The organism is Kocuria sp. CPCC 205235 (assembly GCF_040980905.1).
In the GTDB taxonomy this organism is placed as follows: Bacteria; Actinomycetota; Actinomycetes; order Actinomycetales; family Micrococcaceae; genus Kocuria; species Kocuria carniphila.
Genome location: NZ_JAVKPR010000020.1, coordinates 1 through 56,926, shown reverse-complemented (window position 1 = coordinate 56,926; position 56,926 = coordinate 1). Strand labels below are relative to the sequence as shown.

Here is a 56,926-nt window from a genome sequence, read left to right as displayed (position 1 = left end):
CTACCAGAAGCAGGGTTCCGGGTACGGGTACTCCGGGGTCCGTGGGCTCAACGCCCTGTTGGCCACCGCCAGCACCCAGACCGCGGCCCCGGTGATCCTGGGTCAGCGGCTGCGCCGCGGTTCGGTCGGCTCCCCGCGCGGGGCCTCGAGGCTGGTCGGGGATTCGCTGGCCATCCTCAAGCGATTGGTGCCGGCGGCCGGCGCCCGGGTGCTGGTCCGGGCCGACTCCGCTTTCTATGGGCATGCCACCGTGGCCGCCGCGCTCACCGCCGGGGCGGAGGTGTCGGTGACCGTGAAGATGGACAAGGCCGTCAAGGCCGCTATCGCCGGCATCGACGAGAAAGCGTGGACCGGCATCAGGTACCCGCAGGCGATCTTCGACGAGGACACCGGCACGTGGATCTCCAAGGCGGAGGTGGCCGAGGTCCCCTTCACCGCGTTCACCTCAAGGAAGAAAACCGAACGGGTCCCCGGTCGACTGGTGGTGCGCCGAATCCCCGAGCTGAACCCCCAGGACACGGACCAGCCGACACTGTTCGACACCCACCGGTTCCACGCCTTCTTCACCACCACCGACCCGGAGGTGCTGGACACGGTGACCGCGGACCAGACCCACCGGGGCCACGCGGTCATCGAGCAGGTCAACGCCGATTTGAAGGACAGCGCCCTGGCCCACCTGCCCTCCGGCCGTTTCGGGGCCAACGGCGCCTGGCTGGTCTGCGCGGTGATGGCCTACAACCTCACCCGCACCGCCGGGATCCTCGCTGCCGGAGAGTTCGCCCGGGCCCGGACCGGGACCATCCGGGCCAGGCTCGTGAATCTGCCAGCCCGGATCGCCTCCAGCGCCCGCAGGATCCGCATCCGCCTGCCCCAGGCATGGCCCTGGCAACAGGGATTCGAGCGGCTCTTCACCGCCGTCCACCCGCCACCGCAACCGGCATAACCACCCGACCACCCGCCGGGCATCGGCACAACCGAAAGAACATCAGTGGAACACCACCGGTAGCGAGGCCGGCCACCACGTCACGCCAAAAAACGGCTCAGTGCCGATCCGGGATATCGGCCGCCGGCCCTAACCTGAGTCGGTGGATCGAGGCTTAGCGGCAGCGGCCGAGTCCGACAGTGAACACCCCCTCGCTCGTGCCATTACCCATGCAGCCCAGCAACGCGGTCTGGAACCACCTCGAGCCAGGAACTTCACGTCCTCCCCAGCCATCGGGGTTAGGGCCACCGTCGACAACATGGTCATCGAAGTTGGGGGCCCGTACCTTCTTGAGCAGCGCTCCTTCAAGGAGTTACCCATCTCAGCGCAATGGCGAAATGAGGGTGCGATCATCCTCCACGTCATTTCCGACGGTCAGGTGATCGGTGCTTTGCGTCTCGCCGACGCAATCCGCACCGAGTCACGCGACGCCGTTGACGCTCTCCACGCTCAGGGCGTTCAGGTCGTCATGATCACCGGCGATGCAGAGGCCGTGGCTCAAGCGGTTGCCGACGAGCTTGGTATCAACCGTGTCTTCGCCGGCGTGCACCCCGAGGACAAAGCCATGAAGGTCGCGGAGCTCCAAGGCGAGGGCCGCAAGGTTGCGATGGTCGGCGACGGAGTCAACGATGCTCCTGCGCTGGCCCAGGCCGACGTCGGCATCGCCATCGGCGCGGGCACGGATGTCGCCATCGGATCGGCCGGAGTCATCCTGGCTAGCTCCGACCCCCGTTCGGTGCTCTCGGTGTTAGAACTTTCGCGTGCGAGCTTTCGGAAGATGAAGCAAAACCTCTGGTGGGCTGCCGGGTACAACTTGATCTCCGTACCTCTCGCCGCGGGCATCCTGGCTCCGATCGGGTTCGTTCTGCCCATGAGCATCGGCGCAATCCTCATGTCCGCATCGACAGTCGTCGTGGCACTCAATGCTCAATTACTGCGCCGTCTCAACCTGGCCCCGGAAGTTAGCACTGATCACATGCTCCACAGCCGGTAGACATGAGGTCGGGCTTCGGACCCTTCCCTCACGTCCGCTCAATATGCGGCGGCTGTGGACGCACAGACATTCATCCAGGACGCGGCAAAGGTTTCTGCTACAAAGGACAACCTTTGACAGTTGTTACAGTGCGCCCATGGCACGGGAGATTCCGCGCGAGGCAACCCTTAACGTTTGCACGACGCCGGGCACTTCTGCCGGGCCCATATCCTCGAGCGCCATGACCACGCCCAGCGCCACCGGGCGGTGCCACTGTGGCACCCGTACCGGCACCGAGATACCACCGGTTTCCTGGTCAATTCGACCGCGTTGCAGGGCATAACCGCGTTGCGCGAAACGGCGCAGGTCAGTCATCAGACGATCCGTAGGAATCCCCTCGGGAAAACTGTCGTCGCGCACCCGCTGGCAATATTCCGTGACGAAAGACTCCGAGTATTGGGACATCAGCACCAGCCCCGCCGCCGATTGGTGCAGGGGTAACCTGCCCGCCACGTTCGAGCGCAGCGGCACATCCGACTTCTTGCCGAGGATCCGCTCGGCGAACAGAACGTCGTCGCCTTCCACGACTCCCACGTGCACGTGCTGTCGAAGCACCGCGTGGACGTCCGACATGAACGGGATGGCAACCGACGCCAGGTCCTCTGCCAATGCGGCCCGGGAGGCCAGTTCCCACAACCGGGTCCCCACCCGATAGCCCTGCCCGCGGGCGGACTCGATCCAGCCGATCTGCTTCATATCTGTCAATAAACGGTGTGCAGTGGACGTGGGGAGCTGAGCAGAACTGGCGATGTCCTTGAGCTGCAACACCGGGGTCTCTGAACCGAACGCCGCCAGAATCCGTTCCACGCGAGCGAGAACCGAATCACCCGACGTCGAATTCGCCATGTCGCCCTCCTGCCCCGCCAAAGCGGGCCCTGCCCGTGCCAGTACCACCACCAGAATTACCTGTACCCAGCGTAGTCTCCCGGACAACGCCGAAGGCCGGCCCCCACATCCTTGGGGACCGGCCTTCGGTCGAACGAACTACGGCAGCTCAGCTACCGCGTCGTGTGATCAGTTGGTGCCGAAGTCGTAGTCATCCAACGGGATGGCCTGGAACTCCGAACCCAACGCACCCGAGTTCTCCTCGGCGTAGCTGAAGTCAGCGAACGCGGAAGGATCGGTGAACATCGAGGCCTTGGCCTCTTCGGTGGGCTCCACGTCAACGTTGTTGTAACGTGCCAGGCCGGTACCGGCCGGGATGAGCTTACCGATGATCACGTTCTCCTTCAGACCCAGCAGCGGATCCGACTTACCTTCCATGGCCGCCTGCGTCAGAACGCGGGTGGTCTCCTGGAAGGACGCGGCGGACAGCCACGAGTCGGTCGCCAACGAAGCCTTGGTGATACCCATGAGCTCCGGACGGCCCGCTGCGGGACGCTTGCCCTCGGCCACCTCACCGCGGTTGGCCTCCAGGAAGCGCACGCTGTCCACCAGCTCACCCGGCAGCAACGCGGTGTCGCCGGACTCGATGATGGTCACGCGCCGCAGCATCTGACGGACGATGACCTCCACGTGCTTGTCGTGGATGCCCACACCCTGGGAGCGGTACACGCCCTGGACCTCGTCCACCAGGTGCTTCTGAGCCTCACGAGGACCGCGAATACGCAGCACCTCCTTGGGGTCAACCGCACCGGTCACGAGCTGCTGACCGACCACCACGGAATCACCGTCGTGCACGAGCAACTTGGCGCGACGCAGCACCGGGTAGGCAAATTCCTCGTCGCCGTTGTCCGGGACAATAACGATCTTGAGGGACTTGTCGGTGTCCTCGATGCGCACGCGGCCGGCCACCTCGGAGATCGGGGCGACACCCTTGGGGGTACGCGCCTCGAAGAGCTCCTGAATACGGGGCAGACCCTGGGTGATGTCACCGTCCGAGGAGGCAACACCACCGGTGTGGAAGGTACGCATGGTCAGCTGAGTACCGGGCTCACCAATCGACTGCGCAGCCACGATGCCCACGGCCTCGCCGATGTCCACCAACTGGTTGGTGGCCAAGGAGCGACCGTAGCAAGCAGCACACACACCCACGGCGGACTCACACGTGAGCACGGAGCGCACGCGGACCTCGTCGATACCGGCGGTGAACAGCTTATTGATCAGGGCGTCGGACATGTCCTGTCCGGCCTCGGCCACGATCTCGCCGTTGGCGTCGACCACGTCCGTAGCCAGCACACGACCGTGCACGGTGTTCTCGACGTCCTCGTGCAACGAACGCACACCGGACTCGTCGGTCTCCGAGACGGGCAGCACCAGACCACGGCTGGTCTGGCAGTCCGCCTCGCGAACGATGACATCCTGCGAAACGTCGACCAGACGACGGGTCAGGTAACCCGAGTTGGCGGTACGCAGCGCGGTATCGGCCAGGCCCTTACGAGCGCCGTGGGTAGCGATGAAGTACTCCAGAACCGACAGGCCCTCGCGGTAGGAGGACTTGATCGGACGGGGCATGATCTCGCCCTTGGGGTTGGCCACCAGACCACGGATACCCGCGATCTGACGGACCTGCATCCAGTTACCACGTGCACCCGAGGACACCATGCGGTTGATGGTGTTGCTCGCGGTCAGGTTGTTACGCATGGCCTCGGCGACCTCATCGGTTGCCTTGGACCAGATGTCGATCAATTCGGAACGACGTTCGTCGTCATCGATCAGGCCCTTGTCGTACTGGCCTTGGATCTTCGCAGCCTGAGCCTCGTAGCCCTCCATGATGGCGGGCTTCTCCGGCGGAGTCGCGATGTCCGAGATCGCCACGGTCACACCCGAACGGGATGCCCAGTGGAAACCGGCGTCCTTGAGCAGATCCAAGGTGTGAGCCACCTGGGTCATGGGGTAACGCTCGGCAAGATCGTTGACCAACGACGACAGGTGCTTCTTGTCGGCGACGTTCTCGTCCCACGGGTAATCCTCGGGCAGCGTTTCGTTGAAGAGCACGCGACCCAGGGTGGTCTCGACGAGGGCGGGCTGGCCGGGTTCCCAACCTTCGGGAGCCTCCCAACCGGCGTACGGCACGAAGTTCTCAAGCTCGATCTTGACCTTGGAGTTCAGGTGCAGCTCGCCGGAGTCGTAGGCCATGATGGCTTCGGCCACCGATGAGTAGCTGTTGCCTTCACCGGCCCAGCCGTCACGAACGGTGGTCAGGTGGTACAGACCGATGATCATGTCCTGCGAAGGCAGGGCGATCGGCTTACCGTCCGAGGGCTTCAAGATGTTGTTCGAGGACAACATCAGGACGCGAGCCTCGGCCTGAGCCTCCGGCGACAGCGGCAGGTGCACTGCCATCTGGTCACCATCGAAGTCAGCGTTGAACGCACCACACACGAGCGGATGCAGCTGAATGGCCTTACCTTCGACCAGCTGCGGCTCGAACGCCTGAATACCCAGACGGTGCAGGGTGGGAGCACGGTTCAGCAGAACCGGGTGCTCGGTGATGACCTCTTCGAGGACATCCCACACCTGCGGGCGGTAACGCTCCACCATGCGCTTGGCGGACTTGATGTTCTGAGCGTGGTTGAGGTCAACCAGGCGCTTCATCACGAAGGGCTTGAACAACTCCAACGCCATCTGCTTGGGCAGACCACACTGGTGCAACTTGAGCTGCGGACCCACCACGATGACCGAACGGCCCGAGTAGTCCACACGCTTACCCAACAGGTTCTGACGGAAACGACCCTGCTTACCCTTCAGCATGTCGGACAGCGACTTGAGGGCACGGTTACCCGGTCCGGTGACGGGGCGGCCGCGACGGCCGTTGTCGAACAGCGAGTCAACAGCTTCCTGGAGCATGCGCTTCTCGTTGTTCACGATGATCTCAGGAGCACCAAGATCCAGCAGACGCTTCAAACGGTTGTTGCGGTTGATCACGCGACGGTACAGGTCGTTGAGGTCCGAGGTGGCGAAACGGCCACCGTCGAGCTGAACCATGGGACGCAACTCCGGCGGAATCACCGGAACGGCATCCAGGACCATACCCAACGGGGAGTTGTCGGTGGTCAGGAACGCGTTGACGACCTTGAGGCGCTTCAGGGCACGAGTCTTACGCTGACCCTTACCCGTGGCAATGGTCTCCTTGAGAGACTCGGCTTCCGCAGCCAGGTCGAAGGTCTCCAGACGCTTCTTGATGGCCTCGGCACCCATGGAGCCCTCGAAGTACATGCCGTAGCGATCCACCATCTGGCGGTACAGGGCCTCGTCACCCTCGAGGTCGTTGACCTTGAGGTTCTTGAAACGGTCCCACACCTTTTCGATGTGATCGATCTCGCGGTCAGCGCGCTTACGCACGTTGGCCATCTGACGATCGGCGGAGTCACGCAGCTTGCGCTTCTCGGCGGCCTTGCCGCCCTCTTCCTCGACACGAGCCAGCTCGGTCTCGAGGTCACGAGCGATCGCAGCGATGTCTGCGTCGCGGGTGTCCTCCATCTGCTTCTTCTCGCGGTCGATGGCAGCCTGCAGGTTGGGCAGGTCGTCGTGACGAGCCTGCTCATCCACGGAGGTGATCATGTAGGCAGCGAAATAGATGACCTTTTCGAGGTCCTTCGGAGCCAGATCCAGCAGGTAACCCAAGCGCGACGGAACGCCCTTGAAGTACCAGATGTGAGTGACCGGTGCGGCCAACTCGATATGGCCCATCCGCTCACGACGCACCTTGGCGCGAGTCACCTCGACGCCGCAACGCTCACAGATGATGCCCTTGTAACGGACACGCTTGTACTTACCGCAGTAGCACTCCCAGTCCCGGGTGGGGCCGAAGATCTTCTCACAGAACAAGCCGTCCTTCTCGGGCTTGAGCGTGCGGTAGTTGATGGTTTCGGGCTTCTTGACCTCGCCGTACGACCAGCTACGAATCTGGTCCGCGGTGGCCAGGCCAATACGCATGAGGCCTAGTGAAGAATCGTTGGACATAAGGTCCTGTCCCTCTTTCTAAAAATCCTGAAGTTGTTCGTGCTTACCGATTACGAGTGGGGAATCAGACCTCTTCGACCGAGCTTGGCTCGGAGTGCGAAAGGTCAATGCCGAGCTCGTCGGCTGCACGGAAGCTGTCATCTTCGGAATCACGCATTTCCACTGCGTTGCCGTCCGCCGAGAGGACCTCGACATTCAGGCACAACGACTGCATTTCCTTGATGAGCACCTTGAAGGATTCGGGCACACCCGGTTCCGGAATGTTCTCGCCCTTGACGATGGCTTCGTACACCTTGACGCGACCGTGGACATCGTCCGACTTGACCGTGAGCAGTTCCTGAAGGGTGTACGCGGCGCCGTACGCTTCCAGCGCCCACACCTCCATCTCACCGAAGCGCTGACCACCGAACTGAGCCTTACCGCCCAGCGGCTGCTGGGTGATCATGGAGTACGGACCGGTGGAACGAGCGTGGATCTTGTCATCCACCAAGTGGTGGAGCTTCAAGATGTACTGGTAACCCACGGACACGGGGTCCGGGAACGGCTGGCCGGAACGACCGTCGAACAACCGAGCCTTGCCGCTGCGGTCGATCAGACGATCGCCGTCGCGGGTCGGGTTGGTGTGATCCAACAGGTCGAAGATCTCGTCCTCGCTAGCGCCGTCGAACACCGGGGTGGCCACGTTGGTGGGGCCGGAGCTCTTGGGGAAGTTGGACAGGCGGTCCAACCACTCGGGATTGCCCTCGATGTTCCAGCCCTGCTTGGCGAGCCAACCGGTGTGAACCTCGAGCACCTGGCCCAGGTTCATACGGCCGGGCACACCCAGCGGGTTCAGGATCACGTCAACGGGGGTACCGTCCGCAAGGAACGGCATGTCCTCCATGGGCAGGATCTTGGAGATCACACCCTTGTTACCGTGACGACCGGCGAGCTTGTCGCCGTCGGTGATCTTGCGCTTCTGGGCCACGTACACGCGAACCACCTGGTTCACGCCGGCGGGCAGGTCGTCGTCCTCGTCGTCGCGATCGAACACGCGGACGCCGATCACGGTGCCGGACTCGCCGTGGGGCACCTTCAGGGAGGTGTCACGCACTTCGCGGGACTTCTCACCGAAGATGGCGCGCAGCAGGCGCTCCTCCGGGGTCAACTCGGTCTCACCCTTGGGGGTCACCTTGCCCACCAGGATGTCACCGGCCTGAACCTCGGCACCGATGTGGATGATGCCGCGCTCGTCCAGGGCGGAGAGCACTTCCTCGGACACGTTGGGGATGTCACGGGTGATTTCCTCGGCACCGAGTTTGGTGTCGCGGGCATCGATCTCGTGCTCCTCGATGTGAATCGAGGTCAGAACGTCCTCGGAGACCATGCGCTGGGAGAGGATGATCGCATCCTCGTAGTTGAGGCCTTCCCAGGACATGTAGGCAACCAGCAGGTTCTTACCCAGTGCCAGCTCGCCCTGGTCGGTCGAGGGGCCGTCGGCGATGACCGTACGGTCCTCGATCCGCTCGCCCTCGGAGACGATCACGCGCTGGTTGTAGGTGTTACCCGGGTTCGAACGAACGAACTTGTTGATCGGGTAGAGCTTGGTGGTGCCGTCGTCGTTGAGAACCTTCACCTGATCGGCGGAGACCTCTTCGACCACACCCGGCTTGATGGCCAGAACGGAGTCGCCGGCGTCCATAGCGGCGTAGCGCTCCATACCGGTACCGACCAGCGGTGCTTCCGAGACCAACAGCGGCACAGCCTGACGCTGCATGTTGGCACCCATCAACGCGCGGTTGGCGTCGTCGTGCTCGAGGTACGGAATCAGGGCGGTGGCCACCGACACCATCTGGCGCGGGGACACGTCCATGAACTCGACGTCCGAAGGCTCGACCAGCACGGCTTCACCGGAACCGTCAGCGGCACGTGCCAGAACGGCGTCCTCGGCGAAGTGACCGTCCTCGGTCAACGGTGCGTTGGCCTGCGCGATGGTCACGCCACGCTCGTCGTCCGCGGTCAAGTAGCTGACCTCGTCCGTGACCACACCGTTGACCACCTTGCGGTAAGGGGTCTCGATGAAGCCGAACGGGTTGATGCGCGCGTAGGTCGCCAACGAACCGATCAGACCGATGTTGGAACCCTCAGGGGTTTCAATCGGGCACATCCGGCCGTAGTGCGAGGGGTGCACGTCACGGACTTCCATGCCGGCGCGGTCACGGGACAGACCACCCGGGCCCAGCGCGGAGAGGCGACGCTTGTGCGTCAGACCGGCCAGCGGGTTGTTCTGGTCCATGAACTGCGACAGCTGGGAGGTTCCGAAGAACTCCTTGATGGCGGCAACAACGGGACGGATGTTGATCAGGGTCTGGGGCGTGATGGCCTCGACGTCCTGAGTGGTCATGCGCTCGCGAACCACGCGCTCCATACGGGACAGGCCCGTGCGGATCTGGTTCTCGATGAGCTCGCCCACCGCGCGGATGCGACGGTTACCGAAGTGGTCGATGTCGTCCACGTCAACGTGAATTTCGCGCGGCTCCCCGTCGCGGACACCCTCCATGGTGCTGCCACCGGCGTGCAGGGTGACCAGGTAACGAATCATGGCCACGATGTCGTCCACGGACAGCACGGAAGCGTCCGCATCCGTGAAGGCCTTGTCCAGACCCAGCTTGCGGTTGATCTTGTAGCGACCCACCTTGGCCAAGTCGTAGCGCTTGGGGTTGAAGTACATGTTGTCCAGCAGGGACTGGGCAGCATCAACCGTGGGCGGCTCTCCCGGACGCAGCTTGCGGTAGATGTCCAGCAGGGCATCCTCGCGGGTTTCGGTGGTGTCTTTCTCGAGGGTTGCGCGGATCGAGTCGTACTCGCCGAACTCCTCGAGGATCTTGGATTCGGTCCAGCCCAGTGCCTTGAGCAGAACGGTCACGGACTGCTTACGCTTGCGGTCCAGGCGAACGCCCACCTGATCGCGCTTGTCGATCTCGAGCTCGAACCATGCGCCGCGGGACGGGATGATCTTCGCGGAGAAGATGTCCTTGTCCGAGGTGCGGTCCTGGCCCTTTTCGAAGTAAGCACCGGGGGAACGCACCAGCTGAGAGACGACCACGCGCTCGGAACCATTGATCACAAAGGTTCCCTTTTCGGTCATGAGCGGGAAATCGCCCATGAACACGGTCTGCTGCTTGATCTCACCGGTGGTGTTGTTCATGAACTCGGCCTTGACGTACAGCGGCGCCGAATAGGTGGCGTCACGGTCCTTGCACTCGTCCATGGTGTATTTGGGGTCGTAGAACTCCGGCTCGGAGAACGACAGGGACATGGTGCCCTGGAAGTCCTCGATGGGGGAGATCTCTTCGAAGATGTCCGACAGGCCGGACGTGGTGGCCACGCCGGTTTCGCCGGTCTCCTGGGCCTGTGCCAAACGGGCCTGCCAACGCTCGTTGCCCACCAGACGGTCAAAGCTGTCCGTCTGAAGTGCAAGCAGGTTGGGGACGTCCAGCGGCTCGTGGATCTTTGCGAAGGAAATTCGGCGAGGAATGTTATCGCTCGTGGGGTGATTGGCGGTGACGTTCGAATCGGTGCTCGAGGCGACCAAGATGTGATCCTTCCACAGACATGCAGTGAATTCGCGAGGTTCCCGAGATGAGAATTGGGGGCCGGTGTTGGCTGATTGCGCAACACGCCCCGGTGGCGCCCACCGCTATATGAAGGCACGCATGTATAAGGGACAACGCAAGCTATCAGTCTAGGACTTTTTTTCCACTTTGTCCAGACCCGTAGTGGACGGACGGGACAACTCGTCGTAAGATACCCCGCCCCTCCGGTTTCCGACCTCCCCTTCCGTGCCGAACCCCCACCCAGGACGACGACGCCGCTCGGCCGGGTTTCGCGGCCGGGGTCATCAACTGCCGCGTGTTCCGACACCCCCGGCCACCGGTTTCCCGGCGTCGAACTGTTGACTGGCAAAGGCCGCCAACTCCGGATGATGTAAATCCAGGGCGGGCCGTTCGGAGCGAATGCGGGGCAAGGATGCAAAGTTGTGGCGCGGTGGCGGGCAGGACGTGGCCCATTCCAACGAACAGCCGAAGCCCCAAGGGTCGTCCACCTCCACTTTCTTGGCGTGCCGGTGGGTGACGTACACGTTCCAGAAGAACGGAATCATGGACAGCCCCAACAGCATGGCTCCGGCGGTCGAGAGTTGATTCATCCACGTGAACCCGTCCTCCGGCAGGTAGTCCGCGTACCTGCGGGGCATACCACTGACCCCCACCCAGTGCTGGATGAGGAAGGTCATGTGGAAGCCGATGAACAGCATCCAGAAGTGGACCTTACCCAGCCGCTCGTTGAGCATCTTGCCGGTGAACTTGGGCCACCAGAAGTAGAAGCCAGCGAACATGGAGAACACCACGGTGCCGAACACCACGTAGTGGAAGTGCGCGACCACGAAGTACGTGTCAGATACGTGAAAATCCAGGGCGGGCGTGGCCAGGATGATGCCCGTGAGCCCTCCGAAGAGGAACGTGAAGAGGAAACCGAGGGCCCACAGCATGGGCGTCTCGAACGTCACCGAGCCTTGCCACATCGTGCCGATCCAATTGAAGAACTTCACACCGGTTGGCACCGCAATCATCATGGACATGAACGCGAAGAAACTCAGCGCCACCGCTCCGGTGACGAACATGTGGTGGGCCCACACCGTGATGGACAGCGCGGCGATCGCGATGGTCGCGAAGACCAGACCCTTGTACCCGAAAATCGGTTTCCGGGAGAAGACCGGAATGATTTCGGACACGATGCCGAAGAACGGCAGGGCGATGATGTACACCTCGGGGTGACCGAAGAACCAGAACAAGTGTTGCCACAGGATGGCGCCGCCGTTCTCCGGATCGAAGATGTGTCCTCCCATGCGCCGGTCCATACCCAGCGCAAACAGCGCGGCGGCGAGCGGTGGGAACGCCATGATCACGAGCATGGACGTCAGCAGGATGTTCCACGTGAAGATGGGCATGCGCCACATGGTCATCCCAGGAGCGCGCATGCAGAGGATCGTGGTGATGAAGTTGACGCCGCCCAAGATGGTGCCGAAGCCCTGCAGTGCCAGCCCGAATAACCACAGGTCTCCACCCACACCAGGGCTGAAGGTCGTGTCATTGAGCGGGGCGTACGCAAACCATCCGAAGGACGCCGCACCCTGCGGAGTGACGAACCCGGCCATTGCCACGAGGGACCCGAACAGGAAGAACCAGAACGCTAGCGCGTTGAGCCGGGGGAACGCGACATCAGGGGAGCCGAGTTGAATGGGCACCAACACGTTGGCGAAGCCGATGAACAGCGGTGTTCCGAACATCAGCAACATCAAGGTGCCGTGCATGGTGAACAGCTGGTTGTACTGCTCCTTGGTCTCCAGGATCTGCAGACCGGGATCGAAGAGTTCGGCGCGGATCAACAGTGCCATCACACCGCCCACACAGAAGAAGGCGAATGACGAGATCAGATACATGTATCCGATCGTCTTGTGATCGGTCGAGGTGAGCCAGCCGACGATCATCCGGCCCTTGGACCGGGGCACCGCGGGTGCTTCGACTCGCTGGCGGCGTTCGGTTGCCGTGTACGCGTGGATGGCCATGACATGTCCTAACCGAGCGGTTCAGCTCTGGTGCAGGAGCGACTTCTCCGAGACGATGAGACGAGAAGGGGCCCGTGTCAGTCCACGCTACGCGGTGGCCATCGCAAATGGTATGCCTACTCATTAGTTTCTTGCTGCTTTAATGATTCGCCCATTAACTACCATCATGCAGACCACCGTCCTGGCCACGTCCGGTTCACCCGGCCGCTAAGCAACTCCCCTGCGGCGCGCCTCATCGGCCGCCTGCTCAACCCCTCGCAGCCACGGGTCCCCATGCCCCGGAAGCACCACCGTGGCGCCGGTCTGCGCCAAGGCGCGCAGTGATTCCATGGCCATGGCGCTGTCCGCGGTCGCCGCCTTTGCCACAATTCGAGGCCCGGTGAGCGCAGTGTACGGATCCAGCGTGACGAGCGCGTCACCGGTAATCAGCGCGTCGGATTGGGGCATGTGCAGGGCGCAGTGCCCGTACGTGTGGCCGGCAGAGAGGACCACCCTGGGACGCCCCGGAACAGGAACCTCCTGCCCCGCTTCGAGCGGCTGTGAGACCGTCACCCCCTTCACCGCTGCCGCGCCCCCGAACACCATGGACAGCAGCACCGGGATGGCCCGAGGGTGTCGCAAGGGATACGCCGCGGCCGGATTCTCATGCGCGTAACGGTAGGGGTGCGCGGCCAGGGTTACTTCCTGGTGGTGGGCATACACCGGAATATCGAGACGCTCAACGAGTTTGGCGGCCACTCCCACGTGGTCGAAATGGGCGTGTGTCAGCACTAATGCCTTGAGGTCTGCGGGTGCTCGCCCGAGTTCACGGATCGCATGCCCCAGTTCGTTCCAGACCCTCGGAAGACCCGCGTCCACCAGGGTGAGTCCCTGATCGTCCTCGAGCAGATAGCAGTTGACGTTATGACTCTGGATCAAATGGATTCCGGGGGCCACATTCTTCAGGAACACGTTTCTTCCCTCCCAGCCCGTAACCCATGAACGGGCATACTCGCCCGGAACAAGGTTCGGACCACATACTGGTAGTGGACGACCCACCCAAGCTAAGCCGCCTTATAGTAGATTACGGTCCGTCCTCTGCGGTGTCACGCATGGTGGGCCACACTGTTGGGTCCATGTATACACGCAGGATGCTGCGAGTGACAGAAAGTTGAGACCGGTGACCACACTCAAGGAAAGAACCGAGGCCCCCACTGCCCGAGGGCTTGCGAGCTCGGCGCTGATCGCCCTATTGACCAACGGGCACCCATCCCCCGAAGCGAAGCTCGAACTGGGTGCCGCAGTCGAACGGGCGCTGGACGAGTGCCACGACATCAAGACCGACGAAGACCTTCAGCTCTCCCTCTTCCTGCTGTACCTGCTGCACTACGGCCCGGCCGAGTTCGTGCGCGGCGAATGGGAGTGGGACCCGGACCTGATCCGTATTCGCTCATCCATCGAGGAACGCTTCGAAGCACAACTGCGAGCCGAGGTCGAACTACCCTCCCCGCTCCCCCGTGACGGCAAGGCCGCCGCGGAAATGCTTTTCGAGATGACTCAACCTGCCGCCAAGCCGGGCACCGCCATGTGGCTGGCCAAGAACGCCACCGAGGACTTGCTTCGGGAGTTCCTGATTCAGCGTTCCATCTACACGCTGCGCGAGGCGGATCCGCACACGTGGTCCATCCCCAAGCTCCAGGGACGCGCCAAGGCTGCCATGGTCGAGATCCAGGCCGACGAATACGGTGGCGGTCACCCGGACAAGGTGCACTCGGAAATCTTTGCCCGCACCATGCGCAACTTCGGCTTGGACGACACCCCTGATGTCTATTTGGACGTGGTACCGGCGAGCACCTTGGCCTCGACCAACCTCATCAGCATGTTCGGTCTCCACCGCCGCTTGCGCGGGGCCAATGTGGGGCACCTTGCGGCCTTCGAAATGACTTCGACGATCCCCAACAAGCACTACGGCAACGCGTTCCGCAAGCGTGGCTACGGCCAGGACGTTACCTGGTACTTCGACGAACACGTCGAGGCCGACGCCGTGCACGAACAGTTGGCCGCCCGAGACCTCGTGGGCAACCTCGTCGATGACGAACCTCGGCTGACCGAGGATATCTTCTTCGGGGCCGCCGCGTGCCTCTACGTGGACGGACGCGCGGGTGATCACATGCTGGAGGCATGGTCCTCGGGCCGGTCTTCGCTGCTCACCCCGGAACCCCGGGTATGAGCGCGGACAGGACCGACGACATGCCGCACCCCCACAACGAGGGGGCGCTGCCCGATCGTTCCGTCCCCCGCGAGTCGCAACCACTGTCCCGCACGCAGAACGATCTCAGGGATGCAACGGAGCTGTCCGAGACCGATGCTTCTGCGGAACCCCGGCCGGCGCCAGGCTCTGCCGAATCGCCCGTGATCACCGTATGCACCAAGGGTCCCCTGTTGGTGCGCGGGGATTTCCTGATGGCTGCGGAGCCCGGTGCGGAACCGCTACCGCCCGAACGCAAGGTCATTGCCCTGTGCCGGTGTGGGATGACCAGCATCGCCCCGCACTGCGACGGTTCCCACAAGCTGGCCAAGGTTCGCGCGTTCATGCCGCGCAAGGACCGGGACTGACCAAACCGACCCCGAAAGCTCCCGCGTTCCGGTAGACATCGACACGCCAAGAGCGTGCCTTCCGAAACCAGCACTGACCTCGAAGGACTCAACGGGCCGGATACCTCGAACGAGGTATCCGGCCCGTTGTCGTGACAGCGTTTGCTGAACGGAACGTCTGAAGCGCCGGTCAGCCGCGCTTGTAGAACGGCATGTCGGTCTGCTTGACCTCAATGTCACGGCCGCGGGCGTCTTGAACGCTCACGTCGCCGTCGGCGATCCGGCCCAGCGCGTCCGTGGCCACAAGGGCCATGGCAATGGGCTTGCCCAGCGTTGGCGAGGGCAGTCCACTGGTGACAACCCCCACCGTCTCCCCGCCCGAGACCACGGTGTAGTCGGCGCGAATGGGCTTGCGGCCCACACCTTCCAGACCCACCAGGGTGCGCTCGGGATCGGACTCGACCACGGCCGCGAGCGCCTCACGGCCCACCGTGTCCGTGCCCGCTTCACCCTTCTTGCGCAGCGCGATCTCCACAAGTTTGCCCAAGCCGGCCTCGGCCGGGGTGATCTCGGTCGACAGTTCGTGTCCGTACAGCGGCATACCGGCCTCGAGCCGCAGCGAGTCACGCGCGGCCAGTCCGGCCGCAGACACGGGAGCGTCCTCGGTGGACAGCTTCTCCGCAGTCTTCAGGAGCGCGGACCACAGCGCCGGGGCGTCCTGGTTGCTGCAGTACAGCTCGAAACCGTCCTCGCCGGTGTAACCGGTTCGAGCGGCCAGAACCTCCACGCCCGCACAGCGAGCGGAAGCGGCGGCGTAGTACTTGAGATTTTCGACGACGTCGCTCGGGTCCAGGTCCGTGGCCTTGAGCACCTCGAGAGCGCGGGGACCTTGCACGGCGATCAAGGAGGTCTCGGCACCCTGGTCGGTCACAGCGACGTCGAAACCCTCGGCGCGAGCGGTCAGCTCACGCACGACCACTTCCTGGTTGCCCGCGTTGGGGACCACCAGGTAGCGGTTCTCCTCGAGCCGGTAGGTGATCAGGTCGTCGAGCACGCGGCCGGCCGCGTCCACGATCACCGAGTACTTGGCGCGGCCCACGGAGATCGCGGACAGCACGCCCACCAGCGCGAAGTCCAGGAACGCCCCGGCCTGCGGACCGGAAACCTCCACCTCACCCATGTGGGACAGGTCGAAGATTCCGGCACCGCGGCGCACCGCGTGGTGCTCAGCGGTGTCACTCGCGTAGCGCACGGGCATGGACCAGCCGCCGAAGTCGGTGAACCGGGCGCCCAGTTCCTCGTGTGCGTCGTACAGGGCTGTTTTCTTCTCGCTCATCAGTGCTCCTCCCCCGCAGCAGCGGCGGCGTAGGCGGCGTCGAACGCCTCGATCGGCGGGCACGAGCACACCAGGTTACGGTCACCGGCAGCGTTGTCCACGCGACCCACGGGCGACCAGTACTTGAGGCGACGCAGCGAGGGCACGGGGTAAGCGGCCTGCGAGCGCGGGTACGAGCGATCCCACTCGTCGGCAGTGAGCACCTGGGCTGTATGTGGGGCATGGCGAACCACGGAATCCGCAAGCGCGACCTTGCCGTCGGCGATCTCCTGCATCTCGGCATGGATGGTGCGCATGGCCTCGATGAAACGATCCAGTTCCTCTAGGGACTCGGACTCGGTGGGCTCCACCATGAGTGTGCCCGCCACCGGGAACGCCAGGGTGGGTGCGTGGAAACCGAAATCGACCAGTCGCTTGCACACGTCCTCTGCGGTCACACCGGAGGCCTTGGTCATGGCACGCAGGTCCAGGATGCATTCGTGGGCAACCAGTCCACCGTCGCCGGAGTACAGCGTGGGGAACACGTCCGAAAGCGACCGGGAGATGTAGTTGGCGCTCAGCACGGCCGTGCGCGTGGACTCGGTGAGCCCCTTGGCACCGGTCATGGCGATGTACATCCACGTGATCGGCAGAACACCGGCCGAACCGAAGGGGGCCTGCGAGACAGGGAAGCCCGCGCCGCGCTCGTCGAGCTTGGCCTCCACTGCGTTACCGGGCAGGTAGGGCACCAGATGCTCGGCCACGGCCACGGGACCCACGCCGGGCCCGCCACCGCCGTGTGGGATGCAGAAGGTCTTGTGCAGGTTCAGGTGGGAGACGTCTCCGCCGAACCGGCCCGGACGTGCCAGACCCATCAACGCATTGAGGTTCGCGCCGTCCACGTACACCTGGCCACCGGCATCGTGAATGGCCTCGCAAACCATGGAGATGTCCGTGTCGTACACGCCGTGGGTCGAGGGGTAGGTGACCATGATGCCCGCGAGCTCGTCACCCACCGATTCGATCTTGGCCTTGAGGTCCTCATGATCGATCAGACCGTCCGCTGCGGTCGCGACCACCACGACCTTCAGGTCCGCCAGAACCGCCGATGCCGCATTGGTTCCGTGGGCGGAAGACGGGATCAGGATGGTCTTGCGCTGGGTTTCCCCGCGGTCGACCTGGTAGCGGCGGATGGCCAACAGCCCGGCCAGCTCGCCCTGCGAACCCGCGTTGGGCTGCACGGACACTGCTGCGTAACCGGTGATCTCCGCGAGCCAGCCTTCGAGCTGCTCGATCAACTCGTGCCATCCCTGTGCCTGGTCCTGTGGGGCCAGCGGATGGATGTTGGCGAACTCCGGCCAGGAAATGGGCTCCATCTCCGCAGCGGCGTTGAGCTTCATGGTGCACGAACCCAGCGGGATCATGGTGCGGTCCAGCGCCAGGTCCTTGTCTGCCAGCTGACGCAGCCAACGCATGAGCGAGGTCTCGGAACGGTGCGTGTGGAAGACCGGGTGGGTCATGTACTCGTCCGTGCGGTGCCACTCCTCTGGAACACCATCCAGGAGATCGGAGCTGCGCTCCACGTTCTCCCCGGTGGTGCACGCCTCGGACACCGCTGCCAACACGTCCTCGACGTCCTCGCCGGTGTGAGACTCACCGAAGCTCACGCCCACGGTGTCCTGGTCCACGCGGCGCAGGTTGATGCCGCGCTGTGCCGCAGCAGCCAAGATGTCATCGGCCTTGTCCTCTACCGTGAACGTCACTGTGTCGAAGAACCGCTCGTGCGCGACCGAAATACCGCGCTCGCGCAGCCCCTCCGCGAAGACCGTGGCCAGCCCGTGCAGGCGCTCGGCCAGCTCACGCAGCTTTGCGGGACCGTGGTACACGGCGTACGCGGCGGCCACGATGGCCAGCAATGCCTGAGCGGTGCAGATGTTGGAGGTCGCCTTCTCTCGGCGGATGTGCTGCTCGCGGGTCTGCAGGGCCAAACGGTAGGCGGGGGCACCGGAGGAATCCGTGGACACGCCCACGATGCGACCGGGCATCGAACGCTCCACGCCCTTGCGGGTGGCCATGAACGCGGCGTGCGGACCACCGTAGAACAGCGGCACACCGAATCGCTGGGCGGAACCTACGGCAATATCGGCGCCGGCAGAACCCGGGCTCTGCAGCATGGTCAGGGCCAGCAGATCGGTGCTCACGGTCGCCAGAGCACCGGCCTCGTGGGCAGCCTCGATCACGGAGCTGGGATCGATGACATCACCGTCCGCGCCGATCTGCGCGACGACCACACCGAAGAAGTCTCCGTCCGAGGCCAAGGTGGCCGCGGCGTCGTCGGCGCCCAAGTCCGCGATGACCAGCTCGATGCCGGCGGCGCGAGCGCGGCCGGTGAGAATGGCGAGCGTCTGCGGAAGGGAACGGCTGTCAACGATCACACGGGAGCTACGGGACTTGCGGTTGGCGCGGCGCATCATCAGAACGGCCTCGGCCACGGCGGAGGACTCGTCCAGCAGGGACGCATTGGCCACGTCCATGCCGGTCAGGTCGATCACGGCGTTCTGGAACGTAAGCAGCAGTTCCAAGCGGCCCTGGGAAATTTCGGGCTGGTACGGGGTGTACGAGGTGTAGAAGCCCGGGTTCTCCAGAATGTTGCGGCGGATCGCGGCGGGGGTGACCGTGTCGAAGTACCCCTGACCGATCATCTGGCGCATCACGGTGTTCTTGCCCGCGATGGTGCGGATGGCCGCCAGCGCCTCGGTCTCGTCAAGGGGCGCAGGCAGGTCCAAGGTGTCGCGGAATCGGATGCTCTCGGGGACGGCCCGATCAATCAGCTGATCGAGGCTGTCCACGCCCACGGCGTTGAGCATGGTGGTGATGTCATCGGCGTCTGGGCCGATGTGGCGGGGCAGGAAAGACATGTGAGGGTCTCCTGGGTTACTTGAGGGCGTGCTAAGTCCCGGTGAGTTCCTCCCCGCTCTGTACATCAACCTGAGAGATTTCGCCGGTGGCCGCGGATATCCGCGATCACCGACCTGCCCCGTCGGTGCTCGGCCGCGGCGTCATGCCAGGGACGAGCTCTTCAGAGTGGCCTGGTGCGGCGGTACGGGTGCCTGAGAGATTCCCGGGGAGGGTTTGCTCCTTCGGCGATGGCGCGATGCTTACGCACCCGCCATGCTCTCCCGCCGCACTGTGACGGCCAAGATGGTCAGTCCTAGTTTCGCACAACCCCGGGCAGCACAAAGCCCCGCACCGAAAACAGTGCAGGGCTTTGCGAAGTAGCAGTACCGCCACCTGCCCTTGCGGGTCAGGCTACGCGGCCGTACCTGCGCTCGAAGCGCGGGGAATTACTTGACGGTGACGGTAGCGCCAGCAGCCTCGAGGGATTCCTTGGCCTTGTCTGCGGCTTCTTTGTTGGCACCTTCCAGAACGGGCTTGGGAGCGCCGTCCACGAGGTCCTTGGCTTCCTTCAGGCCCAGGGAGGTCAAGGCACGAACTTCCTTGATGACCTGGATCTTCTTGTCGCCTGCAGCTTCGAGGATGACGTCGAACTCGGTCTTCTCTTCCTCAGCAGCAGCTTCGCCGCCGGCGGCGGGAGCGCCACCAGCCACGGCCACGGGGGCAGCAGCGGTTACGTCGAAGGTCTCTTCGAAGGCCTTGACGAACTCGGACAGCTCGATGAGGGAGAGCTCCTTGAAAGCCTCGATCAATTCTTCGGTGGTCAGCTTAGCCATGGTGTTGGCTCCTTCTTTTACGTGGTTGTCAGTGCCCGCGGGCGCTGACGAGGTTTTGCGTGGTGATAGAACACGGGTTCATCCGGCCGGAACCGGAACCCGAAACCCAGGGGATCCCGTGAGGGATCAGGCGGCGTTCTCGCCCTGTTCCTCGACCTTGGCACGCAGGGCTTCTGCGGTGCGCACGGTCTTGGACAGCGGGGCCTGGAACAGCGCGGCAGCCTTGGACAGGGACGCCTTGGCAGCGCCTGCGACCTTGGCCAGCAGAACCTCGCGGGACTCGAGGTCCGCAAGCTTCTTGATCTCCGCTTCGTCCATTGCAACGCCGTCAAGGTAACCGCCCTTGACGATCAGCTCCGGGTTGTCCTTGGCGAAGTCACGCAAGCTCTTGGCAGCTTCGACAGGGTCACCCGAGATGAACGCGATAGCCGAGGGGCCGTTAAGCTGGCCCTCGAACGCGTCGATGCCGACTTCCTTGGCCGCAATTGCGGTCAGCGTGTTCTTCACCACGGCGTATTCAGCGTTCTCACCGAGTGCGCGGCGCAGCGTCTTCAGCTGAGCCACGGTGAGCCCGCGGTACTCCGTCAGGACGGCAGCGTGCGAGTTGGAGAAGAATTCCTTCAACTCCGCAACCGCGGCAGCCTTTTCAGGATTCGCCATGGTGCTCCTTCCTTGCTTGTGTATGCCGGATTCTCGTGATCCGCTTCGGAACACAAAAAAGCCCCGCGCAGATGCCCGGGGCTCGACCTGATACACAACGCAAACGGTTCACTCCGCAGGACGCTGTCGAAAAGATTCGTGCTGGTTCACCTGCGCTGGCCATTCTCCGTTTCCGGAGAACTCTTCGATCACACAGGCTTGCGCACGCGTGATGACCGGCGGTCTTAGGTACGCACCAATGTACCCGACGATTTCGGGGCACGCCAAATCGACAGTTCCCGCACCACGTTCCGCAGATTCGGATGTCTCGTGGCGAGCTTTCTACTCCCTGATCCGCTCCGGGTGCGTGTACACGTTGCACGTGCCGCGGCGGTTGAAACCCACCACGGTCACCCCGTGCTCGCGGCCGTGCTTCACCGCGAGTGCCGAGGGCGCGCTGACGGCCGAGAGCACCGGGATTCCGGCCATGGCGGCCTTGCTGACCAGTTCGAAGGATGCCCGGGCGGACACTTGCAGTACGCAGTCGTTGAGCGGGAGTTTGTCGTGGTGCATGGCCCATCCGATGACCTTGTCCACGGCGTTGTGCCGGCCCACGTCCTCCCGCACCACGAGCGGCTCCTGGGTCGAGGCCAGGAACAACCCTGCGGCGTGGACTCCCCCGGTCGCATCGAAGACCTTCTGATGATCGCGGAGTTCATCGGGCAACCGCACGAGCCGTTCCGCTCCCATGACCGGGCGCACCGGCGGCAGCGGATACGAACTCGGCTTGACGATCTCCTCCATGGACGACGTCCCGCAGACCCCGCACGAGGACGAGGTGTAGACGTTGCGCGCTGCAACCCTCTTGGGCCCCGGCGCTCCCGGAGCCAGCCGCACGTCGATCACGTTGTAGGTTCGATGGCCGTCCTGGTCCACACCCGAGCTGTAATCCATCCCCGCAATGTGGTCCATCTGCCGGACGACTGCTTCGCTCAGCAAGTAGCCGGGCACCAGTTCGAAGTCGTGGCCGGGCGTGCGCATGGTCACGGTGAACTGTTCGCCGTTGAGCCGGATCTCCAACGGTTCTTCACCCGCGAGCTTGTCCGGTCCGGTCAATTCTTCACCGTCCGCAGACAATTTCCGTACTCGAGTGGGAACCACGATTCTGCTGACCATGAGTCGTCATCCGTCCAGGCCCACCCACGAATGGGTGCCATCGGTATAGGTCTGTCGCTTCCAGATGGGCACGCGGGCCTTGATGCGGTCCACCAAGGCATCACACGCCGCAAAGGCTTCCTTGCGGTGGGCGGACGCGACCGCGGCTTCCAGTGCACTGTCCCCCACTGCCAGCGAGCCGATGCGATGTTCGGCCCAGATCCGCACCTGCGGGAACTCCACCGCGATCTCCTCGGCCACCTGGCGGATCACGGTGTCGGCATCCGGGTGAGCGCTGTACTCGAGTCCCGTAACGCCCGAGCGGCCGTCGTCATGGTCACGAATCACACCGCTGAAGCCCACCACCGCCCCGCAGTCAGCCGCGCTCACGGCCGCTTGGGCGCGCGCCGGGTCCAAGGGCTCGTTCGTCACCTGTGCGTGCAGTACTCGGGACGACGACGCCGCTGGCGCGGGTTCGGCTGCCGTACCGCGCTCCTCCCCGTGGCCGTGCACGTCCTCCAGTTGAGCGCTGATATGGTCCAGCAGCGGTTCGAGCACCGCCATCCCGTCCTTCACCCCACCCTTGGAACCGGGCAGATTCACGACGAATGTCATACCCACTTGACCTGCCACCCCGCGGCTCATTACGGCGGTGGCGGTCTTCTGAAGCCCATACGCCCACAAGCCGTGCATGACTCCGGGGGATTCCCGTTCCAGGATCCGCGCTGTGGCTTCCGGGGTGACGTCGTCAGAGTTGAGACCGGTTCCGCCGCTGGTCACGATGAACCTTGGGCGTTCGGCCTGCGGTGTCTGTTCTGTGAGCTCGCGCAGGGTTTGCTCGACCTCCGGACCGTCCGGAATCACGCGCACCGGATCCACGGCGAGCCCCATTCCGGTGAGCCACTCGTGCAGGATGGGGCCGCACAGATCCTGGGCCGTGCCACGTGCGGCGGACGAGGACACGATCACGACCACCGCGCGGCGGCCCAGCAGGTTCGCCCCGTGTGATTCGTCCCGATGGGGACCGTGATCTTTGACCCCGTGCTCATCGCTGGGCCCGTGGGTGTCGGTCACTGTCTGCTCCAATCGCCGCTCTTACCGCCGGACTTGGCCACGACCTGCACGCCCGTGATCTGGGCGGCCTTGTCCACGGCCTTGATCATGTCGTAGAGCGTGAGTCCGGCAACGCTGGCCGCCGTCAGGGCTTCCATTTCCACCCCGGTGACACCGCGTGTTTTGACCGTGGCGCTGATGCTCACACGGTCTTCGCCCGGAACCAGATCCACCGTGACCTTGGACAACGGCAGCGGGTGGCACAGCGGAATCAGATCAGGAGTGCGCTTTGCCGCCATGATGCCGGCAATCCGGGCCACGGCCAGGGCATCGCCCTTGGGGAGATCGCCGGTGGCCAGCAGCTCGATGACGTCCGGTCGCGTGATCACCTCAGCTACCGCGGTGGCTTCGCGAGACGTCACGGCTTTCTCGCTCACGTCCACCATGTGCGCCGTGCCGTCTTCGCGCACGTGCGTCAACCGTTCCTGGTTGTCACTCACTGGCCGTCTCCTGTCTGATCGCCCCGCCACTGACGGGCAAAATTTGTACGCGTGTCCCGGACGTGAGTTCGTTGGCTCCCGCGGGGATCCGCAGCAACACGTTAGCGCGCGCGGCTGACATCAACAGGTGCGACGACGCTCCCCCCACGCAGCGCACGACAGGTTCCCGCGCGGCGTCGTCCGTCGTTTCGAGAACACCCCGACGCAGCTGGGTGCGACCGGGCAGACCGCGTACTGGTTCTGCGAGAACCGCGGAGGCCCAGCGGGGTGGCGTGCAGCAACCCCAGACGTCCGCAAGAGCGGGCCGCAGGAACATCTCGCACGAGACCCACGTGCTGACAGGGTTGCCGGGAAGGCAGACCACGGGTACGTCCCGGTACACGCCCAGGCCCTGGGGCCCTCCTGGCTGCATTGCCACGTGCCCGAACCACATCTGGGCTTCACGTTCCAAGGTCACTCGGACCACCTCGAAGGCGCCGGCGCTGATCCCCCCGCTCGTGATGATCAGATGGGGAGCTGCGCCGGCCACGGCCTTTCGAAGTCTCCGGGAAAATTCTTCCGGGTCGTCCGTGACGCTGAGCGTGGTCACGGAGAACGCACCCGCTTCCTCGAGCCACGCCTCGAGCAGCGGACCATTGGCGTCGTAAATGGCACCGGGTTCCAAGGGTTGCCCGGCCGCGAGGACTTCGTCCCCACCGGTCACCACCAGGATGGCTGGGCCATTTCGCACCGTCACCGTGGCAGCGCCGTCCAGACCCAGTGCGGCGCACGCACCCAGCGCGGCGGGTCCCAGAGTGGTCCCGGCGGGCAAGGCGACCGAACCGCGTTCGACGTCGCTGCCCTCCGCGCGCACGAAAGTCCCGGGGTCAATCGTGGCGGCGTTCTCCGCCGTGACGGTGATGCGATCGGTGTCGAAGGATGAGGGTGTGACTCGCTCCACGGGAATCACGGCATCGGCGCCGGCGGGCAGGGCGGCTCCGGTCATCACGGCCATGGCGGTGCCGGGTGCGAGGGCCGACGGCGCGGCCCCGGCCGCCTGCGTTCCGGACACGGGCAGCGTGACGTTTCCTTCTCCATCCGGAGTCCTGCGAAACTCCGAGCTGCGCACGGCGAACCCGTCCATTTGGGAGTTCGTGAAGGGCGGCAGCGAGATCGGAGCCGTCAGGTCCCGAGCGAGCACGCGGCCACGCGCCCGAGCCAAGGGAAGCTCGAGACCGGCGACGGCGGCGTCGTAACCGTGGGCGAGGGCGTCGCAGACGGCTGCGGCGTGATCGTCGATGCTGCGGCTCATACCCCCTACCCTAAGCGGGCTGGACACACGCCTTAGACTGGCCCCATGTCCATTTTCCTCGGTATCCCGCAAGCGCTACCGACCCGGGGCGTGCCCGAACAGGGGCCCCTGGTGGATCGCTTCGGGCGCGTGGCCACGGACCTGAGAATTTCGATCACGGACAAGTGCAATTTGCGCTGCACGTACTGCATGCCCGCGGAGGGAATGGACTGGCTGTCCAAGTCGTCCCTGATGACCACTGACGAGATCGTGCGGCTCACCCGCATTGCCGCAGAAGAATTCGGGGTCAAGGAACTCCGGCTCACCGGCGGCGAGCCCCTGATCCGCCCGGACCTCGAAGAAATCGTGGCCGCGGTGACCGAGGCGCTGCCCGGCTTCCCAGTTTCCATGACGACCAATGGGATCGGCCTGGCCCAGCGCGCCGAAGGGCTTGTCGCGGCTGGCATGACCCGCGTGAACGTCTCCCTGGACACCCTGTGCGCCGAGACGTATAAGCAACTCGCGCGCCGCAACAAACTCAGCGAGACCCTTGAGGGCGTGGCCGCCGCGCAGGCTGCGGGGCTGTCTCCGGTGAAGCTCAACGCCGTCTTGATGCGCGGCGTCAACGACCGCGAAGCCCCCGAGCTGCTGCGCTGGGCGCTCGAGCACAATTGTTCGCTGCGCTTCATCGAGCAGATGCCGCTCGACGCCGATCACGGCTGGACCCGCACCAACATGGTGACCGCTGCGGAGATTCGCGAGGACCTCTCCGAGCACTTCGATCTGAGCGCGGATCGGGATCCGCGTAACGGCGCGCCCGCGGAGAAAATGATCGTGCGCGAACGCGGAGGAACAGAAGTTATCGGCACCGTGGGCATCATCGCCTCCGTGACCGAACCGTTCTGCGCGGACTGCACGCGCACCCGCATCACCGCCGAGGGCAGGGTGCGCTCGTGCCTGTTCTCCCACCACGAGACAGACCTGATGCAGTTGCTGCGCTCTGACGCAACAGACCACGACATCGCCCAGCGTTGGCGGGCTGCCATGTGGGTCAAACCCCGCGCCCACGGCATGGACCACGCGGGCCTGGACTCCGAGGATTATGTTCAGCCCGATCGCAGCATGAGCGCCATTGGAGGCTGACACAACAGTGCTCGTTCGTTACTTCGCGGCCGCCGCCGCATCCGCAGGCACCGAGCAGGAAGAAGTGGCCGCTGACACGGCCATGACGCGTTCGGAACTTCAGCAAGTGCTCACTCATTTGCACCCCGTGGCCCCCGCGGGTGAAAAGACCCTGGCGCAGGTCCTTCCTCAGTGTTCCTGGCTGGTCAATGGCGTGGCCCGCAAGGATCCGGAATCGCCCATTGCTCCGGCGGCCACGGTGGACGTGCTGCCTCCGTTTGCCGGTGGCTGAGTCAGCGCCCCCGCCCCCATTGCCCGACGGAACGTGGTGGCGCGGCGTCGAGGTCGTTCGCCATGCACGCCGTGGCACTGCGCAGCACATCGCTCACGAGCTGGGCCGTGCGCTGGTCAGCACCCGTTCTTCCGCCGTATCGGTGGACCTCGTGGACGCGGTCGGAGCGACCCTGGCCTGCGATGTCCACGCGTTGTGCCCTGTGCCCCATTACGCCTCGAGTGCCATGGACGGTTATGCCGTGTGCGGCTCGGGCCCCTGGCGAGTGATGACCGGGGACACTTCTGTGCACGATGCCGCGTCCACTGCGGCTCTCGAATTGGCTCCGAGTCAGGCCGTGCCCGTGGTGACGGGCGGGGTGATCCCCGGCGGAACCGACACCGTCATTCGGGATGAATACGCGCTGCGTACCGGAGATGAATTACGGTTCGACGATTCCTGCCCGACCTCCGAACTCGAGGGCCGGCACATCAGGCCCGCAGGGACCGAATGTCGATCCGGCGAAAGGATTCTCACCGCCGGGAGCGTCCTGAGTCCGGCGGACATCGCCTTGGCCGCGGTGAGCGGGGTGGACAAGGTACCGGTGGTTCCCGTTCCGGATGCACGGCTACTGCTCACGGGTTCGGAGGTCCAATCCTCAGGGGTTCCGACACCGGGGTTCGTCCGCGACGCCTTCGCGCCCACGGTGCCGCCCGTTCTCACGTCCCTGGGCGCACGTGTCGATTCCGTGCGGCGGCTGCCCGACGACGCTGCTGTCTTTGCGGCCGCCCTCGACGTCGCGATCACGGACCGCGTGCCGCTCGTCATCACGACCGGAGGCACGGCCCGCTCCCGCGCCGATCACGTGCGAGCGCACCTGGAACGTCGTACGACACCGATCATCGACGAACTGGATCTTCAACCCGGTCATCCCACTTTGTTCGCCGCATGCGGCCCGGGCACCGCGGTGCTCGCCCTGCCGGGGAATCCCTTGGCAGCCATGACGGCGCTGACGGTGTTGGCTGTGCCATTCCTCTGCGGACTCCTGGGCCGCCCTGCTCCGGTGCCGGTCAGCGTGACGGTCGCCCACGAGATTGCCGGCACCCGCCGCGAACGGTTGGTCCCGGCTTTCCAACACGCCGACGGCGCCTGGTCACCATGCAGGCAGATCGGCGCCAACATGCTTCGAGGGTTGTCCAGCGCCCAAGCGCTGCTGAGTGTGCCGGTCGAGGGCTTATCCGCAGGTGCCCGGACCGAGGCCTTGGCCCTGCCCTGGTAGACCCTGGGTCAGTCGGCCCGGAAATCCCTCATCCACACGGCGGACTGCCCAGCGTCCTGGAAACCCAATTGTACGTTGACCCAGTTCATCCGGTCGTTGCCGGTGTGGGTCCACGAGTACACCGTGTCCACTTCGGGTTGCACCTCGACCAGTTGTTTGAGGTTGGCCATTTTCAGTCGCATGCCCAGCCGGCGCCCTCGGTGTTCGCGGATCACCAGCGTCTCGTCCTGGAGGGCCAGGGTGGGTCGGTGCTGCGCCAGGATCAGTTCGGTCATTCCCACCAGCTCACCGGCGTCCCGGTCCTCGGCCACGGCCATGAGGGACCGGTCTCCGTCTTCTTCGCGCAGCTGCTCGGTGCGGCGCACGCGTTCGGCGTCCCACGGGTCCGGATCGGTCACGATCGGCTTCACGAAGGAGTCGCTCGGCAACCGCGCGTGGAGTCGAGCCAGCGGCTCCAACAAGTGTTCCGGCGCAGAACCAACCCACGTGTGCAGTGCGTAGCGATCGGCGAAGGGTACTTCTTCCAACGACCGTTCGATTGCCTCGAGGCGCTCCTGCGGCAAGGGAACGTCCAGCAGCGCGAAACTGCTCACGGTCTGAAGTTCGTAGCCGGCGTGCTCGGCAAAGCGGGTCTGCCGGTGGCTCGCAGGAAGTTTCCCGGAACCGTCCGCGGCGTCGATCCATTCGACACCCACACCGCTGGTTTCACCGCCCATGACGCTTCCGTCACCGGGACCGGCCGGGGCTCGCAATTCCGACGCCGGATGTTCCGTCACCAACCGGATCACGCGCCGCGATTCCCCGTACGCCAGTTGCTCGGCCGCCGACAACAAGGTCCGTCCGATGCCTTCGGACAGTTCGTCCGGGTCCACGTCCACCACGATCTGGGCGACATCAGTGTCGGCGATCAACGGCATGCGCACCTCCGCCCGACCGACCAGCCGACCGTCCATGTAGGCACACAGAATATTGACCCGTTCGTACGGGTCCTTGAGGTCACGGTAGATGTCATGGGCCTCATTGCTCAGCTCGGAGGTCCCCCACACGTAACGACGCGAGGCCTGCACGAGGGCGGCTACCTGCCCGAGTTGATCCTGCGCGGCCTGATCGAACTCGTCAGGGATACGCATCAGCTCAATGGCAAGCGCTGATGTCTGACTCACGGGGGACTCCTTTCACGCTCCGAGCTGTTCGGAACGCACCTGCCTACAATCGATCATGCACCATTGCAGCCGATTGAAATAGCAAGTCTACTGCCTAGTTTACCGCTGCGGCCTCGGGCAAGACAGAAGGGCCCGGCCATGAATGGTCCGAGCCCTTCTGTTCTATAGCGTCAACCGTGCCTCATCCGGGCACGGGCGATGCTCACGCCTCGCTGACAACCTCGGTGGCGTTCGGGTCCACGGGAACACCCGGGCCGAACGTGGTGGCAACGGTGGCCTTGGTGACGTAACGGCCCTTGGAAGCGGAGGGCTTCAAACGAAGCACCTCTTCCAGTGCAGCGCCGTAGTTCTCGGCCAGCTTCTGAGTGTCGAAGGACGCCTTGCCGATGATGAAGTGCAAGTTGGAGTGCTTGTCGACACGGAAATCGATCTTGCCGCCCTTGATGTCGCCGACAGCCTTGGCCACGTCCATGGTCACGGTGCCGGTCTTGGGGTTCGGCATCAGGTTACGGGGACCCAGAACCTTACCCAGACGACCGACCTTGCCCATCATGTCCGGGGTGGCCACGGCGGCGTCGAAGTCCACCCAGCCGTCCTGGACCTTGGCGATCAGGTCGTCGGAACCCACGTAGTCGGCGCCGGCTGCTTCAGCAGCCGCTGCCTTGTCACCGGTGGCGAAGACGACCACGCGGGCGGTCTTACCGGTGCCGTGCGGCAGGTTCACGGTGCCGCGAACCATCTGGTCAGCCTTGCGGGGGTCAACGCCCAAACGCATGGCCACCTCGACGGTGGGGTCGGACTTGCTGCCTTCGGCCAATTCCTTGGCCAGGGCGACTGCCTCGGCGGGGGCGTAGAACTTGCCCTCTTCGATCTTGGCGGCAGCCGCCTGGTATGCCTTGCTGCGCTTTGCCATCTGCTTGTTCTCCTTGTGCAGTTGTGGTCTGCGGACCGCGCTCGGCCCTGCCACGGGAAAATGTCTGGTACTGAGAGCTAGCTAGAGCGCTCAGGCAACCTCGATGCCCATGGAACGGGCAGTGCCGGCGATGATCTTGGCAGCAGCCTCGACATCGTTGGCGTTGAGGTCTTCCTTCTTGGTCTCGGCGATCTCACGGACCTGGTCCATGGTGATCTTGCCGACCTTGTTGGTGTGGGGCACACCGGAACCCTTGGCGACGCCTGCAGCCTTCTTGATCAGCTGAGCAGCCGGCGGGGTCTTGGTGATGAAAGTGAACGAACGGTCCTCGTACACGGTGATTTCCACCGGCACGATGTTGCCGCGCTGGGATTCCGTGGCCGCGTTGTAGGCCTTGCAGAATTCCATGATGTTGACGCCGTGCTGACCGAGTGCGGGACCCACGGGAGGAGCCGGGTTAGCGGCACCTGCCTGGATCTGCAGCTTGATCAGGCCTGCGACCTTCTTCTTGGGAGCCATGTGATGGTCCTTTGCTTGCTGTGCGTACCGCCGCACAGGAGCGTACGACGGCGGGTGGTCACCGTGGCGCGGTGACCGAACGGAAACGCCCCGGACCAAAGCTCATCCGGGGGTGTCCGAAAACTAGTGGCCAGATCAGATCTTGGTGACCTGGTGGAAACCCAGGGTGACCGGGGTTTCGCGCTCGAAGATGGACACCAGCACCACGAGCTGCTGGGATTCCACCTTGATCTCGGAGATCGTGGCGGGGAGGGTCTCGAACGGGCCCTCCTTCACGATCACGGACTCGCCGACCTCGAAGTCCACGGTGATGGTCGGCTCCGCCGCACCGCCCGCGGCACCGCCGCCGGAGGCGTCACCCAGGCCCTTGGCCTTCTCCGGGGTCTCGAACACCGGAGCGAGCATCTCGAACACTTCGTCCATGCGCAGCGGCACGGGGTTGTAGGCATCCTGCCCGACGAATCCGGTGACGCCCGGGGTGTGACGAACCGCGCCCCAGGAGGCGTCGGTGAGGTTCATGCGAACCAGCACGTAGCCGGGGATCCGAACACGGCGCACGGTCTTGCGCTGGGCGTTCTTGATCTCCACGACCTCTTCCATGGGCACCTCGATCTGGAAGATGTCCTCTTCCATGTTGAGGGACTGGATACGGGTCTCCAGGTTGGTCTTCACGCGATTCTCGTAACCGGCATAGGTGTGAATCACGAACCAGTCGCCCTCTTGGCGGCGCAGCTTGGACTTGAACTCCTCGACGGGGTCGACCTCGTCCTCGGTGTCCTGCTCCTCACCACCCTCTGCCTCTGCCGGTGCCTCAGCCGGGGCTTCCGTGGCGTCGGCCTGATCGACGTCTGCGGTCTCGGTCTCAGCCGGGGCCTGCTCAGCCTGATCGGCAGTGGCGGACACGCTCTCGGCAGCCTCTGACTGCGCAGCATCCGCCGAGGCGGACTCCGGCTGCGTTGCCTCAGTGGCTTCGTTTTCGAGCTCGTGGTCGGTCACTGGTGATTCCTGCTTTCTATGGACGACTAGAAGATTGAGTGGTCTCAGGCCTGTTCGCCGTTGCCGAAGAGCCAAATGGCAACCTGACCGAAGCCCAGGTCCAGAAGCGAAATCAGCAACATCATGAAGGCCACGAAGACCAGCACGACCAGAACGTAGTTGACGAGTTCGCGGCGAGAAGGCGCCACGACCTTCTTCAGCTCGCCGATGACCTGTCGGATGAACAACCAGATGCGACCAAAAAAGCCCCGCTGCTGATTGGATCCAGCGGGTTGGTCCGAGGTTTCTCCGGTAACGGTGTGCGACATCGGCTCTCCCCTGCGTGGATTGGTTCCCGGCGGTGGTTTATGTGCCGTTGTAGGTCTGAAGCAGGGCAGACAGGACTCGAACCTGCAACCTGCGGTTTTGGAGACCGCTGCGCTACCAATTGCGCCACTGCCCTTCAGTTTGCGGCTTGTTCACACAAGACCACGAACACGGTGCATGAGCTTACCACCTTCGCCCGACCGATCCGGCACTCGGTCCGAATTCAGGCGTGCGAAAGTAAACGCACCAACAAGCCATGGTACGCGCACGGGGCCCTCCGTGCAAAGCAAGCAGATCCGCGCCTAAACTGGGAGGCGAGCGCCTACTGGCTGCGCAGTCAGGGCGGACGCCGTCACCGAACCGAGGAGAGTTGACCACCATGCCCCCAGCTCAGCAGCGAATTTCCCGCAAGATCGACGCGATTGCCGAGTCCGCGACCCTCGCGGTGGACGCGAAGGCCAAGGCGCTCAAGGCCGAGGGGCGTCCCGTGATCGGTTTCGGTGCCGGTGAACCCGACTTCTCGACCCCCGATTACATTGTCGAGGCTGCCGCCGAGGCTCTCAAGGATCCCAAGAACTTCCGGTACTCCCCCGCCGCAGGCCTGCCCGAGCTTCGTCAGGCAATAGCCGACGCCACCGCTCGTGATTGCGGCTGGACCGTAGAACCGTCGCAGGTTCTGGTCACCAACGGCGGCAAGCAGGCCGTGTACGAGGCATTCCAGACCGTGGTGGACGAGGGCGACGACGTCTTGCTCCCCGCCCCCTACTGGACCACCTATCCCGAGGCCATCCGCTTGGCCGGGGGCAACCCCGTCGAGGTGTTTGCCGGCGCGGATCAGGATTACAAGGTCACCCCCGAACAGCTTGAGGCCGCTTACACGGAGAACACCAAGGCACTGCTGTTCTGCTCGCCCTCCAACCCCACCGGTTCGGTCTACAGCGCCGAGGAGACCAAGGCCGTGGGCGAATGGGCCGCGTCCAAGGGCATCTTTGTGATCAGCGACGAGATCTACCAACACCTGACTTACGACGGCGTGGAGTTCACCTCGATCGCCCAGGCCGCTCCCGAATTGCACGAGCACCTGATCCTGCTCAACGGTGTGGCCAAGACCTACGCGATGACCGGTTGGCGCGTGGGGTGGATGGTCGGCCCCAAGGATGTCATCAATGCCGCCGCCAACCTGCAGTCCCACCTCAGCTCCAATGTGAACAACGTGGCCCAGCGCGCGGCACTCGCCGCCCTGAACGGGCCCATGGACCAGGTGACTGCCATGCGCGAGGCCTTTGATCGCCGTCGTCGGGTGATCGTTGACGGGCTCAATGCCATTGACGGCGTGGTCTGCCCCACCCCCACCGGCGCGTTCTATGCCTATCCGGACGTGACCGCACTGTTGGGTCGCGAATTCGACGGCGTGACGCCCCAGACCAGCGCAGAGCTGGCCGAAATGATCCTGGAACGGGCCGAAGTGGCTGTGGTCCCTGGTGAAGCGTTCGGCCCGTCCGGTTACCTGCGCCTGTCCTACGCCCTGGGAGACGATGATCTTGCCGAGGGCCTGTCCCGCCTACAGAAAGTTCTGGGAGCCAAGTAGATGAACTTCAAAGAAACCCTGCACTCCGTGGACCAGCAGCTACCCTCCCCCGTGGAGATGCCCAGCTCCGCCGTGGTCGCCAGTGGTCTGATCGGTGGCTACGCCGTGGCCCGCCTGACCAAAATCCGCGCGCTGGGCGGTGTGGCCCTGCTGGCGGACGGCGTAATGGCCGGACGCACTTGGTACAAGTCCGCCGGACCCGCCACGACCGCGGGCCTGAGCGTGCTGTACCTGGCGGGCTTCGGGTTGTCCCACCCGCTGGCCAAGAAGATCGGCGCGTGGCCCTCCGTGCTGACCGTGGCGGCCGTCAACTCGGCGGCCTCGTGGTTCCTGGTGGACCGCCACAATTTCGCCCGGGCCGAGGAGGAACTGAACGAGATCGCCTGAGGGATCAGCCAGCAGAAGCAGGGGCCCGCACCACGTGGTGCGGGTCCCTGCTTCTGTTCAACGACCGGTGGTCGTCAGTCGTCCACGGCGTCGCGGCCGCGCCGGACGATCAGCGGATCCGGTGGGTACACCACCGAGGTGTCCTTGTCCTCGTAGTCGAACTGGTTGAGGAAGTAGCGCATGGCGTTTAGTCGGGCACGCTTCTTGTCGTTGGACTTGATGGTGATCCACGGCGCGTGGTCCGTGTCCGTGCGGCGGAAGGTCTCTTCCTTGGCCACGGTGTAGTCCTCCCAGCGGTCCAGGGAAGCCAGGTCCATGGGCGAAAGCTTCCAACGGCGCACGGGGTCGATCTGGCGGATCGCGAAGCGGGTGCGCTGTTCGTGCTGGGTCACGGAGAACCAGAACTTGGTCAGGTGAATTCCCGCGTCCACGAGCATCTGCTCGAACGTGGGTGCCTGCTCCATGAAACTTTCGTACTCTTCGTCGGTGCAGAAGCCCATGACGCGTTCCACGTTGGCACGGTTGTACCACGAACGGTCGAACAGCACGATCTCGCCATTGGTGGGCAAGTGTTGGATGTAGCGCTGGAAGTACCACTGACCCAATTCACGGTCCGACGGCTTGTTCAGCGCCACCGTACGTGCGGCACGCGGGTTGAGGTGCTCGGTGAAGCGTTTGATGGTGCCGCCCTTGCCTGCGGCGTCACGGCCCTCGAACACGATCACGTGCTTGAGGTCATTGTCCTGACCCCAGTACTGAAACTTGAGCAGCTCGATCTGGAGCTGGTACTTCTCGAGTTCGTAGTCCTCGCGGGACATGCGCTCGTCATACGGGTAGCCCTCGCGCCACGTCTCCACGGCGCTTCCACCTGGATCGATGAGGTCCGGGTCCGGAGACTGCCCGTCCCGCACCGTGTACCCCTGTTCCACAAGTTTGTCGATGAACTCGCGGAGGTTCTCCCGTGCCGGTTCCTGCTGCGGGGTCATATGTCCTCCTAGTGGGTTGTGCCGCGGGCGGCACCTGTATACGTCTCGCGATCAATCCTAGTTGGCGGGGTTAACGAGTGTTGAACACGGCGCGGTACCGGCCTTCATCCGCAATACTCCCAACTCACTAGACTGGAAACGGAAGGTTCGACACTCGATCACCCAGGAGCGCTGAAGCACGCATGAGAATTGGCCTAATGACGAGCGGTGGAGACTGCCCCGGACTGAATGCCGTGATCCGCGGTGCTGTCCTGCACGGAATCAAGTCCTACGACCACGAGTTCGTGGGCTTCCGTGACGGTTGGCGCGGTGTGGTTGAAGGCGACATCATGGACCTTCCTCGCCAGAGTGTTCGTGGCCTGGCGCGCCAGGGCGGCACCATTCTGGGCACCTCGCGGACCAACCCGTTCGACGGCCCCAACGGCGGTCCGGAGAACATTGCCAAGGTGCTGGAGGCCAACGAGATCGACGCGATCGTTGCCATCGGCGGCGAGGGCACGCTGGCCGGCGCCAAGAGGCTTGCGGATGCGGGGCTCCCCGTGGTGGGCGTTCCCAAAACCATCGACAACGATTTGAAGGCCACCGACTACACGTTCGGTTTCGACACCGCCGTGTCTATCGCGACCGACGCCATGGACCGATTGCGCACCACCGGTGAATCACACCACCGCTGCATGGTGGCTGAGGTCATGGGCCGCCACGTGGGCTGGATCGCGCTGCATTCCGGCATGGCGGCCGGTGCCCACGCGATCCTGATCCCCGAATACGGGGTCTCCATGGAGCAGGTCTTCAAGTGGGTCAAGGAAGTCTACGACCGCGGTCGCGCACCGCTCGTGGTCGTGGCCGAGGGTTTCATCCCCGAAGGCTACGAAGAGGCCATCGCGGGCAAGGGCCAGGAAGCATCCGGCCGACCGCGCCTGGGCGGCATCGGGGATTACGTGACCCGTGAGATCGAGGACATCACCGGTATCGAAACCCGTAACACCATCCTGGGGCACATCCAGCGCGGCGGCGCGCCCACCGGTTTCGACCGTGTACTCGCCACGCGTCTCGGCATGGCTGCAGCGACCATGGCCGCGGATCAGGACTGGGGTCAGATGTGCGCCCTGCGCGGCACCGACGTGGTGCGCGTGGACTTCGCCGAGGCACTGGACGGCCTCAAGGAGGTCCCGCTGGATCGCTACGAAGAGGCCATGGTGCTATTCGGGCGGTAGTCTCCCGGCGGCGTCGGCGAACCGGCGCTGGCGAACCGGCACCGGCCCCACTGCAAGGCAACCCCTCCCCGTGGCCGGGGCAGAGAGATGAATCGCGGCGGTTCAGGTAGCTACCTGAACCGCCGCGATTCTCTTGTCTGGCGAGACCTAAAGTCGCATGCCGCCGTCGCGAGGTCCGCGCATGAGGTCCTTGGGCCTACCGACCACGGAACCCGCGTCGGGCTGGACCACCACGGTCTGGGCGGCAGACCATTGCTCGGTCGATCCCGCGTCCTCGGCGCCCTCCGGCAGGGTGGCGTCAGCCTGTGCCGCGGCGCTTTCGACAGTGTCCCGCACCAGCAGCTCGGCCTGCGGGTCCACGTTGCGCTTGAGCACGGCCAACGCAATGGGGCCGGCCTCATAATGCAGTCGCGCCGACGTCACCTGCCCCACCTTCTTACCGTTGAGCGTGACCTCCGCCCCCGCTGACGGCAGGGTGTGCTGGGACCCATCGAGATCCAGGAACGTGAGCCTACGCGGCGGGTGTCCCAGGTTGTGCACACGGGCCACGGTCTCCTGCCCCTTGTAACAACCCTTGGACAGGTGCACTGCCGTGCGCATCCAGTCGAGCTCGTGGGGAATGGTCTTGACATCCGTTTCGGCACCCCAGCGCGGGCGCCACGCGGCAATGCGCAGCGCCTCCGCGGCCCAGGAACCCGCCGGGACGAGTCCACGCTGGTTCAGTGCAGTTGCCGCTGAATCCAGTACCGTCATAGGAATCAGGTGCTCGAACCAGGGGCGTTCCAGCCCCGGGTGTTCCGGTGCCGCACTGTAAGCGTAGCCACCCGGAGAAATCTCGGGCCAGGGATCGCGCCACGTGATCACGGATGCCGACGCCGCCTGCTCGCCTTCCGGGGCACCGGCCAGTTCCGAACTCAGATCCTTGGTCGCGGCAATAACGGCCCACTGGTCCGTGACGTCCGCAACGTCGACCCGCAGGGCGAAGCGCATCGACTCCAGCCACGCAGCCAACCCCGGTGCTTCCTGGGCCTCGGCAATGAGCCACGTGGTGGTCCCGTCATCCACGGCGTGGGGAGCGTACTCAACCCTGCCTTGGACGCTCAGGAACATGGTTTCGGTGCTCTGTCCTGGCTTCAGACCCGTGAGCACCTGAGAAGACAGCGTGGTGAGCCAATTGAGACGATCAGCGCCGGTCACGGTGACCACGCCGCGCTGCGACTGGTCCACGTACCCGGTGCCGCGCGCGAGGGCGCGTTGTTCGGGAACGGGATCTCCGTAGTGGCCTGCCACCCCCTCGTCCAGGCCTTCTGCCTCCACCGCGCCGGGACGCGACAGAAGAACGGATCGGTACGAGGATTCAGTGGAAGTCACTGTTGCGGATCAACCTTTTTCAGTTCGGCGGAGGCGTGCGTGGCCAGTTCGTGACCGTTGGCGGCCATGTCCCAGGCCCACATGAGATTCCCATTGACCAGACCGTAGAGCCGGGTCCCGGAGGCGTACTCCTTGGAACCCTGAGCGCGCATCACGGCATCAGTGGCCAGGTCCACGCGAGGTCCTTTGATCTGCCCCAGGTACAGCTCGGAGATGCCGCCGGGGTGCAGCATGGACACGGAGATGTCGAAGCCACCGTCCGCGTTGCGCAGATCCTCGACGTCTTGTGCGGCCTTCAGGACCGGCACGGGATCGGGTGGCAGCATGCCGGGACCGATGTCGCCGTCTTCGCGGGGACGAGCCAGTTCCCAGAAACCCTGTTCGTAGGTGGCCTCGCGCTGGGATTCGCCCTCTTCATTGAGGAGCGTGGTTTGGGCACGATAGATCACGAACGGCAGACCGTGCTGCTCGAACGTGACTCGTTGCCGGAACGCACGCTGTTCGGCGTCTCCGTAACCGACGAAGCCGTCACCCTCCCAGGTTCCCAGGAGCCATGCGAACGGCACGAGCTCCGGGGTGAGATTGGTGGGGATCTCTACGGGCATGGATTTAGAGCTGGCCCTTGTAGAGGCTGGTGATGACCTTCAGTGCAATGCCGCCGATAGCGAGACCGGCCAGAACCAACAGGACGAGGAAGAAGATTTCGAGTGCAAGCATGGCTCTAAGCTACCACGGAGCCCAGCACCCGACCGGCAAAAAGTGCGGCCACGCCGAGTAGTGCAACGGGTGTTACGCCGAGGGTCAACAGGCCCCGTCGCTTGGGGGTTTCGGGCGCTGCCGAGATGATCCGGAATCCCACAACGGTGATGATGACGGCCAGCGGCAGGCCCACGCCCGCCAGGGTCACCCAGGTTCCCAGTCCGTACAGTTCTTCCACGTGGCCCAGGCCGACCCAGCCGGAGGCACTGACAGCGGCGAGTACGCCTGTGACGGAGGCCAGAGTGGATTCCAGGCGCCCCTTGGCACCTTCGCCGCGCACGAGCTCGGCCACGCACACGGCCATGAACGCCACACCCACCACCGCGGGAAGCCAAATCAGTTGCTGATCCGGGACGAAGGTGACGAGTGAGCACGCGATGACACCCGCCACCGCAATGATCACGTTGTGCCTACGTCGCGCGTTGATGCCCGTTGCAGCGGGCCATCCCACGGCGATGACCACGGCCATGGCCACGGAGACGATCAAGGGGAGCCAGCCGCCGAGCACACTGGCGGCGAGGGCAAGAATCAGCGAGACGGCGGCAGCGCCGATGATTCTTGCGTATCTCATGGGTGTCCTTCGCGCACGGTCAGGGAAAAATGCTGCCTTCAGCCTAACCGCCCCCGCGTGGGGAACACGTCAGCGTGCAACTGGACCGGAGCTTGGATGTCCCGCCATGTCGGTGAAAGTTAACGGACCTTTCGAATATTTATAATGGTCGTCACAGCCTCCCGGGGAACTCCCGTACGGGGCTCCGCTCACCACTGACGGGATGATCCGTGCTCCAGATTGTGCTGATCAGCGATGCAACGAACGCGCTTGCCGGCGTTTTGCCGGGACTCGAACTGCTGTCGCACAAGATAGAGGTGGTGCCCCTCAGCTCCCCCGGGGCGCTCAAGCGAGTGCAGCGACCGGATGTCGTGGTTCTCGACGGCACCTCCAACATGGTGGCCGCGCGCAACACGGCCCAAGCCTTGGCCGCTCGTGACAACCCCGCCCCCGTGCTCGTGGCCCTGACCGAGGGCGGAATGGCGGCCGTGGCGGCGTCGTGGTGTGTCACGGACGTGGTACTGACCAATGCCGGGCCCGCGGAGATCGAGGCGAGACTGCGGCTCGCGAGCGCCAAGGTGGCCGAGGAATCCGAGGATGACACGTTGATCCGCGCGGGCAACGTGACCATCGACGATGGTTCCTACACCGTGAAGATCGGCGGCACTCCGCTCAACCTCACCTACAAGGAATTCGAGCTGCTCAAGTTCCTGGCGCAGAACGTGGGGCGGGTCTACACACGGGCTCAGTTGCTGTCCGAAGTGTGGGGCTATGACTACTACGGCGGCACTCGCACGGTGGATGTGCATATTCGAAGGCTGCGCGCGAAATTGGGTGCCGATCACGAGCACCTGATCACCACGGTGCGTAACGTGGGGTACAGCTTCACGGCGGGTCGGGACACCGAGTCCTGACGCGCCGGTCAACCGCTCGTAGTGGAGGTATGCCATGGCCGTGACCATTTTCAGCCAGGACGGAATCACCGATTCCGCAGCAGTGTCGGACTTGGCTCAGCGAGCCGCACGCGCCGACGGCGATCCCCCCTTCTCGGACCAAACTCTGGTTGACGTGCGTTCGGCCAAGGCGGGGCTCCGGTCGGTCACCGCCGTCCAGGACGGCGCCCTGGTGGGCGCGGCCGTCATCAATCCCGATCCGGATCAGGCCTCGACCTTCACGGTTGAACTGGTGGTGGACCCCGAACACCGCGGTGCGGGAATCGGCACGGCCCTCGCGCGTGAGGTCCGTGGGCAGGTCGAGGGCACCGTGGAGGCGTGGGCCCACGGCAATCATCCGGGTGCTCAACGGCTCGCGGAAACCTACGGGCTGAGCTCCGTGCGAGACCTCTACCGGTTGAAGCGCTCACTGCGTGGGGCGTCGGATCTTCCCCTGCCGGTGGACTTGGCCGAGGGCCTCGAGATCCGTCCGTTCGAGGTGGATCGTGATGAGAACGGCTGGCTGCGGGTCAACTCCCAAGCCTTCTCCGAACACCCCGAGCAGGGCAAGATGACTCTCGACGACCTGCGGCAGAGGGAAGCCGAGGACTGGTTCGACGCACCCGGCTTCCTGCTGGCCGTACGCGCGGAGGATCCCCAGGACATCCAGGGTTTCCACTGGACCAAGATTCACCCGGCCTCTGATGGTTCGCCCGCGATGGGCGAGGTCTACGCGGTGGGCATCTCCCCCGAGCAGCAGGGCCGCGGTGTGGGCAAGGCGCTGACTGCGGCGGGCATCAACTACCTCGCGGATCAGGACCTCGAGGATGTCATGCTCTACGTCGACGGGGACAACACCGCAGCCATGGCTCTGTACGAGAAACTCGGTTTCGAGCGCTGGCACCTGGACGTGATGTTCCGGGGCGAGATCACCGGATAGCGGATCACCGGATAGCATCGAAGAGGTGCCGCTCCACCCCTCAAGGTGGATCCGTGTGCGCCACCTCGGTCCATCAGACAGAGAGCGGGTCATGGCGAAAAGTAATGCCTCCGGAAAGATCGACATCTACGCCGCAGGCTGTTTGTGCTGGCGTATCAGCGCAGGTGAGCTACAAGTGCTGGTCATTCATCGGCCGCGTTACGACGACTGGTCCTGGCCCAAGGGCAAGCAGGACAACGGGGAAACTCTCCCGGAAACCGCGGTGCGTGAACTGCGTGAAGAAGTGGGTCTCTCTGTGCGCCTTGGTGTGCCACTGCCTGAGATCCGCTACCAGGTCAAAGACCAGTGGAAGCTGGTGAAGTACTGGGCCGCCGAGATCTCACCGTCCGCCAAGGCCAAACCGGATCACGGTGAAGTGGACGAGCTCCGATGGGTGTCCGCCGACCACGCGCGCAAGATGCTGACCAACGACGACGACCGCGAGCCCCTCGACGAGCTGGTCCGGTTGCACCGCCACGGAAACCTGGCCACCCGCTCCGTGATCATCGTGCGCCACGCCAAGGCCAAGCCCCGTTCTTCGTGGCAGCGGGCCGAAGGTGACCGCCCCCTGGCCGCCACGGGCAAACGGCAAGCCCTGGCCGTCACCCGCTTGTTGGCCGCCTGGCAACCCCGCCGGGTCATCACCTCTCCGTGGTTGCGCTGCATGTCCACGGTGATTCCGTTCGCCAAGAAGTACAACGCCAAGGTCAAGGAACGGTCGCAGTTGACCGAGGCCTCCCACAAGCGTTCTCCCAAGAAAGCTGCCGCCGTGGTCGAGCAGCTCTTCGACATGGAACATCCCGTGGTGCTGTGCACGCACCGACCGGTGCTCCCGACCGTCTTGAAAGTACTCTCCCGCCATATGCCCAATTCGTTGGGCGACGACCTGCCGGAGTCGGACCCGTACCTGTCCCCCGGCGAGATGATCGTGCTGCAAATGCCCCGGAACAAAAAGAGCCGGGCCGTGAGTTGTGAAATCATCACCCCGTTCGACGACTGACCCCGGAGGGTCAACCCGGCCTTTCTCCTCGACCCAGTACCCGTGGCCGCCGGGCTGCCCCGCGATCAAGACAACGACACCGGGTCGTATTCTGCACAAAGGAAACCATGACCGTCATTCCCACGCCCTACGAAGACCTCCTGGCCGAAGTCATGGCCGACGGTGCGATCAAGTCCGACCGCACCGGCACGGGCACGCGCTCCGTATTTGGTCGTCAGATCCGCTATGACCTCTCGGAGTCCTTCCCTCTGTTGACCACCAAACGTGTGCACTTCAAGTCCCTCGCCCTGGAACTGCTGTGGTTCCTCTCCGGATCCTCGAACGTGCGCTGGTTGCAGGAACGCGGCGTGAGCATCTGGGACGAGTGGGCGGACGAAAACGGTGATCTGGGTCCGGTGTACGGCGTGCAGTGGCGCAGTTGGCCGGCCGGTCATGGGGAGAGCATCGACCAGATCGCCCGCGTAGTGGAATCCATCAAGACGTCGCCGCATTCGCGCCGTCACATGGTGACGGCGTGGAACCCGGCCGAGGTCGAGAACATGGCGCTGCCGCCGTGCCACGCCCTGTTCCAGTTCTACGTCCAGCCCCGTGAGGACGGCCCCGATGCCCTGAGCTGCCAGCTGTACCAGCGTTCGGCGGATCTGTTCCTGGGTGTGCCGTTCAACATCGCGTCCTATGCGCTGCTCACCATGATGGTGGCTCAGCAGTGCGATCTGGTGCCCGGTGAGTTCATCTGGACCGGTGGTGACTGCCACATTTACAGCAATCACGTGGAACAAGTGACCAAGCAGCTGGCCCGCGAGCCCTACCCGTATCCTCAGTTGAAAATCCTGCGCAAACCGGAATCCATCTTCGACTACGAGTTCGAGGACTTCGAGGTCGTGGGATACAAGCACCACCCGGGTATCAAGGCGCCGGTGGCGGTATGAGCGCCAAGGGATCGGCACGCCCCACCGTGGGTGGCATCTGGGCGCAGAGCCCGGAGGGTGTGATCGGCAAGGACGGCACGATCCCCTGGCACGTGCCCGAAGATCTGCGATTCTTCTCGATCACGACCACCGGGAATCCCGTCATCATGGGCCGCCGCACGTGGGAATCGTTCCCGCCCAAGTTCCGCCCGTTGCCGGCCCGACCGAACATCGTGGTCACCAGCCACCCCGAGACCGTGGCGAGCGACCAGGTCAACGTGTGGACGGCGGCGTCGTACGCCGAAGCCCTGGATCTGGCCCAATCGCTACTCAACCAGCCGGACGGCGACATCTGGGCGATCGGCGGGACCCGCATCTGGGCCGACGCCCTCGCGCACCCAGAACTGCCGCTGCGCCGGGCCTACGTGACCACCGTGGACCTACCCGTCGAAGGCGATACCGTGGCGCCGGAACTGGATGAGTCCTGGAGCCATCGCGAACTGGCCGACTGGGCCGAATCGAGCAAGGGCCCCCGCTTCCGCGTGGACGAATACACCCGGACGTGAGTCTTCGCGCGACTCAGTGCGCGGTGCCCTCGATACATGCGATAGCGTGATCTTGACCACATCAACCTTGGAGGATTGAGCCACCGTGACTACTGGCCCCACACCGAGCATTCATGAAAGCCCCACGCTCGAGCTCCGCGCCAATCCCGACCTCGGTCGTTACGACCTGTGGGACGACCAGCAGTTCATTGGCTTCCTGGGCGTGGAAGTCCTCGAGGACGGCACCGTGGACGTGCAACACACCATCGTGGCCGAGGCCTTCGGCCGCCAAGGTTACGCGCGCACGCTGGTGACTTTCGTTTTCGATCAGTTCCGCGAACAAGGCGTGAAGATCCGCCCCACCTGCACGTACGTGCTCGATTACCTGGAGCGGTTCCCGAGTTACCGGGATCTGGTCGCCGAGACCCCGGATCCCCGCAACCAGGAGTAACTGTGATTCGTGCCCTATCCATCGGTCGATAGACTGGGCGGCATGACTTCACAACCCTCAGCCGTAGGCTTCATCGGCTGGCGCGGCATGGTCGGTTCCGTTCTGATGGACCGTCTGCGCGCCGAGAACGATTTCGCGAGCCTTGATCCCGTGTTCTTCTCCACTTCCAACGCCGGAGGTGCCGCACCCACCATTGACGGTCTGGGCGACACAGGCACGTTGAAGGACGCCTACGACATTGAGGCTCTGTCCGCGCTGCCCATTCTGGTGACCGCGCAGGGCGGCGACTACACCAAGGCCGTGCACTCCAAGTTGCGCGAGGCCGGCTGGGACGGCGTCTGGATCGACGCGGCGTCCACGCTGCGCATGGAGGAGTCCTCCATCATCCCGCTGGACCCGGTCAACCGCGACGTGATCGACGCCGGCCTGGCGCGCGGCGTCAAGGACTTCACCGGCGGTAACTGCACCGTCTCGTGCATGCTCATGGGCCTGGGCGGGCTGTTCAACAACGACCTGGTCGAGTGGACCACATCCATGACCTACCAGGCCGCCTCCGGTGGCGGTGCCCGCCACATGCGCGAGGTCATTCAGCAGTTCGGCGACATCCACGGTTCGGTCTCGGATCAGCTCGCCGACGCAGCCTCGGCCATTCTCGAGATCGATCGCGCGGTACTCGCCAAGCAGCGTTCCGGCGAATTGGACGCATCTCAGTTCGGTGTCCCGCTGTCCGGGTCGCTGATCCCCTGGATCGACGCCGACCTGGGTAACGGTCAGTCCCGCGAGGAGTGGAAGGCCGAGGCCGAGACCAATAAGATCCTGGGTCGCTCCGGCGAGGATTTAATTCCCGTGGACGGGTTGTGCGTGCGCATTGCGGCCATGCGCAGCCACTCCCAGGCGCTGACCATCAAGTTGCGCGAAGACATCCCGGTGGACGAGATCGAGCGGATCATCGATGCCGAGAACCAGTGGGCCAAGGTCATTCCGAACACCAAGGAAGCCAGCACCCAGGATCTGACTCCGGTGGCTGCTTCCGGTTCGTTGGACATCCCCGTGGGCCGCATCCGCAAGCTCTCGATGGGCCCGGAGTACATCTCCGCCTTTACCGTGGGAGATCAGCTGCTGTGGGGTGCCGCTGAGCCCCTGCGCCGCATGCTCAAGATCGTGACAGGCACGCTGTAAGTAGGTAGTTACTTCTCGTTCGTTTCAGGGGCCGTGACACGCATGTGTCGCGGCCCCTGAACTAGGTGATGGGGCTTGTCACGGGCTCGGCGGAAGCGCCACTCGGCCACGATGTTGGACCACCAGCGCCACGCCGTGATCGCCAGCCGCTTGACTCGTTGGTTGAGCCGGTGCGCCCACGCGAATTCGGTGCTCCATAGTCCGATGCCCAGAAAGATGAACAGCCATCCCGGGCCGGGGGTGACCAGCATGATGATCCCCAGCACCACGAAGACCGCGCCCATCACGGTCACCAATGTCAGGTGAATCGCGCGCAGAGCGGGGTGCTTGTGCGAGAAGGCCTTGATCCGCAGCACGGTCCTGTGGATCCGGCCGCCTTCCTCGCCTCGCCGGATTTCTTCCTGTAATTCGGAACTCATACTGAAGCGAGCACCTAGAGGCTCATCCCCAGCAGGACAGGCTCGGGAACCAGGCGCACGCCGAACACGTGCTCCACACCGTCGCGCACAGTGCGCGCCAGCGCCGCTAAATCATCCGAAGACGCCCCACCGCGGTTAGTCATGGCCAGGGTGTGCTTTGTCGAGAGGGCTGCGCGGCCGTTGGCCACGGTCTCCCCGTCAAGGTCCAGCTGCTGATTGCGGGACCCTGGAAGGCCAAACCCCTTGGCAAATCCGGAATGATCGATCAGCCAGGCTGCGGAGAGCTTGGTGGAACCGGGGATCTCGTGACCGGCGGCGTCGAGCACCGGATAGCGTGGGGCGTCGTCCGGGATGCTTGCCAGCCGGGCGGGATCGTCCACGATCGGGTTCGTGAAAAACGACCCGGTGCTGTAAGTGTCCCGATCCTCAGGGTTGAGCACCATGCCCTTGGAGGCGCGCAATCGCAGCACGGTCTCGCGCACGGTGTCCAAGGGTGCGCACTCGCCGATCTCGACGCCCAGCGCTCCTGCTAGCTGCCCATAGCGCACAGGGAGACCCACCTCCTGCGGGAGCAAGCGGAAGGCCACGGAGAGCACTACATAGCGCGGTGATCCGTGTTCCATGCTCCGCTTGAGCACGGAATCACGATAGGAGAATTCCAGCTCGTCCGCGCTGAAGGTTCGGGGTTCCCCAGCCTGACGGTCCCACGTGTGGACATTTTCAATGGCTTGTGAGACCTCGGTGCCGTACGCGCCCACGTTCTGCACGGGGGTTGCACCCGTGGTGCCGGGAATGCCCGAGAGCGTCTCCAGGCCCGCCAAGCGCTGCTCCACGCTCCACAGCACCGCTTGATCCCACGAATGACCGGCCTGGACCGTCACGAGGGTGCCCATGGCCGGATCCGTGTCGAGCACGTCGATACCCTGAGTGGCCACGTGCACCACCGTTCCCTCGAAGCCGTGGTCCGAGGCCAAAATGTTGGATCCGCCACCCACGATCAGGACCGGCTCCCCAACTTCATCGGCCTGTGCCACCGCCTGGACCAGTTGCTGTTCGGTCTCCGCCTTGAGGTAACGGGTCGCGGGGCCTCCCACCGCAGTGGTGGTCAGATCGGCCAGTCGGGGTGCGTTCATGATGGACAACTCTAGTGCTAGAACTTCACAACAACCTGAGCCTTGACCAAGACCTTGAGCGCCTTGGCCTCAGCCGGATCCGCATCTTCCTGGGCCAGATCCGGGGCGGTCACGGTCAGGTCCACACGCACGGTGCGAGCGTCCGGATCCACCAGGCCGATCGCGCCGCGCACCGACAACGCCGTGCTCGGTTCGACCTCACCGTCGAAACGGTTGGGCACGACCACGGGCTTGGTGAAACGCGTCTGATAGTCGACGACGGCGCCCGCGTCACCAGCCCACTCCGTCACCAGACCCACCGCGGCTCCCATGGTGAACATTCCGTGGGCAATCACGTTGGGAAGACCCACGTTCTGGGCGAAGTCCTGATTCCAGTGGATCGGGTTGAAGTCACCGGAGGCACCGGCGTACTTCACGAGGTCGGCACGGGACACCGGCACGGTGCGCTCACCGATGGACTGGCCCTTTTCGAGCTGATCGAATGCGATGTTCATTACTGATCCTCCCCGCGTACCAACAGCGACGACGTGGTGGTGGCCACCTGGTCTCCCCCGAGCGTGGTGATTTCCACCCGGGACGTGATCATGGCCCCGGAACCCAGCGGACGCACCTGGTCCACCGTGACCGCGGCGAGCAGCTCGTCACCGGCCACGATGGGACGGTGGTGCGTGAAGCGCTGCTCGGTGTGGACCACGCGCGAGAAGTCGATGCCCGCGCTCGGGTCCTGGATCAGAGCGGCGTCGGCGCGCTGGGACACGATGATCGCAAAGGTGGGCGGAGCCACGAGATCGTCGTAACCGGCGGCCTGGGCGGCCTCGACGTCGAAGTGGACGCCGTCCGTGGCCTTGACCGCCGAGGCGAACTCGCGGATCTTCTCTCGGGACACCTGATAAGCGGGGGCGGCGGGGTACGTGCGCCCCACCACCTCTTCTGAAATGGCCATGGCTCTCCTCGGTCGGACGGAAGATTTTCCCTCAGCCTACTGGGCCGACCGGCACGGCATAGAAAAAGACGCCGTTCCGTGTGGAACGACGCCTTGAAAGTAGCGGTGGACGGGCTCGATCCGTCGACCTCACGATTATGAGTCGTGCGCTCTAACCAGCTGAGCTACACCGCCATTTCATGAACGAACCTGCGGCTCGTTCACACAAGCCGCAGGCCCTCATCATGAGAGCCCCGACCGGGAATCGATCCCGGGACCTCCATCTTACCAAGATGGCGCTCTACCACTGAGCTATCGGGGCAACGCGGAAAACTCTAACAGCATTTCGGCGAGTTGCAAAAACGAGGTGAACTCGCCGAATCCGCAGAGTATCCGCGGGGTGCCGACCACCCTGAATCGGGCGGTCAGCGGGGTCTATCAGCGGTCGCGGAAGCCACCATTGCCCTTGGGGAAGCCCTTCTTGCGGGGGCGATCCTGGTACGAGGAGCCACCGCTGCGGGGGCGGTCACCGCCGCGGAAGCCTCCGCGGTCACCGCCACGGTCGCCACCGCGGTCCGAGCGGCCGCCGCGGTCGAAACGACCACCGCGGTCACCGTCACGGTCACGGAACCGGCCACCCTCACGGGAGCCTCCGCGAGATCCGCCACCACCGCCACCGGGTCCACGATCCTCCTGGATCCGGATCGGGGAGCCGTTGATGCGGGTATTGGAGAGCTTGTCCATGGTGCCTGCGGGCAGGTTCTCGGACAGGCCCACCAATGTGAAGTTGGGGTGGATGTCGATCGCACCGATCTGCGACCCGTTCAGGCCGCCTTCGTGGGTCAACGCGCCCACGATGGCACCCGGTGCCACGCGGTCGCGATGGCCCACGGCCAGCTTGTAGGTTCGCATTCCGGCCTCGGGTCCACTGCGGCGGCCACCGCCGCCACGAGGTCCGTCGGAGCCCTCACGGCGCTCACGGTCACGCTTGCGCTGGGGGACCTCGGGCAGCTCTTCAGCCAGGAAGGGGCGGCCGTCCTGAGCGATCACAGCGAGGGCCGCAGCAATTTCAGCGGCATCCACGTCGTGCTCGTTCTCGTACTGCTCCACGAGCTCGCGGAAGAAGGAGAGATCTTCGGACTCGATGGTCTCCGCGATCTGGTTCGCGAAGTTCTCCTTACGGGTGCGGTTGACGTCCTCCACGGACGGCATGCGCATCTGCTCGACCGGCTGACGCGTGGCCTTCTCGATGGCGCGCAGCAGGTACTTCTCGCGCGGAGTCATGAAGAGGATGGCCTCACCCTTGCGGCCCGCGCGGCCGGTACGGCCGATGCGGTGCACGTAGGACTCGGTGTCGTGAGGGATGTCGTAATTGACGACCAGGGATATGCGTTCGACGTCCAGGCCACGAGCGGCGACGTCGGTGGCGACCAGGATGTCGACCTTGCCGTCACGCAATGAGTCCACGGTGCGCTCACGCAGGTTCTGCGGAATGTCACCGTTGATCGCTGCTGCGGTGTATCCCCGGGCCTTGAGCTTGTCGGCGATTTCCTCGGTCGCGGCCTTGGTGCGGACAAAGACGATCACGCCGTCGTAGTCCTCGACCTCGAGCACGCGGGTCATGGCGTCCAGCTTGTGCGGGCCCATGACCTGCATGAAGCGCTGACGCGTGTTGGTGCCCGTGGTGGTCTTGGCCTTGACCGTGATCTCCTTGGGATCGCGCAAGTACTGCTGCGCGATGCGGCGGATAGCCTTGGGCATAGTGGCGGAGAACAGCGCGACCTGCTTCTCCTCCGGGGTCTGGCTCAGAATCTTCTCAACGTCCTCCGAGAAGCCCATGCGGAGCATCTCGTCGGCTTCGTCCAACACCACGTACGCGATGTCGTCGAGCTTGAGCGAACCCTTGCTCAGGTGATCGATCACACGGCCGGGGGTACCCACGACGACCTGAGCACCGCGGCGCAAGCCGGCCAGCTGCGGACCGTAGGAGGAACCGCCGTACACGGGCAGCACAGTGAACTCGTCGAGGTGGGTTGCGTAGGAACCGAAGGCCTCGGCCACCTGGAGCGCGAGCTCACGGGTGGGGGCCAGCACCAGAACGCGGGTGGAACGCTGCGGGCCGTGCAGGTCGGACAGCTCAGCCAGCTTGGACAGTGCCGGAACCGCGAAGGCCGCGGTCTTACCGGTACCGGTCTGGGCCAGGCCCACCACGTCGCGGCCGCTCAGCAGAGCGGGAATGGTGGCTGCCTGGATGGGCGAGGGGTACTCGTACCCGACATCGTCGAGAGCGGCCAGGATGCGGCCGTCCACGCCGAGGTCGGCGAAGGTAGGGGTGTCGGGCTTGGAATCGGCGGGCTCAGGAACGTTTTCAGCGTCCTGGGGAGCCTCGGTAGTGGTGGGCGTCTCAAGCTCTGCAGCAGTTTCAGGGGTGAATTCAGTAGGCATGGGTGAACCTCGCTTCGGTGGGGTGGAAATGATTGACACCGGCGCGTGCGGTCCTACCGCGTGTGCCTCTGATCGACATGCCTGCTACGGCGAAACGATTTAATGAGGACATAAAAACCGGAATGATAACGCCCTACTCTAGCGCACATCGTCGCGTTACGGAGACTCCCGTTTCAACAAGATGATGTTGGCCTCATCACGTACGGTGACATACGTCTCCCCATAGAGCTCCTCCGCGTACTCCGAGGCGTCTTGCGGAGGGTCCTCTCCCCACGTGCCACCTTCGCGGTCGATCACCACGAATTCGGGGGCGGGATCACCGGGATTGCCGATCCAGTGCACGTCCGCGCGGGACACCAGCCCGTTGATCAGCGTCAAGTCCGTTGCCACGGATGCGCCTTCCGGTACAGCCTGGACCGTGGCGTGCTTGACGCCCGCCCGCGGGTCACCGCGCCACGCCTCCCCCGTGACCAACTGAGACAGCGGCTGCTGGGATGCCACCACCAGCGCCACGCCCAGAGCCAGCCACGGGGCCATCTTTGCAAGTGTCCGGGGCGCACGAGTCCCGGCGCCGGATGCGCGAAGTCTCACCACGGCGTCGACGAGGGCGATGAACACGATGGGCATGATCACCGCGTTGTAGTGCCAGCCCGTTCCCCAATAACCGTGATTGGGCGACAGCATTCTCCAGGCCAGGGTGGGGAGCGCAATCAGCGCCAGCGGCGAGCGCACCGCAATCACCGCGCCGGCCGCAAGGGTCAGCAGCCACGTGCCCAGTTTCTGTTCCGGAACGAACAAGGAGATCACCGCTCCGGCCGGATCACGCAGGATTCCGGCGATGTCCAGTTTGTCCGCGTAGGCAAAGGAATCATTGGGGTTCAGACCGGGAAGCACCACCCAGATCGCCAGCAGGCTCAGCCCCACCCCCCACAGCATCAGCAGGGCACCCAGCAGGGCCGGCCGTTGCGCGGTGCGGCTCAAAGCCGCGCCGAATTCTCTCACCGTTGCCGCCGACGACGACGACGACGCCGCTCGCGCGCCCGGTCCGCGCTCGGTCGCCGGTTCGTACACGCGGTTCAAGAGCATCCCCGACACCCGCGCCGCGGGCCGGAACGCGTGACCAAACATGACCGCGCCCAACATTGCGACCGTCATACCCAGATCTTCCTTGACCAGGGCCACCGGCGCGCTCCACAGGGTTGCTGTGACCCACCGCCGTTCCCTCAGTGCTGCCACTGCGAGAGCCAGGAGCGGCACGGCGAGGGAGATCTCGTGGAACTGCACCGATACGGCACCCTGTAGACCGAAGCTCAACCCGTAGGCCACTCCGATCGCGGCGGCGGGTGCCGGCCGGAGGGAGCGGACGGCGCACCCTGTGACCACCCCCACCGAAATGCCCAACAGGACGTCCTGGGTGATCATCAAGGTCAGTGCGGAGGGGAACAAGCCGTAGACCGGCGCGAGCACCACTAGCAACGGATGAAAATGATCGCCGAGCAAATTGAAGTCGTGGCCTTTGATGTTGACCACGGGTGGCTGACCGGAGGCGTAAGACTGCAGCAACTGGGTGAAGATCGCGTTATCCCACGACGGCACGTCCCAGCGGTACCACTGGGACAGTGAGAAGAGCACGTACAGGGTCGTGCACGCCACTGCGATCGCACATGGCAACCAGGGCCCGACGCTGGGAGCCTTGACCCCGCGCACCACCAAGCCGCCCCTTGAAGGCTTGGAACGCGCGAACGAGGTGGACACGGTATTTCCTCACGTGGGTGGTAGTCGTGGGCAGGATATCCCAGCCCTCTCACCTGCAGATGAACATGTAAACGACATAAAATTCGGCAAAGGTCGGCGTGCCGATTGCTGCGGCCCCCGTACGAGCGAGTCGTTTATGCGTGTCGTAGGCCCGTGGAATGATGACGAGCATGTCCCTGGAAATGGTCGCCAGCACCGCGCAGCAACTCGGGTCCGAGCCCGTGCGGCTCCGCTGGTCACCGCGCGGATCGGTGCATCTGGGGCAGACCTTGTCGGTGCTTGGCCGCGGCACGAACGATCCCACGGTGAGGGTACTTTCCCCCGAGTGCGTGTGGATCACCACCAGGTATCTGGGCTCGGCCGTCTCCGCACGATTCACCCGCGGATCCGGTGGCACGGACACGACCGCGCTGGAACGGGACATCGTGGTTGATGCATGGGGCCCGGGAGCGGCCGCATGGATTTCACAGGCTCCACGGTGGTGTGGTGCCGCGGATGACTGGACTGATTTCGAGTCCTCCCCCGCCTACGGCCTACTCCCGGAACGATTGACACTGGCGCGCCGTCGGCACCCCGGACTGCGGTTGCCGGCCACCGGCGCGGTGATTGACCGGGCCGTCATCGCCATCATTGAGCAACGTGTCACGGCCATCGAGGCCATTCGTGCCTATCGCTACCTGGTCCGACTGGCGGGTGAACCTGCGCCCGGCCCCGCCCCCGTCGGAATGTACGCGCCCCCCACGGCGGAGCAGTGGCGCAAGATCCCGTCCTGGCAGTGGCACCGTGCCGGCGTGGATCCGCACCGGTCCGCGACCGTCATGCGAGTAGTTCAGCGCGCATCGGCGTTGGAACGCCTCGGGCTGCTCGAGGACCCCGTCGTGGTGCGTGCCAAATTGCAGACTCTCAACGGGATCGGTGTGTGGACCGCCGCGGAAATTACCCAGTGTACGCACGCGGACCCTGACGGGATCAGCGTGCGCGATTACCACCTGGCCGATTACGTGTGCTGGTTCTTCGACGGCGCACCGGGCTCGGACGAGCACATGGAGGAATTGTTGGAACCGTGGCGGGGGAACCGTCAACGCGTGGTGCGGCTCATCAAGGCCAGCGGTCATCGAAAGCCGGCGTTCGGGCCACGGCTGACTCCCGCAGACCATCGCCGGCACTGATCCTGGGGGTCGAGTTCCGAATCAATGAATGGCCAAGTGAGGGTTGGTTAACCTAGCTAGCTAAATTTTGGGTGCCGGAGCACACTGAAGACATGAGCGAGCACGTCATCACCGAACCCCACAATGACAAGTACGGCGAGAAACTCAACAAACTTCGCGCCGGAGTCCTGGGCGCGAACGACGGCATCGTGTCCGTCGCTGCAACGGTGGTCGGTGTTGCCAGTGCGACAGCCAATTCATGGCCGATCCTGGTGGCCGGTTCGGCAGCCGTCATCGGCGGTGCCCTGTCCATGGCGCTGGGGGAATACGTATCGGTCTCCAGCCAGAAAGACTCGCAGGAAGCCCTGATCGCCAAGGAAGAACTCGAGCTCCGGGAAATGCCGGAGGCCGAACTGGAAGAACTGATCGGTATTTACCGGTCCCGCGGGCTGTCTCATGACACAGCTCGGAAAGTTGCGGTGGAACTGACCGAACGCAACGCCCTGCTGGCGCACCTGGATGCGGAGCTGGGCATCGATCCGGGAGACATTCCGAGTCCGTGGGCCGCAGCATGGGCCTCCGCGGTCGCTTTCCTGCTCGGTTCGCTGCTCCCGATGCTCGCCATCCTGCTACCCCCGTCGGAATGGCGGATTCCCGTGACGTTCGTTGCCGTGCTCGTGGCCCTGGCCATCACCGGCAGCCTGGGCGCACGGCTGGGTGGTACCCCGCACGTGGGACGTGCCGCTGCTCGCGTGGTGATCGGTGGCGCCCTCGCACTCGGCGCCACATTCCTGATTGGATCTTTGCTGGGCGTGACTGCGGCTTAGCCGGCCGTCTCGAGAGCGAGATCTGGCCGCGCGGAAGGAATACCGCGCCGGTCCATCTCGAACAGAAAAAGACCCAGGGGCGCTCTCCGACCGGAGAGCACCCCTGGGCGATTAAGTCTTGAGCTGGGTCAGTTGGCCTGCTCGCCCTCGGCGGCCTGCTTCTCGACCTCGGCGCGAACCTCTTCCATGTCCAAGCCCTTGACCGCGTCAATGACCTGGTCCAGAGCGTTGGCCGGCATGGCACCGGGCTGGGAGAACACCAGAATGCCCTCCCGGAAAGCCATGAGAGTGGGGATCGAGGAAATCTGCGCTGCGGCAGCCAGTCCCTGCTGGTCCTCGGTGTCCACCTTGCCGAACACGATGTCGGAGTGCTGCTCAGATGCGGCCTCGTAGGTTGGAGCGAACTGCTTGCAAGGGCCGCACCAGTCTGCCCACCAGTCCAACAGGACAATATCGTTGTCGGAGATGGTCTGGCCCAGAGTGTCTTGGGTGATGTCTACAGTAGCCATGGAACCAGCCTAAAACGCCGGGAGTTTCAACCCCAGAGCGTTCACTGCGGGCACAAGACCCCGCCGGGGCGAACTTCGCGGAAGAAGCCGTGTGAACACGCAGCTTGGAATCTTGTCCTGGGGCGAGACCGCCGCTGACCCGACCACCGAATCCGACTGTCCGCCACGGCTAGCAACCTCACCACCGCAGATCCGGTACGTCTCGCAGAACAACGCACCACGTTGTCCTTACTCTCCCGGGGTCGCACCGAGCTCGTCGCCGGACAGGGCGGGCTCCCCCGCGACCTGGAACTCTTCGGGGTTGACCCGCACCTTCGGGAAGAAATCTTCGAAGAACGTCTCGACCAGCTCCTCGGCCTGCTTCGCCCCGGCCCCTCAGACCTGCTCGGGACCTTCCGCGAGCGGGCTACGAACGTGGAGCTGCCCGCCACCGGACGGGACCCGCGAGATCTGGTGTGGGCGGCGTCGTCGGGCTCACCCAGGTCGGTTTTGCGCGGCGGGACACGGGCTCGGTGTGATGCTGAACGTCATGGAGGGCGAGTGGCGCCATCTGGTCCCCTATGTGAAGGCGTATCGCGAGGCGTTGCACGGGTTCGGGGATGAAGCCTCCGCGCGCGTGGGTCTCGCGGTTCCGGCGTTCGTCATTCCCGACGACGCCGCCCCCACCCCCTGGGAGGCGGCCGTCCAGCAGGCGCACCCCTACTTCGCGGCGGGCACACGCGCGTTCGGCGCAGCCTCGCCCGAGGTTTTACCTTGGACCCTCGACGAATTCGCGGCTCAGTGTGGACCGGAAGGTTCGCTCGTGGTGGGTGGGGTGAGCGACGTCGTCGACAAACTCACGACCCTGCGCCGGGAACTGGGGGTGGAACGAATCCTGCTGCGTGTGGATATCAACGGGCTGCCGCACGAGAGGGCTCTGCGAACGCTCCGCCTACTCGGCAACCAGGTATTGCCGCGGTTGCGATGCAACCCCGATCAACTGGAGGAGCGCTAGGGCACCGGCCTGTCCACGAGAACAGCCAGGCCGTCGAGCACTCGGTCAACACCGAAGGCATAGTTGCTCCGGGCGTTGTACGCCCCACCCTGCGCCTGACCGGCGGAGGTCCCCACACAGGTGGCCAGGGGGTAGTCATTCGGGGATACCAGTTCCTCGAGGACAGGTCCGGCAGCTTGCCACCAATCCGGTCCGGAGTTGTTCAGGGTTTCTCGGTCGGCAACGTCCAGTGCTGCCGTACGAGCAAAGTTGTTGAGGAAAGTCAGGGTCGCATCCAGAGTGATATCGCTGAGACCCAGCCCTTGAAGACACTCGAGCTGTCGTTCATATCGCCCCAGGAAACCTGGGCCCAAGACTGGTTGCTCAGTATGAATGGACGAAATCCAGTCATGTGACAAGTACATCTGGAACGTATCGTCGATGACCGCCCTGACCCGATCGCGCCACGCCCCTGAATGGGGCAATGACCTGGCCGAGCTGTCGAAAACATGATCCGACATAAGCGCTAAGAGGCTCTTTTTGTCTGGCACATGGGCATACAAAGTCATAGTTTTCACGCCGAGGTCAGCAGCCAAGTCCCGCATAGTCAGTCCGCTCAAGCCAGCCGATCCAGCTCGTTCAATAGCGGTGCCAACCACGTCATCCACGGTGATGCGCGGACGCGGCCCGGGACGAACCGGCTTCTCGTCATGACCAGCCCACAGCAGCCGAAGATGCTTCTTCACGACCTCAAGGTCGTTATCCTCCGGGGTCTTGGGAATTTTCTGCGGCATAACTGCATTCTACCTAATACCGTACGATGTACGGTATTAATCTAAGGAGCCCCATGAACATCACCGCTTCTGCCATCTCCCTCAATGTGGACGACGTTCAAGCTTCAGCCGCGTTCTTCAAAGATCACTTCGATTTCCAGGAGGTCATGGCCCAGGATGGATTCGCCTCATTGAGCCGCGAGGATGCCGGGTTCAACGTGGTTCTCCTCCGAGCAGGTCTCGATACCTTCAAACCAGCCAGTCACGCGGGGACAGCCGGAACCGGCCTGCTCATAGTCTTCGAGGTCGACGACATCGACGCCGAATGGCACCGATTAGGCTCCCGCGACCTGGTGATCCCCACCGCCATCGAGACCGAGCCCTGGGGCGAACGGTACTTCCAAGTTCTGGATCCGAATGGGATCATCGTCCAGCTTGTTCAGTGGGTGGATGCACCCTGACCCTGAGTTCTACAACGAAAAAACCCGGACCTCACGGTCCGGGTTTTTCTCGGTGGCAGATGAGGGATTCGAACCCCCGTAGGCATAGCCAGCTGATTTACAGTCAGCCCCCTTTGGCCGCTCGGGTAATCTGCCGCGGCATCACTCACGTCAATGAGCAATAAGGTGCCCCCGCGAGCGGGAGCACCTCAACATTACACAGGGATGAGCCCGACTCCAAAATCGGAGCTGTCAGTCCATGTGTCGAACGAGCTTGGTGACGAACGCGTCGGCCTGTTCGCGCGTCACGTCACCCACGGCGACGGCACGATCCAGGTCTTGCCGGATGCCGTCCAATCTCCGCTGAACCGCCACGCCCTGACCGGTTATGGCCCCAGGTTGAACCACTGGAGGCGTCATGAGCGCACGGGGAGGCTGAGCCTGAGCGGCTCCCGAGCCACCGACGATCAGGCCTGCGGCAAGGGCCGTTCCTGCCAGGGCGCCACTGCCCCGGCGGAGCGCGGACCTGGAGGCCTTGACCCCGGGCACACGGATGCGCGGTTGTTTTTTCATAGGGAGAACGTGTCCTGACAAGGAAGAATGATGGGAAGAAGCAGAACGGCTGCTGTCGATCTGAGTCATGCACTTATCCTCACCTGCCGTCCTGAGATCCGCCTGTGCTCCCGATGACAAGTTGATAACAACTCCGGCACCGGAACGAGCACTAGGCTTGTCCGTAAGAGTTAACGACATCCCTGAAACTCCCAATGAAAGGAACATCGTGGCTTCAGAATCTTCGTTCGACGTGGTCAGCAAGGTAGACAAGCAGGAAGTCTCCAACGCGCTCAACCAGGCCCAGAAGGAGGTGTCCCAGCGCTACGATTTCCGCGGGGTGGGTGCCGAGATCGACTTCTCCGGCGAAAAGATCTTGATCAAGGCCAACTCAGAAGAACGCGCTCAAGCAGTTCTCGACGTGTTTCAGTCCAAGCTGGTCAAGCGCGGCATCTCCCTGAAGTCCCTGGACGACGGAGAGCCCTACGCCTCCGGCAAGGAGTACCGCATCGAGTCCACCATCAAGGAGGGCATCGCCCAGGACCAGGCGAAAAAGATCACCAAGCTCATCCGTGATGAAGGCCCCAAGGGCGTGAAGGCCACCATCCAGGGCGATGAGCTGCGCGTTTCTTCAAAGTCCCGTGATGACCTGCAAGATGTCATTGCCCTGCTCAAGGGCTCAGAGCTGGAAGTTGATCTTCAGTTCGTCAACTACCGCTGACTCGGTCCATTCAGGGGAGGGAGAATGACTCGCGTATCAGTGGTAATTCCGGTTTACAGGCTCTTCACAATCGAGGGTGTAGATCTGTCAGCGCGTCGCTCACCGGGTAGGGGTCGAGGTCTTCCGAGG

53 protein-coding genes, 4 tRNA genes, 1 pseudogene and 1 riboswitch are annotated in these 56,926 nt (G+C 64.1%); of the genes and pseudogenes, 23 read left to right on the top strand and 35 right to left on the bottom strand.

Going from position 1 to position 56,926, the window contains the following annotated elements:
- Nucleotides 1-943 (top strand): IS1380 family transposase (locus tag RF638_RS12750; protein WP_368842166.1); only part of this gene is annotated, 943 nt, incomplete at its 5' end.
- Nucleotides 944-1,097: 154 nt separating this feature from the next.
- Nucleotides 1,098-1,976: pseudogene (locus tag RF638_RS12745) on the top strand (HAD-IC family P-type ATPase); the annotation flags it as partial.
- 123 nt (nt 1,977-2,099) lie between these two features.
- Here the strand turns inward: RF638_RS12745 and RF638_RS12740 are convergent.
- The 5 genes from RF638_RS12740 to RF638_RS12720 all read right to left on the bottom strand — a co-directional run bounded on the left by RF638_RS12740 (nt 2,100) and on the right by RF638_RS12720 (nt 13,476).
- Entirely contained in the window at nt 2,100-2,861 is a 762-nt protein-coding gene (locus RF638_RS12740; RefSeq protein ID WP_129701823.1) for an IclR family transcriptional regulator, read from the bottom strand.
- A gap of 168 nt (nt 2,862-3,029) precedes the next feature.
- Nucleotides 3,030-6,920, bottom strand: a complete 3,891-nt coding sequence (locus tag RF638_RS12735) for a DNA-directed RNA polymerase subunit beta' (RefSeq protein WP_315279661.1) — start codon at nt 6,918-6,920, stop codon at nt 3,030-3,032.
- A gap of 64 nt (nt 6,921-6,984) precedes the next feature.
- A complete protein-coding gene (gene rpoB / locus RF638_RS12730) occupies nt 6,985-10,494 on the bottom strand; it encodes a DNA-directed RNA polymerase subunit beta (RefSeq protein ID WP_095796566.1) in 3,510 nt (1,169 codons plus the stop codon).
- A gap of 306 nt (nt 10,495-10,800) precedes the next feature.
- Nucleotides 10,801-12,525 (bottom strand): cytochrome c oxidase subunit I, encoded by a 1,725-nt coding sequence (ctaD, locus tag RF638_RS12725; protein ID WP_095796565.1) that lies wholly within the window; start codon nt 12,523-12,525, stop codon nt 10,801-10,803.
- 207 nt (nt 12,526-12,732) lie between these two features.
- Nucleotides 12,733-13,476 carry an MBL fold metallo-hydrolase gene (locus tag RF638_RS12720; RefSeq protein ID WP_368629389.1) on the bottom strand — a complete coding sequence of 248 codons (744 nt, stop codon included), beginning with the start codon at nt 13,474-13,476 and terminating at the stop codon, nt 12,733-12,735.
- A gap of 208 nt (nt 13,477-13,684) precedes the next feature.
- Between RF638_RS12720 and RF638_RS12715 the strand changes: the two genes are divergently transcribed.
- Nucleotides 13,685-14,734, top strand: a complete 1,050-nt coding sequence (locus tag RF638_RS12715) for an iron-containing redox enzyme family protein (RefSeq protein WP_368842164.1) — start codon at nt 13,685-13,687, stop codon at nt 14,732-14,734.
- 20 nt (nt 14,735-14,754) lie between these two features.
- Nucleotides 14,755-15,120, top strand: coding sequence for a CDGSH iron-sulfur domain-containing protein (locus tag RF638_RS12710; RefSeq protein WP_095796665.1), 366 nt, complete (start codon nt 14,755-14,757; stop codon nt 15,118-15,120).
- Between the two features lie 169 nt (nt 15,121-15,289).
- Here RF638_RS12710 and gcvT read toward each other — a convergent pair whose 3' ends face one another.
- The 8 genes from gcvT to glp all read right to left on the bottom strand — a co-directional run bounded on the left by gcvT (nt 15,290) and on the right by glp (nt 24,783).
- Nucleotides 15,290-16,435, bottom strand: a complete 1,146-nt coding sequence (gene gcvT / locus RF638_RS12705) for a glycine cleavage system aminomethyltransferase GcvT (protein WP_095796562.1) — start codon at nt 16,433-16,435, stop codon at nt 15,290-15,292.
- A complete protein-coding gene (gene gcvP / locus RF638_RS12700) occupies nt 16,435-19,332 on the bottom strand; it encodes an aminomethyl-transferring glycine dehydrogenase (RefSeq protein ID WP_368842162.1) in 2,898 nt (965 codons plus the stop codon). The genes gcvT and gcvP overlap by 1 nt, the downstream gene beginning before the upstream one ends.
- 170 nt (nt 19,333-19,502) lie before the next feature.
- Nucleotides 19,503-19,606, bottom strand: a riboswitch (glycine riboswitch).
- Nucleotides 19,607-19,758: 152 nt separating this feature from the next.
- Nucleotides 19,759-20,145 carry a 50S ribosomal protein L7/L12 gene (rplL, locus tag RF638_RS12695; RefSeq protein ID WP_095796560.1) on the bottom strand — a complete coding sequence of 129 codons (387 nt, stop codon included), beginning with the start codon at nt 20,143-20,145 and terminating at the stop codon, nt 19,759-19,761.
- Between the two features lie 126 nt (nt 20,146-20,271).
- A complete protein-coding gene (gene rplJ / locus RF638_RS12690; protein WP_095796559.1) occupies nt 20,272-20,805 on the bottom strand; it encodes a 50S ribosomal protein L10 in 534 nt (177 codons plus the stop codon).
- Between the two features lie 321 nt (nt 20,806-21,126).
- The gene (fdhD, locus tag RF638_RS12685; RefSeq protein WP_368842161.1) at nt 21,127-21,960 is read right to left on the bottom strand and encodes a formate dehydrogenase accessory sulfurtransferase FdhD; all 834 of its coding nucleotides are present in this window, start codon (nt 21,958-21,960) and stop codon (nt 21,127-21,129) included.
- A gap of 6 nt (nt 21,961-21,966) precedes the next feature.
- Nucleotides 21,967-23,013, bottom strand: coding sequence for a molybdenum cofactor biosynthesis protein MoaE (locus tag RF638_RS12680; RefSeq protein ID WP_238663245.1), 1,047 nt, complete (start codon nt 23,011-23,013; stop codon nt 21,967-21,969).
- Nucleotides 23,010-23,492, bottom strand: coding sequence for a cyclic pyranopterin monophosphate synthase MoaC (gene moaC / locus RF638_RS12675; RefSeq protein WP_095796557.1), 483 nt, complete (start codon nt 23,490-23,492; stop codon nt 23,010-23,012). Before moaC ends, RF638_RS12680 begins: the two co-directional genes overlap by 4 nt.
- Nucleotides 23,485-24,783: a gephyrin-like molybdotransferase Glp gene (gene glp, locus RF638_RS12670; protein ID WP_315279683.1), complete on the bottom strand. Its 1,299-nt coding sequence runs from the start codon at nt 24,781-24,783 to the stop codon at nt 23,485-23,487. Before glp ends, moaC begins: the two co-directional genes overlap by 8 nt.
- Nucleotides 24,784-24,828: 45 nt before the next feature.
- On the opposite strand from glp, the gene moaA reads away from it, so the two are divergent.
- From moaA to RF638_RS12655, 3 genes are read left to right on the top strand one after another with little or no spacing between them, the layout of a single operon-like run.
- A complete protein-coding gene (gene moaA / locus RF638_RS12665) occupies nt 24,829-25,905 on the top strand; it encodes a GTP 3',8-cyclase MoaA (RefSeq protein ID WP_259915650.1) in 1,077 nt (358 codons plus the stop codon).
- A 7-nt stretch (nt 25,906-25,912) separates the two neighbouring features.
- The gene (locus tag RF638_RS12660) at nt 25,913-26,176 is read left to right on the top strand and encodes a MoaD/ThiS family protein (protein ID WP_095796663.1); all 264 of its coding nucleotides are present in this window, start codon (nt 25,913-25,915) and stop codon (nt 26,174-26,176) included.
- A complete protein-coding gene (locus RF638_RS12655; protein WP_368842159.1) occupies nt 26,169-27,434 on the top strand; it encodes a molybdopterin molybdotransferase MoeA in 1,266 nt (421 codons plus the stop codon). The genes RF638_RS12660 and RF638_RS12655 overlap by 8 nt, the downstream gene beginning before the upstream one ends.
- Nucleotides 27,435-27,442: 8 nt before the next feature.
- Here the strand turns inward: RF638_RS12655 and RF638_RS12650 are convergent, their stop codons facing one another.
- From RF638_RS12650 to RF638_RS12625, 6 genes are all read right to left on the bottom strand, one after another.
- The gene (locus RF638_RS12650; protein WP_129701813.1) at nt 27,443-28,597 is read right to left on the bottom strand and encodes a GNAT family N-acetyltransferase; all 1,155 of its coding nucleotides are present in this window, start codon (nt 28,595-28,597) and stop codon (nt 27,443-27,445) included.
- A 202-nt stretch (nt 28,598-28,799) separates the two neighbouring features.
- Nucleotides 28,800-29,510 (bottom strand): 50S ribosomal protein L1, encoded by a 711-nt coding sequence (rplA, locus tag RF638_RS12645; protein WP_315279691.1) that lies wholly within the window; start codon nt 29,508-29,510, stop codon nt 28,800-28,802.
- A gap of 90 nt (nt 29,511-29,600) precedes the next feature.
- The gene (gene rplK, locus RF638_RS12640; protein ID WP_016995820.1) at nt 29,601-30,029 is read right to left on the bottom strand and encodes a 50S ribosomal protein L11; all 429 of its coding nucleotides are present in this window, start codon (nt 30,027-30,029) and stop codon (nt 29,601-29,603) included.
- 135 nt (nt 30,030-30,164) lie between these two features.
- Nucleotides 30,165-31,025 carry a transcription termination/antitermination protein NusG gene (gene nusG, locus RF638_RS12635; RefSeq protein WP_259915645.1) on the bottom strand — a complete coding sequence of 287 codons (861 nt, stop codon included), beginning with the start codon at nt 31,023-31,025 and terminating at the stop codon, nt 30,165-30,167.
- A gap of 44 nt (nt 31,026-31,069) precedes the next feature.
- Nucleotides 31,070-31,333: a preprotein translocase subunit SecE gene (gene secE / locus RF638_RS12630; protein ID WP_129701811.1), complete on the bottom strand. Its 264-nt coding sequence runs from the start codon at nt 31,331-31,333 to the stop codon at nt 31,070-31,072.
- A gap of 61 nt (nt 31,334-31,394) precedes the next feature.
- Nucleotides 31,395-31,467: transfer RNA gene (locus RF638_RS12625), tRNA-Trp, on the bottom strand.
- Nucleotides 31,468-31,710: 243 nt separating this feature from the next.
- Here RF638_RS12625 and RF638_RS12620 point away from each other — a divergent pair.
- Together RF638_RS12620 and RF638_RS12615 are read left to right on the top strand one after the other, a co-directional pair.
- Entirely contained in the window at nt 31,711-32,919 is a 1,209-nt protein-coding gene (locus tag RF638_RS12620; RefSeq protein ID WP_129701809.1) for a pyridoxal phosphate-dependent aminotransferase, read from the top strand.
- The gene (locus RF638_RS12615) at nt 32,920-33,306 is read left to right on the top strand and encodes a hypothetical protein (protein ID WP_129701807.1); all 387 of its coding nucleotides are present in this window, start codon (nt 32,920-32,922) and stop codon (nt 33,304-33,306) included. It begins immediately after the preceding gene.
- A 74-nt stretch (nt 33,307-33,380) separates the two neighbouring features.
- Here the strand turns inward: RF638_RS12615 and ppk2 are convergent, their stop codons facing one another.
- Nucleotides 33,381-34,292, bottom strand: a complete 912-nt coding sequence (gene ppk2 / locus RF638_RS12610) for a polyphosphate kinase 2 (RefSeq protein WP_095796548.1) — start codon at nt 34,290-34,292, stop codon at nt 33,381-33,383.
- Nucleotides 34,293-34,474: 182 nt separating this feature from the next.
- On the opposite strand from ppk2, the gene RF638_RS12605 reads away from it, so the two are divergent.
- Entirely contained in the window at nt 34,475-35,506 is a 1,032-nt protein-coding gene (locus RF638_RS12605) for a 6-phosphofructokinase (RefSeq protein ID WP_095796547.1), read from the top strand.
- A gap of 147 nt (nt 35,507-35,653) precedes the next feature.
- On the opposite strand, the gene RF638_RS12600 is transcribed toward RF638_RS12605, so the two are convergent.
- The 3 genes from RF638_RS12600 to RF638_RS12590 all read right to left on the bottom strand — a co-directional run bounded on the left by RF638_RS12600 (nt 35,654) and on the right by RF638_RS12590 (nt 38,207).
- Entirely contained in the window at nt 35,654-36,877 is a 1,224-nt protein-coding gene (locus tag RF638_RS12600; RefSeq protein WP_095796546.1) for a folate-binding protein YgfZ, read from the bottom strand.
- Complete coding sequence (locus tag RF638_RS12595; protein ID WP_095796545.1) at nt 36,874-37,482, bottom strand: FABP family protein; 609 nt, start codon at nt 37,480-37,482, stop codon at nt 36,874-36,876. Before RF638_RS12595 ends, RF638_RS12600 begins: the two co-directional genes overlap by 4 nt.
- Before the next feature lie 116 nt (nt 37,483-37,598).
- Nucleotides 37,599-38,207 carry a hypothetical protein gene (locus tag RF638_RS12590; RefSeq protein ID WP_129701803.1) on the bottom strand — a complete coding sequence of 203 codons (609 nt, stop codon included), beginning with the start codon at nt 38,205-38,207 and terminating at the stop codon, nt 37,599-37,601.
- A 209-nt stretch (nt 38,208-38,416) separates the two neighbouring features.
- On the opposite strand from RF638_RS12590, the gene RF638_RS12585 reads away from it, so the two are divergent.
- From RF638_RS12585 to asd, 7 genes are all read left to right on the top strand, one after another.
- The gene (locus tag RF638_RS12585; protein ID WP_368842158.1) at nt 38,417-39,100 is read left to right on the top strand and encodes a winged-helix domain-containing protein; all 684 of its coding nucleotides are present in this window, start codon (nt 38,417-38,419) and stop codon (nt 39,098-39,100) included.
- A 34-nt stretch (nt 39,101-39,134) separates the two neighbouring features.
- Nucleotides 39,135-40,058: a mycothiol synthase gene (mshD, locus tag RF638_RS12580; protein WP_129701800.1), complete on the top strand. Its 924-nt coding sequence runs from the start codon at nt 39,135-39,137 to the stop codon at nt 40,056-40,058.
- Between the two features lie 91 nt (nt 40,059-40,149).
- A complete protein-coding gene (locus RF638_RS12575) occupies nt 40,150-41,097 on the top strand; it encodes an NUDIX hydrolase (protein ID WP_129701798.1) in 948 nt (315 codons plus the stop codon).
- A 107-nt stretch (nt 41,098-41,204) separates the two neighbouring features.
- Complete coding sequence (locus tag RF638_RS12570; RefSeq protein WP_129701796.1) at nt 41,205-42,026, top strand: thymidylate synthase; 822 nt, start codon at nt 41,205-41,207, stop codon at nt 42,024-42,026.
- Nucleotides 42,023-42,571: a dihydrofolate reductase gene (locus tag RF638_RS12565; RefSeq protein ID WP_129701794.1), complete on the top strand. Its 549-nt coding sequence runs from the start codon at nt 42,023-42,025 to the stop codon at nt 42,569-42,571. Before RF638_RS12570 ends, RF638_RS12565 begins: the two co-directional genes overlap by 4 nt.
- A gap of 85 nt (nt 42,572-42,656) precedes the next feature.
- Nucleotides 42,657-43,001 carry a GNAT family N-acetyltransferase gene (locus RF638_RS12560; RefSeq protein ID WP_095796538.1) on the top strand — a complete coding sequence of 115 codons (345 nt, stop codon included), beginning with the start codon at nt 42,657-42,659 and terminating at the stop codon, nt 42,999-43,001.
- Between the two features lie 42 nt (nt 43,002-43,043).
- Nucleotides 43,044-44,180, top strand: a complete 1,137-nt coding sequence (gene asd, locus RF638_RS12555; protein WP_368842157.1) for an aspartate-semialdehyde dehydrogenase — start codon at nt 43,044-43,046, stop codon at nt 44,178-44,180.
- 8 nt (nt 44,181-44,188) lie between these two features.
- On the opposite strand, the gene RF638_RS12550 is transcribed toward asd, so the two are convergent.
- The 8 genes from RF638_RS12550 to RF638_RS12515 all read right to left on the bottom strand — a co-directional run bounded on the left by RF638_RS12550 (nt 44,189) and on the right by RF638_RS12515 (nt 50,854).
- Nucleotides 44,189-44,599, bottom strand: a complete 411-nt coding sequence (locus RF638_RS12550) for a PGPGW domain-containing protein (protein WP_368842156.1) — start codon at nt 44,597-44,599, stop codon at nt 44,189-44,191.
- Nucleotides 44,600-44,613: 14 nt separating this feature from the next.
- A complete protein-coding gene (locus tag RF638_RS12545; protein WP_368842155.1) occupies nt 44,614-45,732 on the bottom strand; it encodes a UDP-N-acetylmuramate dehydrogenase in 1,119 nt (372 codons plus the stop codon).
- A 17-nt stretch (nt 45,733-45,749) separates the two neighbouring features.
- Complete coding sequence (locus RF638_RS12540; RefSeq protein WP_368842154.1) at nt 45,750-46,226, bottom strand: MaoC family dehydratase; 477 nt, start codon at nt 46,224-46,226, stop codon at nt 45,750-45,752.
- Nucleotides 46,226-46,675 (bottom strand): MaoC family dehydratase N-terminal domain-containing protein, encoded by a 450-nt coding sequence (locus tag RF638_RS12535; RefSeq protein WP_095796535.1) that lies wholly within the window; start codon nt 46,673-46,675, stop codon nt 46,226-46,228. Before RF638_RS12535 ends, RF638_RS12540 begins: the two co-directional genes overlap by 1 nt.
- Nucleotides 46,676-46,775: 100 nt before the next feature.
- Nucleotides 46,776-46,849 (bottom strand) — tRNA-Met (locus tag RF638_RS12530).
- Between the two features lie 55 nt (nt 46,850-46,904).
- Nucleotides 46,905-46,976: transfer RNA gene (locus RF638_RS12525), tRNA-Thr, on the bottom strand.
- A gap of 116 nt (nt 46,977-47,092) precedes the next feature.
- The gene (locus RF638_RS12520) at nt 47,093-49,099 is read right to left on the bottom strand and encodes a DEAD/DEAH box helicase (protein WP_095796534.1); all 2,007 of its coding nucleotides are present in this window, start codon (nt 49,097-49,099) and stop codon (nt 47,093-47,095) included.
- A gap of 156 nt (nt 49,100-49,255) precedes the next feature.
- Entirely contained in the window at nt 49,256-50,854 is a 1,599-nt protein-coding gene (locus RF638_RS12515; RefSeq protein ID WP_368842153.1) for a DUF2079 domain-containing protein, read from the bottom strand.
- A gap of 158 nt (nt 50,855-51,012) precedes the next feature.
- Between RF638_RS12515 and RF638_RS12510 the strand changes: the two genes are divergently transcribed.
- On the top strand, nt 51,013-52,023 hold the full coding sequence (locus RF638_RS12510) for a DNA-3-methyladenine glycosylase (protein WP_368842151.1): 1,011 nt from the start codon (nt 51,013-51,015) through the stop codon (nt 52,021-52,023).
- A gap of 92 nt (nt 52,024-52,115) precedes the next feature.
- Complete coding sequence (locus RF638_RS12505; RefSeq protein WP_095796533.1) at nt 52,116-52,829, top strand: VIT family protein; 714 nt, start codon at nt 52,116-52,118, stop codon at nt 52,827-52,829.
- A 128-nt stretch (nt 52,830-52,957) separates the two neighbouring features.
- Here RF638_RS12505 and trxA read toward each other — a convergent pair whose 3' ends face one another.
- The gene (trxA, locus tag RF638_RS12500; RefSeq protein WP_095796532.1) at nt 52,958-53,338 is read right to left on the bottom strand and encodes a thioredoxin; all 381 of its coding nucleotides are present in this window, start codon (nt 53,336-53,338) and stop codon (nt 52,958-52,960) included.
- Nucleotides 53,339-53,488: 150 nt separating this feature from the next.
- Here trxA and RF638_RS12495 point away from each other — a divergent pair, with 150 nt between their 5' ends.
- Both RF638_RS12495 and RF638_RS12490 read left to right on the top strand, forming a co-directional pair.
- A complete protein-coding gene (locus tag RF638_RS12495; protein WP_129701833.1) occupies nt 53,489-53,941 on the top strand; it encodes an LLM class flavin-dependent oxidoreductase in 453 nt (150 codons plus the stop codon).
- A complete protein-coding gene (locus RF638_RS12490) occupies nt 53,853-54,332 on the top strand; it encodes a hypothetical protein (RefSeq protein WP_368630339.1) in 480 nt (159 codons plus the stop codon). Before RF638_RS12495 ends, RF638_RS12490 begins: the two co-directional genes overlap by 89 nt.
- Here RF638_RS12490 and RF638_RS12485 read toward each other — a convergent pair.
- A complete protein-coding gene (locus RF638_RS12485) occupies nt 54,329-55,105 on the bottom strand; it encodes a TetR/AcrR family transcriptional regulator (protein ID WP_368842150.1) in 777 nt (258 codons plus the stop codon). The two genes, RF638_RS12490 and RF638_RS12485, sit on opposite strands and share 4 nt — an antisense overlap.
- A gap of 53 nt (nt 55,106-55,158) precedes the next feature.
- Here RF638_RS12485 and RF638_RS12480 point away from each other — a divergent pair, with 53 nt between their 5' ends.
- Nucleotides 55,159-55,545 carry a VOC family protein gene (locus RF638_RS12480; protein ID WP_095796529.1) on the top strand — a complete coding sequence of 129 codons (387 nt, stop codon included), beginning with the start codon at nt 55,159-55,161 and terminating at the stop codon, nt 55,543-55,545.
- A 53-nt stretch (nt 55,546-55,598) separates the two neighbouring features.
- Here RF638_RS12480 and RF638_RS12475 read toward each other — a convergent pair.
- Nucleotides 55,599-55,680: transfer RNA gene (locus RF638_RS12475), tRNA-Tyr, on the bottom strand.
- Between the two features lie 96 nt (nt 55,681-55,776).
- A complete protein-coding gene (locus RF638_RS12470; protein ID WP_143469923.1) occupies nt 55,777-56,097 on the bottom strand; it encodes a hypothetical protein in 321 nt (106 codons plus the stop codon).
- Nucleotides 56,098-56,305: 208 nt separating this feature from the next.
- Between RF638_RS12470 and RF638_RS12465 the strand changes: the two genes are divergently transcribed.
- Nucleotides 56,306-56,797, top strand: a complete 492-nt coding sequence (locus RF638_RS12465) for a YajQ family cyclic di-GMP-binding protein (protein WP_095796527.1) — start codon at nt 56,306-56,308, stop codon at nt 56,795-56,797.
- Nucleotides 56,798-56,926 lie beyond the last annotated feature (129 nt).

Bases quoted from the DNA above. Each gene is read 5' to 3' on its own strand.
- RF638_RS12535 (WP_095796535.1), bottom strand. From the start codon at position 46,675: ATGGCCATTTCAGAAGAGGTGGTGGGGCGCACGTACCCCGCCGCCCCC.
- RF638_RS12735 (WP_315279661.1), bottom strand. From the start codon at position 6,920: ATGTCCAACGATTCTTCACTAGGCCTCATGCGTATTGGCCTGGCCACC.
- RF638_RS12485 (WP_368842150.1), bottom strand. From the start codon at position 55,105: ATGCCGCAGAAAATTCCCAAGACCCCGGAGGATAACGACCTTGAGGTC.
- RF638_RS12545 (WP_368842155.1), bottom strand. From the start codon at position 45,732: ATGAACGCACCCCGACTGGCCGATCTGACCACCACTGCGGTGGGAGGC.
- ctaD (WP_095796565.1), bottom strand. From the start codon at position 12,525: ATGGCCATCCACGCGTACACGGCAACCGAACGCCGCCAGCGAGTCGAA.
- RF638_RS12710 (WP_095796665.1), top strand. From the start codon at position 14,755: ATGCCGCACCCCCACAACGAGGGGGCGCTGCCCGATCGTTCCGTCCCC.
- mshD (WP_129701800.1), top strand. From the start codon at position 39,135: ATGGCCGTGACCATTTTCAGCCAGGACGGAATCACCGATTCCGCAGCA.
- RF638_RS12605 (WP_095796547.1), top strand. From the start codon at position 34,475: ATGAGAATTGGCCTAATGACGAGCGGTGGAGACTGCCCCGGACTGAAT.
- RF638_RS12620 (WP_129701809.1), top strand. From the start codon at position 31,711: ATGCCCCCAGCTCAGCAGCGAATTTCCCGCAAGATCGACGCGATTGCC.
- fdhD (WP_368842161.1), bottom strand. From the start codon at position 21,960: ATGGTCAGCAGAATCGTGGTTCCCACTCGAGTACGGAAATTGTCTGCG.
- rplK (WP_016995820.1), bottom strand. From the start codon at position 30,029: ATGGCTCCCAAGAAGAAGGTCGCAGGCCTGATCAAGCTGCAGATCCAG.
- RF638_RS12510 (WP_368842151.1), top strand. From the start codon at position 51,013: ATGATGACGAGCATGTCCCTGGAAATGGTCGCCAGCACCGCGCAGCAA.
- gcvT (WP_095796562.1), bottom strand. From the start codon at position 16,435: ATGAGCGAGAAGAAAACAGCCCTGTACGACGCACACGAGGAACTGGGC.
- glp (WP_315279683.1), bottom strand. From the start codon at position 24,783: ATGAGCCGCAGCATCGACGATCACGCCGCAGCCGTCTGCGACGCCCTC.
- RF638_RS12595 (WP_095796545.1), bottom strand. From the start codon at position 37,482: ATGCCCGTAGAGATCCCCACCAATCTCACCCCGGAGCTCGTGCCGTTC.
- RF638_RS12615 (WP_129701807.1), top strand. From the start codon at position 32,920: ATGAACTTCAAAGAAACCCTGCACTCCGTGGACCAGCAGCTACCCTCC.
- RF638_RS12740 (WP_129701823.1), bottom strand. From the start codon at position 2,861: ATGGCGAATTCGACGTCGGGTGATTCGGTTCTCGCTCGCGTGGAACGG.
- secE (WP_129701811.1), bottom strand. From the start codon at position 31,333: ATGTCGCACACCGTTACCGGAGAAACCTCGGACCAACCCGCTGGATCC.
- RF638_RS12590 (WP_129701803.1), bottom strand. From the start codon at position 38,207: ATGAGATACGCAAGAATCATCGGCGCTGCCGCCGTCTCGCTGATTCTT.
- rplJ (WP_095796559.1), bottom strand. From the start codon at position 20,805: ATGGCGAATCCTGAAAAGGCTGCCGCGGTTGCGGAGTTGAAGGAATTC.
- RF638_RS12480 (WP_095796529.1), top strand. From the start codon at position 55,159: ATGAACATCACCGCTTCTGCCATCTCCCTCAATGTGGACGACGTTCAA.
- RF638_RS12575 (WP_129701798.1), top strand. From the start codon at position 40,150: ATGGCGAAAAGTAATGCCTCCGGAAAGATCGACATCTACGCCGCAGGC.
- gcvP (WP_368842162.1), bottom strand. From the start codon at position 19,332: ATGTCTTTCCTGCCCCGCCACATCGGCCCAGACGCCGATGACATCACC.
- asd (WP_368842157.1), top strand. From the start codon at position 43,044: ATGACTTCACAACCCTCAGCCGTAGGCTTCATCGGCTGGCGCGGCATG.
- RF638_RS12505 (WP_095796533.1), top strand. From the start codon at position 52,116: ATGAGCGAGCACGTCATCACCGAACCCCACAATGACAAGTACGGCGAG.
- moaA (WP_259915650.1), top strand. From the start codon at position 24,829: ATGTCCATTTTCCTCGGTATCCCGCAAGCGCTACCGACCCGGGGCGTG.
- RF638_RS12520 (WP_095796534.1), bottom strand. From the start codon at position 49,099: ATGCCTACTGAATTCACCCCTGAAACTGCTGCAGAGCTTGAGACGCCC.
- RF638_RS12550 (WP_368842156.1), bottom strand. From the start codon at position 44,599: ATGAGTTCCGAATTACAGGAAGAAATCCGGCGAGGCGAGGAAGGCGGC.
- trxA (WP_095796532.1), bottom strand. From the start codon at position 53,338: ATGGCTACTGTAGACATCACCCAAGACACTCTGGGCCAGACCATCTCC.
- ppk2 (WP_095796548.1), bottom strand. From the start codon at position 34,292: ATGACCCCGCAGCAGGAACCGGCACGGGAGAACCTCCGCGAGTTCATC.
- rplA (WP_315279691.1), bottom strand. From the start codon at position 29,510: ATGGCAAAGCGCAGCAAGGCATACCAGGCGGCTGCCGCCAAGATCGAA.
- RF638_RS12540 (WP_368842154.1), bottom strand. From the start codon at position 46,226: ATGAACATCGCATTCGATCAGCTCGAAAAGGGCCAGTCCATCGGTGAG.
- rplL (WP_095796560.1), bottom strand. From the start codon at position 20,145: ATGGCTAAGCTGACCACCGAAGAATTGATCGAGGCTTTCAAGGAGCTC.
- RF638_RS12565 (WP_129701794.1), top strand. From the start codon at position 42,023: ATGAGCGCCAAGGGATCGGCACGCCCCACCGTGGGTGGCATCTGGGCG.
- RF638_RS12470 (WP_143469923.1), bottom strand. From the start codon at position 56,097: ATGAAAAAACAACCGCGCATCCGTGTGCCCGGGGTCAAGGCCTCCAGG.
- RF638_RS12570 (WP_129701796.1), top strand. From the start codon at position 41,205: ATGACCGTCATTCCCACGCCCTACGAAGACCTCCTGGCCGAAGTCATG.